The following is a 57,348-nucleotide window of genomic DNA, read 5'->3' on the forward strand; positions in this document are numbered from 1 at the left end:
GTCATACCTCCAGCAATATTCCACGCGGTCGCGAACGTCGCGAAGATGAGGATGGTATTGATCAAGTCAACCGAGAGACGGCTGGGGCCAGTCAATGTGTAGGCAATGACGCCGATAGCAATCACCGCGAGCGGAATAAATGGTTTGAGTCGTTGCATGAGAACTATCCACCTACCATCGCGGCGTCGAGTGACTTCTTACCGAAGAACCCTTGTGGCCGAATTGCCAGCACCAGGACGAAAAGCACGAAAATCGACGCCTGCATCCATTGTGTGCCGAAGAAGTAACCGGCAAAGGTCTCGATAATTCCAACCACGAGGCCACCGATAAAAGCGCCTCCGACCGAACCGAAGCCGCCGAGCACCACGATCACGAAGCTCGTGAGGACGTAGTTAAGACCCGTTGTCGAATTGACAGAGGTAAATGGTGCGAGCAATACACCGGCACCAACGGCAAATGCCGTACCTAGAATAAAGACAATCGCATATGTGCGATTAATCCGCAGACCGACGACTTTCGCCGCATAGTGGTCTTCCGATACCGCACGAATTTGCTTTCCAACGCGCGTCCGATAAAGGAAAAACCAGAGCGCAGCAACGAGCACGATTCCGCCAACGAACGCAATAACGCGACCAACTTCAACTTGCACGCCGAGGACACTCAACCGCGTGGCAGCGAAGTCATTCGAGATCGCAAATGTACGCGAACCAAAGAACATCAGTGCCGCAGCCTGCAGCGCGATACTCAACCCAAGTGTCGCGAATATCTGGACATTGAGCGATTTACCAATGGTCGGTCGAATGATGGCTACGAATATGAGGTATGCCACCGGTATGGATGCGATGATTACGAGCAACCCTGCTAAATAAGGGTTCATTCCCGTGGATGTGACAACAAAAATAGTTGCAATCATCCCCAGCATTACAAACTCTCCGTGAGCGAAGTTCATGACGTCCATGACGCCGAAGATTAACGTCAGACCCACGGCCACGAGTGCGAGCACGCCTCCGGCCATAATCCCAAGTACGACTAGATCCCACATCGGGCACCTCCTTTCTTTACGTTTTGCAAATGTTCAAATAGTGATTCGGTGATAACCAGCATCATTGTTGTGCACCATTGAGCTGGTTTTCATTCCGAGTATCGAGATCGACTTCCCAAGCCCGGACGTTTTCTGCGGCAGATGCGCGCTGTCGCCGATCCCAGTTGCTCCCGGTATGTATGGGTCGCAATGCGTGAAAGAGTCGGTAGATCCGTGGGACATATGTCGTCCGAGCCCTTCGTAAAATAGAGCCTGCGTACGCATCAGCAACGTCATCAACAGAATTCGTAATGTTGAAAGGCCAAGGCAATCCCTTACTGGTCTCCGCACGCGAGGCAGGACCCTGAAGCATTGGCGTTTTCGTCCACCCCGGATAGAAGACTCCGACGTCAACGCCGTGATGCAAGACCTCAAGCCGCAGCGCACCTGCGAACGCGTCAATTCCGGCTTTGGCCGCAGCGTAGACCGAGGACTTGGGTGTGTGCTTGAGCACCGCCGCCGAGCACGTGAAAGTGATGTAGCCGCGGGAGGCGATCACGTACTCGAGTGTGGCCTTCACAGTGCGGATCTGGCCCGCGAGATTTACATCGATGATTCGCAGCAGCTGTTCGCTTGAGGAAGCCCTCACGGTGCTGGCGCTACCGATACCTGCGTTTGCCACAATGGCATCAATACGACCGAACTCGGTCATGACCTTTGCGGCCGCAGACTCGAGCGATTCGATGCTGGTGACATCGGCCTCAATGCCGATGTGCTCGGCACCGAGCCGTTGGGCGGCAAGCGCAACTTCGTCACCAGCACGATCTACAAGCGCGATTCGACAGCCCTGCGCGGCCAGCTTGGTCGCGGTGGCAAGGCCGATCCCGCTTGCGCCTCCGGTAATGAATACGGTCTTCTTGGTGGAATGCGGTACGGATAATGCGTGGTTCATAGAATAGCTTTCCCGTGGAAGAGCGCTACTGCATATGCGATCCGCCATTGACATCAACGGTGGCTCCCGTGATGAACGACGAATCAGGTTCGCTCAGGAATCGAACAGTGTGAGCGACATCTTCAGCCGTGCCCAGGCGACCGACTGGAATCGTAGTGGCGTAGTCGGTGTTCACGTTGTCCCCCACCATCGAGGCCATGCCCGATGCGATACGGCCGGGTGCGACGGCATTGACAGTGATCCCGAACTCTGCGAGCTCCTGCGCGAATGCGCGAGTCACGCCAAGGAGGCCTGTCTTCGTTGAGGCGTAGTGCAAGCCGCCAAGGCGACCGCCGTAGCGGGCGGCGACTGAGGCGATATTTATGATGCGGCCATAGCCCTGCTCGATCATGCCAGGGGCAAGGGTCTTGATGCCAAGGAACGGACCCGTCAAGTTGACGCCGAGCACTGCATCCCATTCCGTCTTCGGAATGTCGATACCTTCGAGCTTCTTGCCGTTGTGTTTGGGGGAGATCCCAGCGTTGTTGACAAGAATTGTAGGTGCACCGAATTGACTGCTGGCAGCCTCACGAATCGCATTCCAGCTCTCTTCGGATGCGACATCAGCGACGGTCGTCTCGAGCGCGTCGACGGACTGTGGGAATTTTTCGCGCAGCTCTTGCAGCGCGTCATCGTTGACGTCGGTCGCCACGACCTTGTCTCCGCGTTCGAGCAGTGAAGCTACGATCGCGGCACCAAGCCCACCGGCAGCACCGGTTACAACGGCGATTTGTCGCCCTTCAGGACCGTTGTTCATGCTGGGATTCAAATCTTTTCAATTTCGTAAGGTTCGTCGTGGAAGCTGCTGTTCAGCTCGCGGAATGTGAAAGAAAAATCCGGCCATAGTGTGGTGAGCCGGCCCGAGCTCGGGTCCACGTACCAGCTGCTGCAGTCGCCCGAAAGCCAGACAGTGCCCGCACTCAGCTCTTCGAGCTGCCGCATATAGCTTTCTTGCTCTTCGCGGCGCACTTCGAGCACTTTGTCCTCGGCAACTTGCTCGAGAGCCTCGAAGACGTAATCCATCTGAGCCTCAGCAATATAAATCGCCGAGTTGTGCCCAAGACCGGTGTTAGGCCCTTTCAAGAACCAGAGGTTGGGGAACCCGCTGACCGCCGTGGTCTTGTACGCTTCCATGCCGCGATCCCAGTGTTCGCGCAGCGTACGCCCGTCACGACCGTAGGTGCGATAGGCCATTGGAATATCCGTGGCTTCGAAGCCAGTGGCCGCAATGATGACGTCAACTTCGTGCTCGACGCCGTCGGCCCCGATGACGCCATCCCGGGTTATGGCCATGACCCCACCGGTCACGAGCTCGACGTTTTCGCGCAAGAAGGTCGGGTAATACGAGTTCGATTTCAGGATGCGTTTGCATCCGATGACGTAGTCAGGCGTCAGCTTGTCACGCAGTTCACCCGCTGGTATCTGTCGCTCCAGGTGTCCCAAGGCGGTTCTTGTCACTGTGTCGATGAGTGTCTGTGTGCCACGTCGCTGCGCATACCGTTCTTCATTCGCCCAGAACAGGTCGTCGCGAATTTTCTGCATGAGTTCTGGGCGGCGCTCAAACATCCGCTTTTGCGCTTGCGTGTAATGCGGGTCGTGGCGGGGCGTGACATAAGCAGCTGAGCGCTGAATCACCACGAGCTGTTGGGCGACTTCAGCAACTTCAGGGATGATCTGGATAGCACTGGCTCCCGAACCGATCACTGCGACGCGCTTGCCTTTGAGATCAACCGAGTGATCCCATTCCGCGGAATGGAAAAGTTCTCCTTGGAACTCAGCGACGCCAGGGACTTCGGGGAACTTTGCGTCCGAAAGATAGCCGGTGGCCATGATAAGCGCTGGAGCCTCAAATAGCTCTTCACCCGATTTGACCGTCCAGAGCTTCCTGGCATCATCCCAACGAACTTCGTCAGCGTTCGTATTGAAACGGATGTGCGGGGTCACGCCTTCGGCAGCGGCCACAGTCTCCATATACTCGAGAATTTCTGGCTGTTGCGCGTACATTTTTGACCAATTCGGGTTCAACGCGAAGGAATACGAGTACAGGTGCGAAGGAACATCGCACTCGGCACCGGGATAGGTGTTGTCGCGCCATGCGCCACCCACGGTGTGACCGCGTTCGAGTATTACGTAGCTCTGCTCGCTTTTGCGCTCCAGCTGAATACCGAGGCCGACACCTGAGAATCCGGCGCCAATAATTAGAACGTCAGTTGACGTGATCGTTGCCGTGTCATTCATTGTCTATTCCTTTTCTACTTTTCCCGCAGCTAGGCCATCAGTGGTTCAACCGTGGCGCCGGCAGGGACGCCATCGGGAGTTCTTACAAAGTCATCAATGAGCATGAAAACCTGTGCAGGCCGCTCGGTCGTGACGGCGTGGCCCGCGTCTACTTCGGCGAGTCGCGCATTCTCGATACCGCCGAGCAGTTCATAACTGTGCCGAATCGGCACCATCTGGTCTTCGCTGGCACCCACCACGAGCGTCGGCGCGGTAATACGTTCAACGTCCTCACGGATGTCTACGTTGTAGTTAATTTGCATTTCGCGGTCGACTCCGTTGCGGAAGGTGCGACTCGAAATCAACGCTTCAAGGTCCTGGTCGGCACGAGTTCGCAGAAATTGTGAACTGAATGCCAGGAGCGTTTGGAACTCCTGCAACGGGCGACGCTCACCACTAAAAAGCGTCTGCCACACGTGATTACGCAACCTCTGTTGCTTATCTGTCGTAATCCAGCCAGCAAGGAGCGTCAGCGTTTTCACGAGAACGGGTTGACGGCCAGCAAGTGCGGCGGCGACAACTGCACCAAGTGAGTAACCGACAAGGTGCACTGGCACGCCCGGCGAGCGAGCTTCTATAACGGCCACCACCTGATGTACGAGATCGCTCAGCTGGGAAACCGCATCCACGACCGCATCGACTCCAATCACCCGGTGTCGAGCGGCAAGCATGGGATACACGGTTCGGTAATGTGCCTCGGTGCTGCCGCCAGTTCCGTGCACGAGCACAATTGGCGCGCGACCGTCTCCCGGAGCGCCAGTGTCGTGATATCCGACCTCAATTTCACCCAGGCGAACTGAGCCAGCGACAGAGTCTGCGTGTAGCTTCACTGCTTCTTCTTTCATTCGAAGGATGTCGATCCACATGGGATGTTCTTCCGAAAACATCTCAACATTGAGAGCGCACCCTCATTCGGAGTACTCTCTCACTATATGCATTGAGAGTGCACTTCGCAATTCTTTTTTCACGCACTTCTCATCACCAAAGGAGCAATTATGCGAATTACTGGCGCGGTACTGCGGGAATCGGGAGCAAGCCTTCCCTACGCTTCGAGCAGACCACTGGATGTGGTCAGCCTCGAGTTGGCCTCGCCTGGCCCAGGTGAAGTGCGCATCCGCATAGAAACAGCAGGTCTCTGTCACTCCGACCTCTCCGTCGTCAACGGCAGTCGACCCCGACCGCTACCGATGCTGCTCGGCCACGAGGCCGCGGGCATCGTTGACTCGTTAGGAGAAGGCGTCGAAGATCTTGCCGTTGGTCAGCGTGTCGTCACGGTGTTCTTGCCGCGATGCGAATCGTGTGCAGCCTGCCGCACTGGCGGGAGACTTCCCTGCGAAGCTGGCACGCTTAGCAACAACGACGGAGTCCTGCCCTCTCAGAAAACTCGGCTCTCTGAAAATGGTTCGCCCATTCGCCATCATCTTGGTGTCTCAGCGTTCGCGACCCATGCAATCGTAAGCCGACGTTCAATCGTGCCTGTCGGTGATGACGTACCGCCCAATGTTGCAGCAGTGCTGGGCTGCGCGGTTCTCACGGGAGGAGGTGCGGTAAAGAACGCCGGCGCGCTTCAGCCAGGCCAAGACATCATCGTGATCGGCCTGGGCGGCGTAGGAATGGCAGCGATCCTCACCGGAATTGCCATTACCTCGGCCGCAGGTGGTCGGGTCATTGGCGTGGACGCGATTCCGGCAAAGCTGGAAGCCGCGCGGACCCTTGGCGCAAACATTGCTGTCACTCCAGAAGACGCGTTGGCACTCAACCTCCGCGCACCAGTGGTTGTGGAGGCAGCCGGAAATCCCCTTGCGTTTGAAACAGCATTCGCACTAACGGCACCGGGTGGAATCACCGTCACAACAGGGCTCCCACCCGCTGACGCGACCTCGCGCATCACTCCACTCACTGTCACTGCCGAAGCTCGGACCATCGTCGGTTCATATCTCGGCTCAGCAGTACCAAGCCGAGACATTCCGGAGTACGAAAAGCTGTGGCGCGAAGGAAAGCTACCGGTTGAGAAACTCACTTCGACAACTCTCCCGCTCGCCAGTATCAATGAAGCCCTCGACGCACTTGACAGGGGCTACGCAATCCGGCAAATGATTACATTCGAAGGCATCTAAGCTGCTTAGCGAAGGGCCAGGTTCGCCGAATTAGGATCCTCAGAGTGACTACGCCACCGCAGAGCGGTGTCTACTCCGGACACCATATAAGGCGGCATACAGCCAGACATCTGAATGGTTCAGCAATTATTGAACCCTATACTTTCATGAGTTTTTACCGCCGTTGACTGCGGGTCAATTAGAGGCGAGACCTAGGAAACACAAATGAGCGCCCCAGATCAGCAGGACCCCAGCCACCAGCAGTTGAGCTTGCGTGAGAGTAATCGACGCCGTCGGTACTCTAGAATCTTGGCCGCCGCCGACGAACTCTTTAGAGCTCACGGTTTCGATCAAGTTACAACCCGCGAGATTGCTGCCGCCGCGGGCGTTGGCGAGGCAACGCTATTTCGCTATGTTCCGAACAAGAACGATTTGTTGCTGCTCGTGATTGGTCGTCAGCAAGACGCTCTACTCGATGAGATCGAGCAGCATGATGACCTGGTTGCCTCCAAAGCTCCGGTATCTCCGTCTGGTGAGTGGTACCTCGACCGCATCAGCAACATCTACGAGAAGCGCATCACCTTCTATGTAAACGACCCAATCAATGTCGCGAAATACATCGCTACCGGACTGCAATCTGACAACAGCCTCCGGGCCCACCCCATGACATCCGGTGATCGTGTCATCGACCGAGTGCATGGCATTCTCGCTTCAGGTCAAGAAGCCGATGCTATCCGCGATGACGTGGATGCGCTCATCGTCGCTCGCAATATCAACGGCATCTATATTCACGAAGCGCTTCGGAGCCCTTCACGCAATTTGCCATTTGAAACTACATGGGAACGGCTTGCCCAGCGATTCGATGTAATGCTGCGCCCGCTGCTGAAAATGCACCGCAAAGATCAATGCAATCCATTTGTTGATAAATAGTTCTTTTCACAGCCTGGGCTGAATCGGCCGCCAGCCGCCTTAGCGAGCATCACTTGAATCCGCTAACAAACCTAGTTCAGCGCAAGGTGCCCGACTTGCTCGCACTAAGGCCCGGCTCGCATAAGCAGGCACCGCACGGCAGTGCCAAAGCGCGGCTGCGCGCGCGTCTCGTGTAGTGCGAGGGAAGTGCTGCGCTCTTCAGCGCCTCCCAGGTGGCGCGACCCAGATGATTCGGTTAGCGGGCGCCGTTATTGTCGCCGGGGACGTCTTCGTGATCCTCGGTAGCATCGCCTTGCGCGCCGGCAGCATCACCGTGGCTGTCAACAACATCATTGCGGTCGCGGCCTGGAGCTCCTCCCTCGGTCTCCGGCGCGTAGCCCAACTCTTCCTGTTCTTCTGGTACCCGCTCGAGCAGCACCCGCTGCGGTTCGCCGCGGCGGACCATGAGGAAATTCACAATCAGCCCGACCCCGAGGGTTATCACCACTACCAGCGCGGTGAGAAACACCGCGAGGAATCCGAGCACCTGACCGCGCGAGAATTCTCCGTGTTCGGGCAGGAACATTGCAAAGATAAAGCTCAGCACAAGGCCGAGCACAATTCCGAGCGTGAGCCACCCCTGCAGCCGAATTCCGCGCCGCACTTCAGCCACCGTAAAGTCCTCCGGCTTGCGGATGCGGGGCTGGTCGGGGTCGTTCGGATCGGTCGCTGCGGGGTCAGTAGACATAGGAAACATTGTCTCATTTATTAGTGCGCCCGAATTTGCAGCACGCATCCACTCAATCAAGCTTTGAGCGGCTCCCGCTACGCGCGAATTACCGGTAGCGCGAAGGAGACGTCCGCGCGCACGCCCGAAGCATGCAGCTTGCCAGTCGCAAGCGCTGCATCCCAGCTCAGATGGCCGGTTGCCAAACCCAGCCAGAGCTCCGCTGGCATTTCGGTCACGTTTGGCGGGGTTCCGCGAGTGTGGCCGGGTCCCTCGACGCATTGCACCGCGCCGAAGGGCGGGACGCGCACCTCCACCGCATGCCCCGGGACTTTTTCGGCGAGGAGTTGCAGGGTGTACCTCACTGCAGTGGCGAGCACCGTTCGAGGGACGACAACAGCACCGACAGCACCAGCGCCGTCCGCGCCAGCAACCGGTCGACCAGTAGAACCAGCGTCGGCGGCGCGACCAACATCAGCCGCACCGCCCGTACGACCAGCATCCGCAGCCCCAGCAAACCGAACATCCTCAGACCCCGCAGACTGAGCTGAAAGCCACTCCCGAACGGCCTGCTGGCCCACCGCATCCGCAATTTTCGCCCGCGCCATCCGGCATCCCCTTCCCTCGACCGGTAGCCTAGTGCCCGTGAAGATTCTCGTACTTGGCTCGGGCGCGCGCGAGCACGCCATCATCAGCTCACTCGCCAGCGAGGGAAACCACGAAATCATCGTGGCGCCCGGCAACGTTGGAATGGAGGGCGAAGCGAGCCGTATTCGCATCGAACAGACGAACCCGGACCTCATCGCCGACTTCGCCGAAAGCGAGCAGATCGAGCTCGTCGTGATCGGCCCAGAGGCACCGCTCGTCGCCGGTGTCGCGGATGCGGTGCGCGCCAAGGGCATCGCGGTGTTCGGCCCCTCGAAGGCCGCCGCGCAGCTCGAGGGCTCCAAGACCTTCGCCAAGGAAATCATGCAGCAGGCGAACGTGCCCACCGGCGGCGCGCGGCTGCTGCACGAGCTCGCGGATGTCGCCGCGACGCTCGACGAGTTCGGCGCCCCGTACGTCGTGAAGGCCGACGGCCTCGCGTCGGGCAAGGGCGTCATGGTCACGACCGATCGCAACGACGCGCTGCGCCACGCCGAACACTGGCTCGCGCACGGCCCGGTGCTGGTCGAAGAATTCCTCGACGGCCTCGAGGTCTCGCTCTTCTGCATCGCCGACGGCAACACGGTGCGCGCGCTGCCACCGGCGCAGGACTTCAAGCGCCTCCATAACGACGACGCCGGCCCCAACACCGGCGGCATGGGCGCGTACTCTCCCGTCCCGTTCCTCGAGGACCGCTTCGGCGGCGAACGCGCGTTCATGGCGGAGGTCGTGCGCGACGTCGCCCAGCCCGTCGTCGACACGATGCGCGAGAACGGCAACCCCTTCCAGGGTCTCCTCTACTGCGGCCTCATCGTCACCGCGGCGGGCATCCGCGTGATTGAGTTCAACGCTCGCTTCGGCGACCCGGAGACGCAGGTCGTGCTGCAGCGCCTCGCCGAACCGCTCTCGACCCTGCTCGTCGAATCGGCGCACGGCACGCTCGACCAGCATGCCGAGGACCTCGAGATCTCAAACAACTCGGCCGTCACGGTCGTGCTCGCGTCGGAGGGATACCCCGACAAGGTCCGCTCGGGACGCGCGATCCTCGGCCTCGAGGATGCGGAAGCAACGGGCGCGCTGGTTTTCCACGCCGCGACCGGTGCCGACGAAGACGGCATCACCGCGACCGGTGGCCGCGTGCTGAACGTCGTGGGCCAGGGCGACACCCTGCAGGATGCGCGCCTCCACGCCTACGAGGCCCTCGCGCACATCCGCCTCGACGGCGGCCATTTCCGCACGGACATCGCGCAGACCGGTGCCGCGCTGCAGAACACTATCCTCGCTCGCGCGGGCCAGATCACGGATGCGCAGGCCGGGGAGTCGGAGCGCGCCGCCAACGAAATGGCCGCGCAGGCACACGACGCCATGCCCGCCGCGCCCGCAGAGGCGACCGGCGAGATCAGCACGGCCAGCGCATCCAGCGAGCGGCTCGACCTCACCGAGACCCCGATCGCGGCGCAGGTTGCGGCCCAGCGCGGCATCGACCTCGAGTCGATGGGTGGCGGTGGCCGCTCGCTCACGGGTTGGCGCCACATGTACTCAGGCAAGGTGCGCGAGGTCTACGAGTCGGAGACCGACGCGGATGCGCTGCTTGTCGTCGCGAGCAACCGGGTGTCGGCCTTCGACCACATCCTCGAGCCGGAGATCCCCGGCAAGGGCGAGCTGCTCACGACGCTGAGCCGCTGGTGGTTCGACCAGCTCGACGTGCCCAACCACATCCGCGAGCCCGAGGGCTGGGATGCGGAGCTCCCGGCCGAGGTCGCGGCGCGTTCGATGCGTGTCGCGAAGCTCGAGATGTTCCCGGTCGAGTGCGTCGTGCGCGGCTACCTCACGGGTTCGGGCCTCAAGGAGTACGAGGCGACCGGCACTGTGTGCGGCGTCGACCTGCCCGAGGGCCTCGGCGACGGCGACCGCCTCCCCGAGCCGATTTTCACCCCCGCGTACAAGGCGCCGCAGGGCGAGCACGACGAGAACATCACGTTCGAGCGCGTCGTCGAGCTCGTGGGCGAGGAGCCCGCGGCGGCGCTGCGCGACCTCTCGCTGCACATCTTCAACCTCGCGAGCGAACGCGCCGCCACGCGCGGCGTGATCCTCGCCGACACGAAGTTCGAGTTCGGCGTCGACCCCGCGACCGGCCAGATCACCCTCGCGGATGAGGTGCTCACCTCAGACTCGTCGCGGTACTGGGATGCGGACCTCTACTCGAACGCGGAGTTGCCGCTTTCCGAGCGCCTGTCGTCCTTCGACAAGCAGATCGTGCGCAACTGGCTGCGCGAGAACTGGGACGGCGAGGGCACCCCGCCGGCGCTCCCCCAGGAAACCATCGAGCGCACGGTGGCGCGCTATCGCGAGCTGCTCGAGCGACTCGCGGCATAGGTTCGCGGCGGGCCCCACGCGCCGACTAAATCCGGCGCGTGGGGTCCTCCTTGACCGACTTCAGGTGGGTCCAGGACTCAAACCCGTGCACGCTCGGATGCGCACGCAGCGTTTCGAACGCCGCGTGTAAGCCGCCCGCGCTCGTCGCGCGCACTGTCATGACGGCGTCGAACCGGCCAATCGTTGACACCGCAAACTCGACAAACGGCAGGCGGCCGAACTCGGGCAGCGCATCCTCCGCGCTCCCATGCAGCGTCAGCCCGACACCGCTCGTGAGCACCTGACCGAGCCGCCCGCGGTCCTGCACGACCACGATCTTCGCGAGATGCGCATCCAGGAGGCGATTTACGCGCACGCGAACGGCCGACCCCGAGAGCCCGACCTCTTCGGCGAGGTCTTGCCAGCTCGTGCGGCCGTCGAGCTCCAGGTGTCGCAGCAGCTCGCTATCGACCTCGTCGATCTGAATGGGCGCAAGCGTTTCGTGCTCGAGGTAGCCCTTGTAGACCCGCGAGTACACGAGTGAGTTGATGCGCGCGACCTCCGGGCGCGCCCTGACTTCCGCGAGGAGCTCGTCGAGCTGGGCATGGGTCTCCGCCCGCGCTTCAAAGATGAAGTCGTGGGCTCCGGACGTCACCGACACGAACACGGCGTCTTTGCGCTCGCTCACCATCTCAAGCACCGGTTCGATCGGGCCGTGGGTCCGCACAGACACGTGCGCGATGACATTCTTGCCCGAGAACTCCGGATGCAGCGCCGCGACCACCCTGAGCTCACCGTCGTCGAACATCTGCCGCAGCCGCGAGGTAACGAGCGATCGGGGCGCGCCGATGTCCTTGGCGATCGAGATCATGCTCGCGCGCGGATCGCTTCGCAGTGCCGTAACGAGCCGTTCGTCCAGCTCAACCAGGGGTTCGCTCATGTCACCATTCTCCGTCGGAGGGATGCACCTCCGCTCGCCATTGCAATTTGAAGCAACATCGTTGATGATAGACACATCCACAAGCAGATTGCTCAAAAACTCTGCCGAGCGGAATCAAGATAAAAGCAAAATTGCCGTTTCGCATTGGCACTGAGTGCCAAATATGACTGGCTGACGCCATGAAACTCAAACCAAAGGTGGTTCGACCCTCATGAGTTCCCCCCAAGCTCCCGTCCAGGAGTTCACACACAAGCGCGCGATCCGGGCTGGCTTCGCATCCTTCGTGGGCACCTCGATCGAGTTCTACGACTTCTACGTCTTCGCAACCGCTGCGGCCCTCGTCTTCGGGCCGATCTTCTTCCCCGAAGCAGACCCGGTCACCGGAATTCTCGCGTCGTTCGCGACCTACGCGATCGGCTTCCTCTTCCGCCCGCTCGGCGGCATCATCTTCGGCCACATCGGTGACCGCATCGGCCGCCAGCGCTCGCTCGTGCTGACGCTGCTGCTCATGGGTGTCGCGACGACCCTCGTCGGCGTCCTCCCGGTGTACGAGAACGTCGGCATCTGGGCCCCGATCATGCTGCTCATCCTTCGCGCCATGCAGGGCCTCGCGGTCGGCGGCGAATGGGGCGGCGCAGTGCTCATGTCCGTCGAGAACGCGCCCGAGCGCTACAAGGGCCTCTACGGCGCGTTCCCCCAGCTCGGTAACCCGATGGGCGCGCTCCTCGCGTCCGGCATCTTCGCGCTCCTCACCATCAATGGCGACCAGTTCCTCCTCGATGGCGGCTGGCGCATCCCGTTCCTACTCTCGGCAGTGCTGATCGCGGTGGGCTTCTGGGTTCGCTACCGCGTTGAAGAGACGCCAGTGTTCGAGCAGCAGCAGGCCGAGGGCGGCGTGCAGAAGAACCCCCTCAATGATGCGGTCAAGCGCAACTGGAAGGCGATCCTGATCGGGATGGGCCTCATCCCGATCTCGACCGGTGGCTACTACATCGTCACGACCTTTGCGACCTCGTACGGCACCGAGCCATCCTTTGGAATCGGCATCGACGCGAACGACATGCTCACCGTCCTCTCGGTGGCCGCGCTGTGCGAGCTCATCTCGACGCTGTTCATCGGTGCCCTCGCCGACAAGGTGGGGCGCAAGCAGACGTTCTTCTGGAGCCTCGTCATCACCTCGGTGCTCGTGATCCCGATGTTCCTCACGATGTCACCCGAGAACCTCGGCATCATGTTCGTGCTTTTCGCCCTGACGCGCGTCGCGATGAACGGCACCTGGGCACCGCTTAGTTCGATCATGGCGCAGATGTTCGACGCAAAGTCGCGCCAGACGAGCCTCTCGGTGTCCTACAGCTTCGGTAACGCTATCTGGGCAGGCTTCTCGCCGCTCGTCGCGACCTGGCTCTTCCAGCAGACCGGCTCGATCTGGTCGGTCATCACGATGTTCCTCATCATGGCCGCGATCAGCATCGTCTGCCTCTTCCTCGCCCCGCAGAAAAAGGACTACGTCTTCGACCCGCGCACCGCGGCGGTTACGACCGACGGTGCCGTCGACCTGAACACGAACGGTGCCACGAAGTAGCCATGCGGAAGATTCATACCTTCGACGAACCGCGCGAGGACTGGACGCCGCTCCTCGTCACCGCCAAGACCATTCTGACGGCGGACGAGGACGCGCCCCGCGCATCCGCGATGCTCATCGCTGGTGAGCGGATCGTCGCGGTCGGCACCGCCGACGAGTGCCGGGATGCGGCCGGTTTCCTCGGCCTGACCGCCCCTCGCGAGCTTGACCTCGGCGACGTCACGATCACCCCGGGCTTCATCGACCCGCACACGCATCCGCTCATGCACGGCCAAATGCGCATGTGGGTGGACTGCGGGCCGAGCCAGGCCGCAACTATCCCCGAGATCGTCGCGCTGCTCCAGCAGCGCGCGGCCGAGACCACGGGCGACGGCCCCATCCGCGGCTACGGCTACGAGCACCGCAACCTCGCCGAGGGGCGTCACCCCACGCGGCACGAGCTGGATGCGGTCGCCACCGATCGTGAGGTCTACCTCATGAACGCCTCCGGGCACGGCGGCGTCGTGAACAGCTTCACGCTCGAGAAATACGGCGTGACGCGCGACACCCCGAACCCGCCGGGAGGCGAGTTCTTCCGCGACAGCGAAGGCGAGCTCACCGGAGAGCTGTCGGATGCGGCGTGCAACATCCTGACCGGCGTCGAGGGCGTCAAGATCGGCAACCACGGCCCGAACCTCCACCTCGGTGACAGCATCGAGGACCACATCGAGCAGCTCCGCACCGCGCAGGACTCCTTCCTTCGCGGCGGGGTCACGGCGGTCGGCGACTGCCAGGTCACGCGGCGCGAATTCGACATGTACCTGCGTCTCGCCGACACGGGCGACCTCAAGATTCGCTACAACATGTACTTCCTCTCGCACCTGCTCGACGAGGGTCTCGAGATCGGGATGCGCGGGGCCTTCGGCAACGGCTACCTCAGCTTCGCGGGGTTCAAGTTCTACGCCGACGGCACGCTCGGTGGCTGGACGGCGTACTTCCCCGACGGCTATGCGGGCGATCCCTGCCGCACGGGCATGCTCTACCACGAGCCCGCCGAGTATTCCGAACTCATCCGCCGCGCCCACGAGGCGGGGCTGCAGACCGCGACGCACGCCCAGTCGCCCGACGCGATCGGCATGGTGCTGGACGCGATCGAGGCGGCCCAGGATGCGCATCCTCGCCCCGACGCGAGGCACCGGATCGAGCACTGCGGGTTGCCGAGCTCCGAGCAGATCGAGCGCATGGCGAAGCTCGGCGTGCATCCGGTGAACCAGACCCAGCACTACTACAACTGGGGCGAGGGCGTCGTCGACGCGATCGGCGAGGCCGGAGCGCGCTTCAACCCGCTCGGCGAGTTCGAAGCCGAGGGCGTGCCCGTGACGCTGAGTTCGGATGCACCGGTCGCCGATCCCCTGCCGCTGCAGGCGATCCAGACGGCGGTGACCCGCACGACCGCCCGCGGCGCGCAGCTCGGGGACGCCAACCTGCGCATCTCGGTCGAGAGCGCGTTCGCCGCGCACACGATCGCGGGCGCTCGGGCGCTCGGCCGCGAGGATGACCTCGGCTCGATCACCCCCGGCAAGCGCGCCGACTTCGTTGTGCTCGGTGGGAATCCCCTCGAGGTCGACCCGACCACGATTCAGGACATTCCCGTGCTGCAGACCTGGGTCGGCGGCACCGCACAGTTCGATAGTGCCGAGCAGGCGGCAGCGGCGGTATCCGCGGCAGCGGCAACGGCAACGGCAACGGCAACGACAACGGCCGCAGCGACGGCAACGGCAACATCGGCAACGAAGGAAGGAAGCGCATCGTGGTAGTCACCGCAAACGTCGGTCGCGACATCCTCACGACCATCCGCAACTACGGAATCGACACGGTCTTCGGCATTCCCGGCACGCACAACCTCGAGTTCTACCGACACCTGCCCGAGCTCGACATCCGCTGGATCACGACGCGGCACGAGCAGGGCGCGGGCTTTGGGGCCGACGGCTGGTCGCTGCAGACCGGCCTGCCCGGCGTCGTCATCACGACTTCCGGCCCCGGGATGCTCAACGCACTCGGCAGCGTCGCGAACGCTTACGCCGAGTCGCGGCCGCTCATCGTGCTCACGCCGGGTGTCCCGCTCGGCGAGGAGTTCGCCGACATCGGCTCCCTGCACGAGACCAAGGACTCGGTGGCCGCAGCCGCCGCGGTGTCGGAGTGGGCTCGCCGCGTTCGCTCGGGAACCGAGGCCGTTCAGGCCGTCCACGACGCGTTCGAGCATTTCCGCACGGGCCGCCCGCGACCCGTCGTCATCGAGGTGCCACTGAACATCCTCGAGGGCGAGAGCGATTGCCCCGCCGAGCTCCTCGAGGCAAAGCCCGCGCCCGCGCCCGCCGCCGGCGACGACCAACTCATCCAGGCCGCGGCCGAGATCCTCGCGGGCGCCGAGCGCCCCGTGATTCTCGCGGGTGGCGGCTCGGTGCAGGCTTCGGCGGCGGTACTCGAGCTCGCCCAGCTGCTGGATGCGCCGGTGGTCACCTCCCTGAATGGTCGCGGCGTGATCCCCGAGACGCACCCGCTCGCGGTCGGCGCTACGCTGCGGCTCAAGGCGGCGCACCGGCTCGTGAACGGGGCGGATGCGCTACTCGCGATCGGCACCAAGATCGGCGAGGCCGAGCTGTGGTGGGGTCCGCTCGAGCCGAGCGGCAAGGTCGTCCGCGTCGACCGGCTCGACTCCCAGCTCGATAAGAATTTGCCGGCGGATGTCGGCATCCGGGGCGACTCGCGGTCGATCGTGCCCGCGCTGCGCGAGCGGCTCGCGGCACAGAGCACATTCGACGCAGCCCGCCCATCCCACGCATCCGGCGCCGACCGGGCCGCGGCGGCTCGCGAGGAGATCGAGCGCGAATCGCGCGAATGGAGCCCCGAGATCGCTGGCCTAAGCGACGCGATCGCCGCGGCCATTCCGGAAAACGTCGTCCTCGGGGCCGACTCCTCGCAGGTCTGTTACTACGGCACCGCGAACCACGTGCCGCTCAACCACCCAAACTCGTACCTCTACATGGCGACCTACGCGACGCTCGGCTACGGGCTGCCCGCCGCGATCGGCGCGAAGCTCGGTGCCCCCGAGCGCCCGGTCGTCGCCGTGATCGGCGACGGTGCCCTCATGTTCTCGATCCAGGAGCTCATGACGGCGAGCCAGGAGTCGCTCGACCTCGTCGTGGTGTGCGTCGACAACGGCGGCTACCGCGAGATCGAGCAGAACGAGGCCGACCGCGGTATCGAGCCGATCGGCGTCCGGCTGGTGCAGCCGAACTGGCCACAGCTCGCGGATGCGTTCGGCTGGGAAGGGTCGACCGCATCCTCACCGGCCGAGGTGACCGAGAGCATCCGCCGCGCGATCGCCGAGGGCGGCCGCCACTTCATCCACGTTCCGTTCGCCGAATTCGAATCGAAGGAGATTGACGCCGCATGAGCGAGCCGACCGCACTAACCAACCAGAACGAGGTAGCGCCGCTGACCGATGCCGCCAACCTGACGGACGCCGCCAAGGCCACCGCCCGCGAATGGATCGACGAGCACATGCCCGAGCTGTCGGCCTGGCACCAGCGCATCTGGGATCTCGCCGAGCCCGCGTGGCGCGAGCATGAATCGGCCGCGTGGTACGTGAACCTCCTGCGCGAGCGCGGCTTCGAGGTCGAGGCCGGTTCCGCCGGGATGCCCACCGCGTTCTGCGCCGAGTGGAGCAACGGTGCCGGCCCGCGCCTGCTCACCTACGCCGAATACGACGCCGTCCCCGGGAACTGTCAATCCGCATCCTCACACCTCGCGCCTCGCGAGGGCCTGCCCGCCGAGGCCCCGGGCCACACCGACCCGCACTCGGCCCTCGGCATCTCGACCCTCGCCGGACTGCTCGCGACCCAGCACGCGATGCGCGAGCACGGCATCCCGGGATCGCTGCGGTATACGGGTGAACCCGCCGAGAAGATGCACGGCTCGAAGGTCGTCCACGGCCTGCGTGGCTACTACGACAACGTCGACGCGATCGTGAGCTTCCACCCCTTCTATATGCTGCCGCTGTGCAACACCGCGCGCCTCGACACCCAGTGCGGCGCGTACTACTCGAAGGTGTATGAGTTCGTGTGCGATGAGCCGGAGACCTGGCAGCTCACCGCCAACCCGAACTCGCCGATTCCCGCATCCCACTCGGCCGCGCGTGCCCCCGGCGCGAATATCGCCCTGATGCAGATGCACTCGGCGTCGCGGATGATGCAGGATGCGATGCTCCCGAGCGTCGGCGGCTGGAGCCTGTCGGATGCGATCCTGTCCTCGGGCCAGGCGACTGCGGACAACCTGCCCGCGCGAATCGCGCGCATCCAGTACTCGTGGCGCACGCCGGACATCGAGATGGCCGAGCACGTGCTCGCGGTGCTCGACCGCAACGCCGAGCATGCCGCCGCGATGGCGCACTGCCGCGTCAACGACACGTGGATTGCGCGCTCGCGGCCCGGGCTCACGAACCACGTCATGACCGACGTGCTCTACCGCAACCTCGAGCAGGTCGGGGCACCTACCTACGGTGAGGATGCGATTGCCGCGGCGCAGGAGATCCAGCGCCAGCTCGACATCGAGCCGATGGCGAAGCCCTTCCTCGACGAGTGCGAGCGCCTCATCTCTCCTGAGGATGCCGAGCGCGAGCTGCGCGAGCACATGCCGGCCTGGCAGCGCAACTGGACGAGCGACGACTACGTCGAGATGACGCACTACGCGCCGACCGTTCGGTTCTACATCTCGCGCCCCGCGCTCAAGCCCGCGCCCGGTCGCGGCGCCTATCCGGGGTGGGTCATGAACGCGCTCGGCGGCATCCCCGCGGCGATCGACCCGACGATCGAGGTCGCTGGCAAGACCGTCGCGGGCACCTTCATCGACCTGTTGCTCGACTCGGATGCGCTTGCCCGCGCCGGCGAGGAATTCTCGCGTCGTTCGGCCGAGGCTTCGCTGGCGCCGCTGCTGCCCGCCGACTTCGAGCCGCCCGTCGAGCTCGCGTGGCCGGAGTATGTGCGCGATGCCGAGGGCAAGCGCCGCTGGCTCGGCGCCGGGGCACTCGGCTAGTCGCGCTTCCCACTCAACGCTTTCCTGTCTCCCCTCCTTTCGAAAGGACTCACCCATGGCCGAAAACTACGTCACCTACGACACCGGCAAGGTCGGCCCCGCCGACGCAAGCATCTCGCCGCGATACGCCGGCATCGCCACCTTCGCGCGTCTCCCCCGCATCGAGGAGGTGCCGAACCCGGACATCGCCGTCGTCGGCGTCCCGTTCGACTCGGGCGTCAGCTACCGACCGGGCGCGCGCTTCGGTCCCGCGCACGTCCGCGAATCCTCGCGCCTGCTGCGTCCGTACAACCCCGCGACCGGTGTGGCGCCGTTCGCGTCGGCACAGATTGTCGACGCCGGTGACATTGCGGTCACGCCGTACAACAACCACGACGCGATGGCCGCGGTCGAGCAGGCCGCGAACGAGCTTCGCGCGGGCGGCCGGAAGCTGCTCACGATCGGCGGCGACCACACCGTCGCGCTGCCGAACCTGCGCTCGGTGTACAAGGACCACGGCGAGATCGCGGTGATTCACTTCGACGCGCACCTCGACACGTGGGACACGTACTTCGGCGAGGACACCAACCACGGCACGCCGTTCCGCCGCGCGAGCGAAGAGGGCCTGCTCGACCTCGAGCGCTGCCTCCACGTCGGCATCCGCGGGCCGCTGTATGGCGAGCAGGATCTGCGCGACGACGAGCGCCTCGGCTTCGCGATCATTTCGAGCGTCGAGATCGAGAACGAGGGCGTGCCCTCGGCGATCGAGCGGATGCTCAAGCGTGTCGGCGACCGCCCGGTGTACATTTCGGTGGACATCGACGTGCTCGACCCAGCGCACGCCCCTGGCACCGGCACCCCCGAGGCCGGCGGCATGACGAGCCGCGAGCTGCTACGGATGCTGCGCGCGCTTGGCGCGTGCAACGTCGTCGGCGCCGAGGTGGTCGAGGTGGCACCCGCGTACGACCACGCGCAGCTCACAGGCATCGCTGCCGCGCACGTCTCGTACGAGCTGCTCTCGGTGATGGCGGCGCACACAGCTGCTGCTGCCGAGTAGGAGCGAAGCGACGCGTCGAGGGGCGGTTCCCGAAGACGGTTCCCGAGGACGGTTCCCGAGTACGGGTAAAGCGACGCATCGAGGGTTTTCCCTGATGCGTCGCTTTGCTGTGTCATCGATTGGTTCGATGCAAATCGCTCCGCGATGCACTCAGTGAGCGGGCGAGGCTCGCGAGATACTCGCCGGCCGGGCGCTAGTCGGCGAGCTTTGTGCGCCTCCACCGCTCGCGGAGGCGGTCGCGAATCGAGTCGCCGTCCGGATCTCGTTCGAGCTCCGGCAGGGGCTCGTTCCAGGCCTTGATGAGCGCCCATGCCACGGCGGTAATCGGCACCGAGAGCAGCGTGCCGACGATGCCACCGAGGATCGTCCCGGTCGTCAGCGCGAGCAGAACCACCAGTTCGTGCAGTCGGAGCGAGCGTCCCAGCACGATCGGCTGCAGCAGGTTGCCCTCGAGCTGGTTCACGACAACCACGATGGCGACGACGATCACCGCAGGCCAGAACCCGTTGGTCACGAGCGTCACGAGCGCGGCGACGACACCGGCGAGCGTCGCACCCACGACCGGGATGAACGCGCACACGAAGACGACCAGCGCGAGCGGCAGCGCCAGCGGTACGCCGACAAACACGAGGCCCAGGCCGATGAAGATCGCATCCACGAGCGCGACGATCACGGTGCCACGTACATAACCACCCATGACGTTCACCGCACGAGAGCCCATGAGCTCCACGCGGCGGTGCTGCGCGCCCTTGAACGGCTTGATCAGGAACGACCAAATATTCGGGCCGTCCTTCAGGAAGAAGAACAGCACCACGATGAACAGCACGAGTGAAGTAAGGAACGACGCCACGCTACCGATGCCGGATGCGAACCCAGAGCCGATCGCGCCGTAGTTCAGGTTGGCGAGCCACCCCTGAATCGTGCCCCACAGATCATTGATCGCGGTGGTGTTTAGCTCAAACTGCGGGAACGTCGTGTTCCACCAGACGAGGGTCTGTTCGACACCCTCGGCTACCGTCTGCGACAGCGTCGGCCACTGGCTGCGCACCTGTTCCACGACGATCCAGATGAGTCCCCCGAAAATGACCACCACCGCGAGCAGCACGACGACGGTGGATAGGGCCCGTGGCCATCGCCGCTCGCCCAGCCACGACAGGACAGGTTCCATCGCCGACGCAATGATGAGCGCGAGCAGCACCGGGATGACCACGATCGTGACCTGAAGCAGCCCGAGCGTGACGAGCGCGACGGCCGCGACGACGATCAGCAGCTGCAGCGAGCGAACCGAGATGATACCCATGCCGTCCGTCCACGGCGCCGCGGGATTCTTCAGATTCGAGAAGCGCCCTTGCCGCCGCTCCTCTTCGTTGACCGCGCGAGAGTCGGCTTCCTCCCGAAGCTCGCCCTCAGACCAGGTCTCCGACTCCCCCGCCATAGCATCTCCGTTCACATCCGTCACAATGTCATCATCCTTTCGCATCTCCCCGACCGTCGCATCCACCGCTGCGCCCATTCTGCGCATCCGCGACCTCGTCGGACCGGGCCGACGCTCGTGCCGCGAGCCGCGCATCCGCGACCCCGCCTGACCGGGCCGACGCTCGTGCCGCGGGCCGCGCATCCGCCGGTAGGATGGTGAGCAAACGTCGCCGACTTAGTCTCAGGAGTGCCGATGCCGAAGATTCTCGTGCAGGTCATGCCCAAGCAGGAACTGCTTGATCCCGCTGGAAAGGCTGTGCAGCGCTCGCTCGCCAGCAACGGTCGTGAGTACCTCACGGATGTGCGTATCGGCAAGCGCTTCGAGATCACGACGGACCGCGAGGCAACCCCGGAGCTGCTCGAGGAGATCGCCGAGCTCGCCGCGAACCTGCTCTCGAACGACGTGATCGAGGACGTCATCTCGATCGAGGTCGCCGACGAGGAGCCCTTCGACCCCGCGCAGACCGAGACCGTGACCGACGACGGCTTCCTGCCGACCGGTGCATCCAGCGACAAGCAGGCCCAGCAGAACGTGCAGGGCGAGTAGCAATGCGCGTTGGTGTCATCACTTTCCCCGGTTCGCTCGACGACCGCGACGCCCAGCGCGCGGTCGAGATCGCTGGCGGCGAGGCCGTCGCGCTCTGGCATGCCGACCACGACCTCAAGGGCGTGGATGCGGTGGTTCTGCCCGGTGGGTTCAGCTACGGCGACTACCTGCGTTGCGGCGCGATCGCGGCCCAGGCGCCGATCATGACCGAGCTCGTCGAACAGGCCGGTCGAGGCCTGCCGGTGCTCGGCATCTGCAACGGATTCCAGATGCTTGTCGAGGCACACCTGCTGCCCGGCGGCCTGATTCGCAACGACCACGGCCGCTTCATTTGCCGTGACCAGCGCCTGCGCGTCGAGAACGTCGACACTCCGTGGACCTCGCTTTACGAAAAGGACGAGGAAATCGTCATCCCGCTGAAGAACGGTGAGGGCGGCTACATCGCCGACGACGAGACGCTGAAGCGCATTGAGGGCGAGGGCCTCGTGGCCTTCCGCTACCTCGGTGCGAATCCGAACGGCTCGGCGAACGACATCGCGGGCCTGCGGAACGAGGCCGGAAACGTCGTCGGCCTTATGCCGCACCCGGAGCACGCGGTCGAGCCGGGCTACGGCCCCGACACCTCTGAGCGGATGCGCTCGGGCGTCGACGGCCTCGGGATGTTCGCGAGCGTCTTGCGCTCCCTCGCCGCGGCGTAAGGGGCGGCGCTCTCCGCGCCTTCCTTCCCGTCTTCGAGCCCTCCCACCTTCCGAGATCCGTCACTAGATGTACCGGGCGAGCTCGGGACTGCATCCAGTGACCGGCCTGCGGACGGAAGCTCGCCCCGCCAAAGAAAATTGTGCACGCATGAGGAGAGTCGCCGGCGTGTCGCCGCGTGTCGTGCTCGTACGTGCACTTTTCTGCGGCGCCCTGAGCTTGTACCCGCGCACAAAGCGGTGGCCAACAATTCATTCATTGGCTAGTTCGCGAAATCGACGCTCCACCTAGGCTTTAAGCCAACAGAATGAGGTGAAATGCGCGAAGAGTTCGGCGAAGTTGATCGGTCCAAGTGGGTCACCCCGCACGAGAGTCAGCACGACCATGTCGAGCGCATCAACACCTCCGTGACGGGTGTGCCGATCTCCCCTGCGCCGGCTGTCGACGAGCTCATGAGCGCACCGGTGCTCGGCACCTCGACGACGCCGATCACGACTTCGATCTCGCTCGAGGAGGAGGCCCGCCTCAAGGAGGCCGGGCAGCCCGTCCCGAAAAACCTATTCGGGTTTCTCAACAAGGTGGATGCGCGACTCGTCGCGCTCCTGGGGTCGGTCGCGGTCGGGCTCAACCCCGTATTCACGACGCTCTCCGGCGAGAACGCGGCAACCGCCGTCTTCTTCCGGTTCGCGATCGCGCTCATCCCGCTCGGCATCTTCGCGATTCTCGAGTGGCGCTTGAACGGGCGGATGCGCGGCCGCGACGTGCTGCTGCACCTGCTCGCGGGCGTGTTCTTCGGCCTCGACGTCGGCCTCTGGATCCCCGGGGTGCTCTTGGCGGGCGCAGGCATCGCCACCGTCGCCGGTAATCTGCAGGTCATCATCGTGCCGCTGCTTGCGTTGCTGATCTTCCGCGAGAAGCTGACGATGCCGTTCGTGCTCGCGATTCCCGTGATGCTCGGCGGCGTCGTACTGCTCAGCGGCGTGATCGAGCAGGGCGACTTCACGGGCGACACATTCCTCGGCGTGATGCTCGCGGTCGCGGGCGGTTTCGCCTACGCCGGGTACATCATGATCATCGGCCGCGCCCGGGCAACCGGTCACGCATCCACCTACGTGTTTTTGTCCTCGCTGTCGGCGATGGTCGTGGGCACTGCCGTCGCCTCGGCCTGGGGCGCACCGAACTTCACTCCCGACCTCAAACCGTTCCTCATCCTCGTCGTAATGGCGCTGCTCAGCCAGGTGATCGGCTGGGTCGCGACCTCGAGCGCGCTGCCGCGACTCGACTCATCCACCGGCTCGATGCTGCTGCTCACGCAGCCGCTCGTTGCGATTCTCGGAGGCGTGCTGATTCTTGGTGAGCAGATCTCGGTGCTGCAGTGGGTCGGCATCATCGCGATCATCCTCGCGGTCTGGTTCACGTCGTATGCGTCGGCGCGGCGCCGCAGTCGCCCCGCGGATCGCGCGCGAGCGGAGCGCGAGCGGCGGCAAACTCCCGAGTAGCGAAGCGTACCCCGAGTAGCGAAGCGTACCCCGAGTAGCGAAGCGTATCGAGGGCGGTGGCGCGTAACGAGCCAAGGGCACGGCCGCGTCGATCCACCGGTCCCCGGTAAGCTAACTCGGATGCATCCCTCACGCCTCCTTCACGTCGTCTCAACTATCGAGGCCTGCACGTGGGCATTTCTTATCGTCGCGATGCTGACGAAATACGTGTGGGCGCCCGAGCTCGGGGATGTGCTGGTCGCCTTCGCGGGCGCGGCGCACGGCACCGCGTTCTTGCTCTACCTTTTCGTGTCGACGGTCGTGGGCGTGAACGCCCGCTGGCGCTGGTGGATGTTCTTCCTTGCGTGGGCGAGCTCTGTCCCGCCGTTCTTCACGCTGCTATTCGATTGGTTTGCGCACCGTCGCGATCTGGTTTCCGCGAGCTGGTTCGCGCCAGAAGTTGAGCGCGAACATGGCGAACTGCATCCGCGCCTCGCGGGTGTCGTGCGCTGGACGATGTCGCGACCGATCACCCAGGCGGCCACCGCGATTGCCGCGTTCTTGTTCATCCTGACGCCCTCGCTCGCGAACTAGTAACCGCATCTCTCAACGCCTGCCGAATTTTAAGTCGCCGCCGTAGACTGACCTCATGAAATCGATTCTCGAAGACGTGCTTAGCGCTGCGCGGACACTCTCGCGCTCTGAGCGCGCCGAGGTCGCACACGCGTTGATTGCCACCCTCGAAACCACAACCGACGTCGACGACACCCGTTACGCAGAACTCAAGGCCGAAGTAAATGTCGGGCTCGAGGAGCTCGACCGTGGCGAAGGGATCGAGATCCCCGCCGAATCTCTTGAAGAGTACCTCCAAGGACTCGGCCTGATCGCCTCCGATGGTGCAGGCAAGCCCGCCCCGTGACCTACAAACTCGTGCTCGCTCCTGCAGCGCGCGCAGACATCATCAATACGCTCGAGTAGTCAGGAAAGAACTTCGGTGACGATGTGCGCGGAGGGTACGAAGCTCTCATTGTCTCAGCCATCGAATCGATAAGAGACAATCCGCGAGTTCTCGGATCACGGGAACGCGATGACCTTGCAAGCGGCCTACGGACGTTTCATCTGCGGGGCTCCCGTAACAAGGTCAGTCCGGCAGCGCGACGCATCGCCAGCCCACGTCATTTCGTGGTCTATCGGCAGACCGACGACATTGTTCAGGTGGTGCGCCTGTTGCATGAGGCAATGGATATTTCCGTAGTGCCTTTTGCAGAATAGCCTCTCTGAGGATAGCCCAGCCCCACCTCTCATCGAGCTCTCATAGTCGGCTCATTCGCGGTTCATGCGCGTGAACCATTGTGGGATTGTCAGCAAATGAGAGGCGAACTCCCATGTTTTCCAGAGGCAAACGCGCGTCCGTGCAACCGACCGCATCCGGCCGCCGCGCGGCCGTCGTCGGCTCCGGCCCGAACGGGTTGACCGCAGCGGCGGTACTCGCCAAGGCAGGCTGGCAGATCGACATCTACGAGAAATCGGATGCACCGGGTGGTGCCGCCCGTTCGCGAGACACGCTCGGCCCCGGCACGATCGTGGACCTCGGCGCCGCCGGGCATCCCTTTGGCGTCGCGAGCCCCATCTTCCGCGAGCTCGAACTCGAGCAGCACGGCCTCGAATGGCTCCACTCCGAGTACCCTCTCGCGCATCCGCTCGGGGATCGCCCCGCGGCCGTGCTGCACCGCGATCTCGACGCGACCGCCGCCGAACTCGGCCCGGACGCCACCGCGTGGCGGCGCATCCACCGACCGGTCACGGCCAACGTCGACGCGCAGCTCGAGAACCTGCTCGGCCCGCTGCTGAGGTTCCCGAAGCATCCGCTGCGGCTCGCTGCCTTCGCACCCTCGGCGCTGCCCTCCGCGAGCGCGCTCACGCGCCTCGCGTTCAAGAATCCCGCGGCCCGCGCGCTGTTTTTGGGCTCCGCCGCGCACGTGATCGCGCCGCTCGACCAGCCGTTCACGGGCGCGTTCGGCACACTGTTTGGCGGTCTCGGGCAGACCGGCGGCTGGCCCGTGCCCCGCGGCGGCACGCAGGCGATCGTGGATGCGCTGATCAGCGTGATCGAGTCCGCTGGCGGGCGCATCCACACCGACGCGGAAGTCACCGACCTGCGCGCGCTGCCCGAGGTCGACGCGACGCTGCTGAACCTCACCCCGCGGCAGGTGCTTCGGCTTGAGGGCCCGCAGATCGACGCGCTCTCGCGACGGATGCGCCACAGCCTCGGGCACTGGCGCTACGGCGTGGGTGCGCACAAGGTCGACTATCTGCTGAGCGGGCCGGTGCCGTGGGCGGATGCTCGGGTCGGTCAGGCGACGACCGTGCACGTCGCCGGCTCGGCAGGCCAGCTCCAGCGCGCGGAGTCGCTCGCGGCGAATGGGCTCATGCCCGAGAAGCCCTTCGTGATGGTCGGCCAGCAGCAGGTCGCCGACCCGTCGCGCGCATCCGGCCCGGCGGCTGGCTACACCGTGATCTGGACGTACGCGCACGTGCCGCACGGCTACGAGGAGCAGTACCCGGGCGAGGTCGCCGAGCGAATCGAGACGCAGATCGAGCGGTTCGCGCCCGGCTTTCGCGATCTCATCGTGTTCCGGAACGAGACCTCGCCAGCGCAGCTCGAGGCTTGGAACCCGAACCTGATCGGTGGGGACGTCGCGGGCGGCGCAATGACCGGGATGCAGGCGATCTTCCGGCCCGGGTTCACGTTGGATCCGTATCGGCTCGTCGGGGAGGATGCGCCTGGCCGCCACGACGCTCGCGTTGCGTCTGCGCCTGCGGAGCAAGCGGGTGGTCGCCTCTATCTCTGCTCGGCGTCAACTCCGCCGGGCGCAGGCGTCCACGGGATGCCCGGCGCTTGGGCAGCGCGCGCCGCGCTTGCCGACTTCCCTTCCCTCGTCGGCACTTCAGAGCGTCACCCGCACTGAGGTTGGTCACAACCCGGGATTATCAGTCCGAAAACCCCAGTTCGTGACCAGCCTTCGCACGCAAACCCCAAAACGTGACCAGCCTTCGCACGCAAACCCCAGTTCGTGACCAGCCTTCGCACGCAAACCCCAGTTCGTGACCAGCCTTCGCACGCAAACCCCGAAACGTGACCAACCTTCCGCAACCAGCAAGGAGCGCAAGCCATGCCGAACCAACAGCCAAGACCGCCGAGCCCGAGGAGGGCATCCTGCCCCACATCGGTGCGCGGCCATCGCGCGCCAATCCGGAAACGTGATCTCTGGGCGCTGGCGGGGTACGCATCCCTCGCTGCGACGCTGCTCACGCCGCTGCGGCACTACGTCGGGGATCTCAAGAAGGTCGATGAGGCGAAGCTCGACGAGGACTCGTTCCCGCTGTCGACGTATCCGATGTTCTCGGCCGATCGGAAGGGCCGCATCGTGGTCCCGCACGTCGTCGGCTTCACCGCGACCGGCGAACGTGTCGTGCCGCACTATAGCCACTTCGGTGCGGGCGGCCTCAACCAGGTGCGCAAGCAGATCGCGCGCGGGGTTCGTCAGGGCAAGGCCATCGAGATTGCGCAGCAGTATGCGGGGTCGATTGCGCGGCAGCAGCGCCGGGCTAATGCATCCTCGAACCCGGAGGTCAACGCGCGGCGCGAGCGCGAGGCCGATATCGTCACGGTCGCCGTCGTCCGTTCGCGCTTCGTCTTCAACAACTACTTTGCGGGCGCCACGCATCCGGCAGCCGAGGTCATCCACGCCGAATGCCCGATCGGGGGAACTGCCTTCGCGCATCCACCAGCCAAACTGCCAAAGCACGAACGGCCCAACCCTGCCATGAAGGAGGCCCGTCGATGAACAAGTTCCTCAGCCTCATCACGGGCAAGCCGAACCAGCCGACCGGGGCGCCGCTCGAACGCATCATGGACACGCTTCGCCCTGCCGCAACGCCACTGCGCCCGGCCGTGCTCCGGCTCGGCGTCGGCTCGTTTGGCGCCGTGCACCAGTTCCGCCGTCGCGAGATGATGCACACGCTCCACCGACAGGACCCGTCTCGCTTCGCCCCAATTGGCGTCGCCCGAATCTTGAAGCGGCCGCTGCCGCCTGCCCTCGCGGACGCGCTGTTCAGCGCCGCGCAGGTCACGAACGTGCTCACGACGCTCGGCATCGCGCATCGTGTCACCGGACCGCTCAACGCCGCGCTGCAGTTGTGGACGATGACGTACCGCAACTCGTGGGGCATGATCTTCCACAACGACAACGGCCTCGTGCTGCACCAGGCCGTGCTCGGCCTCAGTCGCTCGGCCGACGCCCTCTCGGTGGATGCGCTGGTCACGCACCTGCGCACCGGCGCCGCCCACGGTGAAACACTCTGGCAGGGGCTCGCACCGCAGCGGTTCGACCGCGCCTACGGCGGCATCGCGACGGCGATGAACATCGGCACGATCGCGATCTACTTCATCTCGGGCATTGCGAAGATCCGCAGCCCGAAGGGTTGGGCGTGGGCGAGCGGCGACACGCTTCGCGAGCAGATTGCCGCGGATGCGGTGCGCAAGGAGGTCTTCGGGACGCCGGCGCCCAAGGCCGCCGCGGCGCTCTACAACAGCAAGGCGCAGTTCGGCGTGCTCGCGGTGGGGACGCTGGTCGTTGAACTCGGGGCGCCGCTGTCGCTGATCGATCGTCGGCTCGGGCAGCTGTTCGCACTCGCCGCCTGGGGGATGCACGTGGGGATTCAAGTCGTGATGGGGATCAAGTTCAAGTACAACACTTCGGGCGTCTCATACCTCCCGTACTTCCCGGTGGGACGGCAGCTCAGCGCGTAGCGCGTTCACCGAAAATTCATCAGCAAATTCAAGAACCCCCAATCGTTTTCACCAGGATTTTTTAGACTCTTATGCGCTCATGAGAAGGGTCTAATCTGTGCCTCATTCGTGTCTCATGTCGCGACGATTTACTCATGGAAGTTCTTCCGAAAGACGAATTCCAGCTTGTGAAAGGCCCACTCATGACCACCGTGTTCCCGAACGCCTCGACGGCCAACCAGAATTCGCAGACCACCGACGGCGCCACGAATCGCTCCGCTGGAATCAGCACGGCCCCGATCCCCATCATCGTCCGCACCGAGCTGCCGAAGCGCATCCAGGCCGCGTACACGACCCGGTTCGTCGACGAGGCCATCCGCCGCGACCCTGAAGAGTTCCACCTCCTCAGCGGCCCCGGCCTGCATCCTCGTTCTGGGGACGTCGTTGTCGCTCGCGTCACGAACGTGGGCAACCACAAGCGCATCGAGACGCCCACCTCCCGCAAGGCGATCCTCTTCGAAGGTGCGCTGGTGATGGTCGCGTACGGCAACCGCTACGCCGCCGACCAGTTTCTCGCGTACGTCCCCGACTCCCTTGCGACCACGAGCCTGGTCGCCGCGGGTGGCCTCGCGGGCGAGGTCGTCGCAGCGCACACGCGCGTCAGCGAGCCGACTGAGATCGAGCCGCTCGGCCTCCTCGCGAACCACTCTGGCGTCGTTAACCTCAACGACTTCGCACCGTTCGAGAACCTCCCCGTCACCGAGTCGCGCGAGAGGCGCGAGCGCCCCGAGGTGATCGGCGTCCTCGGCACCTCGATGAACTCTGGCAAGTCGACCGTGATGGCAAACCTCATCAACGGCCTCGCGAAGTCCGGCCGCACCGTCACCGCCGGCAAGATCACCGGCACTGGCGCGGGGAACGACCCAATGATTTATCACGACGCTGGCGCCGCGAAGGTGCTCGACTTCACCGACTTCGGCTACCCGACGACGTTCCAGCTCGACATGCAGGAGATCCTCGCGCTCACGATTAACCTCGTCGAGCACCTCACGGAGCCCGACACGGATGTGGTGGTGGTCGAGATCGCGGACGGCATCTTCCAGGATGAGACCGCAAAGCTGCTGCGCGACCCGATCTTCCACAACACGATCGACCAGGTGCTGTTCGCCGCAACCGATGCGCTCGGCGCGCGTGCCGGCGTGCACGAGCTGTGCGACGTGGGCCTGAAAGTCGCGGCGGCCTCGGGCGTGCTGACGTCATCGCCGCTGGCCACGCGCGAGGCGAATGATGTGCTCGCGAAGTTCGAGACCCCGGTGCTCGGCACCTTCGACCTCAGCCTCCCCGAGGTGGCCGAGTCGCTACTGCTGCGGAAATAATTGCCGCGCTGAGGACGCACGAGGGCCCGAAGGGTGAACGAATTTGACCACGGAGACCGCCACGATGCGTCCTAACGACGCACAGGATGCAACCGGCGACGCTGAGCGCCCGTCACGACGACCAGGGGCTCGGGCTCGCGGTTCGAATGGCTCCTCGCGGAAGTGGAGCGCCGACGCGCAAACCACCAAGATGCCGCCGGTGTGGCGCGGCAAGCGCCGCTGGTTGATGGTCGTGCTCGTCGTGCTCGGTGTGGCGCAGGCCGCGCTCGCGCTTGTCATGGCATTCAGCGTGGATGCGCTGCTCAGCACCGCCGAGACGGTCGCGACCTCGACGGGCTCGGCCGGCGCGACGGGCTCGGCCGGCGCGCCGGACGCTGCGAGCGCGACCGCCAGCATCCCGTGGGTGGGCATGTCCATACTCGTCGGCGCCGTCCTCGGCATCGGCCTCGCGCGCTGGCTCGAGCGCATCGTCGCGGAGCGACTGGGGCAGGACTACGTGTACGAGCAGCGCCGCCGCCTCATCGCCTCGGCCCTCGGGGAAGTCGGGAACCGCTCGCTGGGCGTAATCGTGACCCGCGCATCCAACGACCTCACCGCCGTGCGCAACTGGATCGCGCAGGGCATCGTGCCGCTCGCGACCGCGCTGCCGCTCATCCTGACGGTCATTATCGTGCTCGCGATCACGAACTGGCCCGTCGCGCTCGCGATCGCGTTGCCGCTCGGGATCATGGCGCTTCTGATGCCGTTCCTCGCGCGCTCGGCGCACACCCGCGCGCGAACCCTCCGCCGGTACCGCGGCAAGATGTCGGGCCACATCGCCGATACCGTACGAGCTGGCGAGTCAATTCGCGTCGCAGGCGCGACGCAGCGCGAGCTCAATGCGGTCGACCGCAACTCGGCCAAGGTGGTGGATGCTGCGGTCGCCCGCGCGCGCGTCACCGGTTTTGTGCGTTCGCTCACCGTCACTGCGGCGTCGCTCTGCACCGTTGCGGTGGTGTTTCTTGCTCTCGTCGGGGTCATCGATGTCGCCGATGTCGCCTCGATCATGGTGCTGCTGGGCGTGATGTCGACGCCGCTTGGCGATCTCGGCCGCGTCGTCGAGTATCGCCAGAACTATCGAGCCGCCCGGCGCATCCTGGCCCCGATGCTTGAGGCCGCGCAGGATCTCAAGCGGCAGGAGCGTCGCCGCGAGCGCAACTGGAAGTCCGTCGCGCAGGAGCCCGTGCCGGGACATCGCGGGCTCACCGTCGAGGGGCTCGAGGCGAGCGGCGTCGAGCTGCCCCCGCTCGAGGCCAAGCCGGGTGAGCGCATCCTGCTCGAGTCGGCGCATCCGGCGCATACCCGCGCCGTGGTGCGAAATCTGCTCGGTGCAACGGCCGAGGCTGACGACGAAGGTGTATCGGATGCAGGTGATGGGATTGAGCGGGACGGTGCTGACGCGGCCCGCCGAGACCAATTCGGCGACAGCGACCCGAAGGCCGCCCCGCGAGAGTCCCGCCCCCGCGAGCCGCGCATCCTGATCGGTGGGCTCGACTACACCCGCGCGCCGATGAAGGAGGGCCGCGAACTCGTCGGCTTCGCGTCCTCGCAGCTGCCGCTCGAGCGTGGATCGGTGCGGCGTCTCGTGTCCTATCGCAAGCCCGACGCCCTCGACGGGGAGCTGCGCTGGGTGCTGGGCCGAGTCGGGCTGGGCCCGTTGCTCGAGCGCGAGCCGAAGGGCATGAAGACCAAGCTCAAGAACGACGGCGTGCCCTGGAATACCGCGGATGTCACGCGGCTGAAAGTGGCCCGCGCCGTGGTCGGGACTCCCCCGCTGCTCGTACTCGAGGGGGTGGATGCGTCGCTCGACGCTACCGGGGTCGAGATGCTTCGCGAGCTGCTCGCGACATACCCCGGCGTCGTGTTGTTCACCTCGCACCAGCCGGATGCGTTGGTCGCGTCCTATCGCACGTGGCAGCTCGACGGCGAGGACGACGAGGCGCGTGATCGCACCGCGCGGATGATTGACCGAGGTTCGAACGAGCTGCTGGACGCCGACGAGGACGAAGAGTAGCGGCGGGACGGTTTTCGCTTCGCTGCGCTCCGGGCTCCGGGCTCCGGGCTCCGGGCTCCGGGCTCCGGGCAAGATTGGGCACGAATCGGGGTTACTGAGCGCACGGCGCCCGCGCCCCGAGCAAGATTGGGCACGAATCGGGGTTTTGGAACCTCAAAAGCCCGTCCAGTGACCAGCCTTCGTTGGCAAACCACATTCAGTGACCAATCTTTGGGGCGGCCTTCCGCGACCACAACGCAAACACGTCGACGGATGCACTCCGAGCGACGCCGAGTGCAACGAGCGACCGACCTATCGAGACCACAACGCAAACCCGTCGATGGATGCACTCCGGGCGGCGCCGACGACATCGAGCGACCGACCTCCCGCGACCACAACGCAAACCCGTCGACGGATGCACTCCGAGCGACGCCGAGTGCAACGAGCGACCGACCTACCGAGACCACAACGCAAACCCGTCGATGGATGCACTGGGAGCGGCCACGACGACATCGAGCGACCGATCTACGGGACGGGCTCGAGCCCTACCGCTCCCCCGCGGGCACGTAGTCCTTCTCCTCGACGAGGCGGTAGCCGACGCCGCGCACCGTCGCGAAACGCGACGCGCCGAGCTTGTTTCGCAAGTACCGCACGTACACATCCACGACGTTCGACGCCGTGTCGTAGTCGAAACCCCACACGTTACGCAGCAGCTGCTCGCGGGTCAGCGCCTGGCCCGGATACCGCAGGAACATCTCGGCGAGGTCGAACTCTCGAGAGGACAGCTCGACAGTTCGTTTGCCGATCGTCACGAGATGCCGCACCGGATCAAGCGTCAAGTCAGCATGAGTTAGCAACTCGTGCCCCGCATCCGCCGCAGCCTCGGCCTCCTTGGCCGCGTCCTTCATCCGTAGCCGCACGCGTGCAACCAGCTCCGGGAACCGGAACGGCTTCGGCACGTAATCGTTCGCACCACCAGTAAGTCCCGCGACCGTATCGGCACCAGACGTCCGCGCGGTCAGGATGATCACCGGCAGGTCCTCGTCCACCATACGAATCTTTCTCAGCACCTCGAAGCCGTCAATGTCGGGCAGTCCGAGGTCGAGAATGACGAGCTCGAACCCGCCCGATAACGCAAGCCCGAGTCCCTCGGCGCCCGTCGCCGCGGCCTGCGACGTGAATCCCTCCGCGGCAAGCCCCTTCGACACGAAGTCGCTGATGCGCGTCTCGTCCTCAATGATCAGAATCTGCGGCACGGTGTTCCCCTCACGCTTCCGCCAGCGGAAAGCTCATCGTAAAGGTCGAACCGAAACCGAGCGTTGAGTCAACCGCCACCGAGCCGCCGTGCGCACGCACGATCTCGGTGACGATGTTGAGCCCGAGCCCCGACCCCTCGGCGCGGGTCGAGTTTCCGCCTCGGCCGAAGCGCTCGAAGATGCGCGCACGGTCCTCTTCCGCGATCCCGATGCCGTTGTCGTGAATCCACAGTTCGAGCAGCGGCCCACGCGCCTTCGACTTCCGCACTCGTGACCCGAGCACGATCTTGCTCCCCGCATCCGAATACTTCACCGCGTTGTTCGCGAGCTGCAGCCACGCCTGCGTAATGCGCTGCGAATCGAGGTCGTGTACGACCTGCGCCGTCCCCGCGATCGTCCACTCGCGATCGCCGAGGTGCGTGGCCTTCTCGAGCACCTCCCGAGTGAGCGCGTCAATGTCAGTCGGGGCGGTCTTCACGAAGTCTGGCCGACCGGCCTTCGCGAGGGTCATGAGGTCCTCGACGAGGCGGTTCACGCGATCGAGCTCGTCGAGCGAGATCTCCCGCACCTGTTCGACGTCGGCCGCATCCTTCGCATTCATCAGCTCGAGATTGCCCTGCACGATCGTGATCGGCGTGCGCAGTTCATGCCCGACGTCATCGAGGAGCTGACGCTGCGACCGGAACGCCGCCTGGATGCGGTCGAGCATCTCGTTGAACGTCCGCGAGATGTCAGCGATGTCGTCCTCGCTCGTGACGGGCACGCGCCGGTCGAGGTGCTCATCCGAGATCTGTGAGGCCGTCGCCTGAAGTTGCCGCAGTGGCGCGAGCTGCCGGCCGATCATGACCGAGCCGATGAGCGCCACGATCGCGATCACGCCGAGCCCCGTGAGCGTATAGGTCACGAAAATCGAGTCGAGCTCCGCGAGCGCGGTCGAGTAGTTCGTCGCGAACACGATCAGGCTCGGCGCGGGATCGCCCTCCAGGATGACCGGGATGAGCGCCGCGCGATACGTCGCCTCCGAAGTGTTAAACGTCTGGATCAGCACATCCTGCTGGAAGTCCTCGGGCTCGACGTACTCCATGAGCTGCGCGACGAGCTGCCCGTCGTCCTCGAGCCGCAGCGGCACGATCTCATTCGCACGGAACGTGATGCCGTGGCTGTTCAGCCCGAGCATCGACTCGTGCGCGCCGGGCCAGTGGCGAATCATCGCCGTGAACACGACGCCGTCCGACTCGGTGAAGGGCTCCCCGGTCCGCGGGTCGACACCTTCGGTCGCGAGGATGCGCACCTCTTCTACCGAGCCCCGAAGCGAGGTATCGATGCGATTCTGAATCGCCGATCGCTGCAAAAGGTAGGAAACGAGCCCCGACACCGCGACGGCGAACAGGGCGAGGACGACCAGCGTGATGACGATCCGGTTGCGAACCGCGAGACTGCGCCAGCGGGGCCGGATGCGCGATCGTCGACTTGGCGGCGCGGAAGTCACCGCGCCCGCTTAATCGTCGTCGTCATCCCACTCATCGTCGTCCCACTCGTCATCATCCCATTCGTCGTCGTCCCACTCATCATCATCATCGTCGTCGTAGGAGCCGCCACCAGAACCACCAGAACCACCGCCCGACCCACCGGAACCGCCAGAACCGCCAGAACCGCCGCTCGATCCCCCACCACCGGGCGCGGGCTGAGGCGCAGGCACCTGCACGCCCGACCCACCGCCCGGAACAGGGTCGCGATCCGGGGTTCCACCGGAGCCCGCGCCGCCACCGGCGGTCGGCGTTGGCGTCGGCGTGGCCGAGGTCGTCGGAATCGGCGAGGATGGCGTTTCGGGTCCCGTCGGTGACTCGTGCGGCGACCCGGTGGATGCGCCGGCCGATTCGGTCGGGGTCACGAGCGGCCCGAGGTTGACCGAGTCGGAGGACGCGTTAGACAGGCTCGTGCCGAGTACGATGACGAGCACACAGGTCGCGAGCAGGGCCGCCACGAGGGTGGCAGTACGCCCAGAGAGTGCCGTGAATCGTTCCTTCATGCATCCCAGTCTGCCGAACAAGAATGAGGCACGGATGAGACGGAGCCGGCCACAGATGAGCGTGAGATGAGAGGCCGCGCGAGCTGCGCATCCAACTCGATATCGCCTCGTAACGAAGGAGCCCTTCGCCTTGCCCCATACGTTTGTGCGGAGGAAAATGGACTTACGTTCAAACGATGTCGTTTGAACTGCAAAGAGGGACCGGTGATCTCACCATGGCTACATTTCGAACCCTTGCGATTGCACTTCTCGGCGCGGCAGCGCTCGCGCTGAGCGGTTGTTCCGGCGGCACGACACCAGCGGATACCGGGCCGACGGACACGGCACCGGCGGAGGCTCCGCCCGACACCGGCCCCGTCGGGACCGGACCATCGGACATCGGCGCTCCGGACGCATCCACGCCAGGCGACACCTCGGGCGACAGCTCGAGCAACGGCGACACAGACGGGCAGCCTCCCGCATCCAACGGCGAACTGCCCGCGGGGTACGAGGATGCGGTGATCCTCGCGGTCAATGACCTCACGATCACATGTGAAGACTGGTGCGTCTCGCCCGAGCAGGATCAGTTCGCGAAAGCCGACTGGTCGGCGGTGAGCGAAGGCGAGTCTGTCTACCGGTTCACCGTGCTTGAGGGCGAAACGCTCGACCTGACCGTCATCACCGAGGACAGCGAGCAGTGGCCCGCTTGGTCCGACGTGGTCTCGCAGAATCCGGCGGGACAGTACGTCGAGGTGATGCCGCTCAACATGGATGCGGACCACGCGACGTGCTCCGGCGGCACGTGTGAGCCGGCGGGCGAGAGGTACACGGCCGAGGGCGTGCGGCTGCTCTATGAGGTGTCGAGCGGTGAGGCGGTGTATGCGGGGATTACTGGGACGGCATAGTGGTCGCGGGGTGGCCCCACACCGCCCCGCCACACGACTAGACTCGACGAAGGCAAAGCGGCGCCGCGCACTTAACGCGTGCCGCGCATCCGGTCGCCGTCCGCATCCGCACTTCTAGGAGCCGTCTGTTGAGCACTGAGTCCACGAGCACTGAGCCCGCAAGCACTGAGCCGTCGAGCACCCAGCACGTTCCCGACACCGTCGAAAACGCGAAGGCCACCCCCGATCTCGAGCAGCCATACGAGTCACTCGGGCTCAAGCAGAACGAGTATGAGGAGATCAAGAAGATCCTCGGCCGCCGCCCCACCTCGGGCGAGCTCGCAATGTACTCGGTGATGTGGGCCGAGCACTGCTCCTACAAGTCCTCGAAGAAGTACCTGCGCCAGTTCGGGCAGAAGACCAACGAGAAGATGCGCGAGCACCTCATGGTCGGCATGGGCGAGAACGCGGGCGTCATCGACCTCGGCAACGACTGGGCCGTGACCTTCAAGGTCGAGTCGCACAACTCCCCCAGCTACATCGAGCCGTTCCAGGGCGCCGCGACCGGCGTCGGCGGCATTGTTCGCGACATCATCTCGATGGGCGCGCGCCCCGTGGCCGTCATGGACGGCCTGCGCTTCGGCGAGATCGACCACCCGGACACCGCCCGCGTGATGCACGGCGTCGTCGGCGGCATCTCGTTCTACGGCAACTGCCTCGGCCTGCCGAACATCGGCGGCGAGACCTGGTTCGACCCGATCTACCAGGGCAACCCGCTCGTCAACGCGCTCGCCGTGGGCGTGCTCAAGCACGAAGACCTGCACCTCGCGAACGCGCGCGGCGCCGGTAACAAGGTCGTGCTCTTCGGCGCCCGCACCGGTGGCGACGGCATTGGTGGCGCATCCGTGCTGTCTTCGGCCAGCTTCACCGAGGGTGGCCCGACGAAGCGCCCCGCCGTGCAGGTTGGCGACCCGTTCGCCGAGAAGGTGCTCATCGAGTGCTGCCTCGAGCTGTTCGCAAACGACGTGGTCGAGGGCATCCAGGACCTCGGCGCCGCCGGCATCTCCTGCGCGACGAGCGAGCTCGCCGCCGCAGGTGACGGCGGGATGCACATCTCGCTCGACGACGTTTTGTTGCGCGACCCGACCCTCACCGCCGAAGAGATTCTGATGTCGGAATCGCAGGAGCGCATGATGGCGATCGTGCGCCCCGAGAAGCTCGACGACTTCCTCGCCATCACCGGCAAGTGGGAGGTCGAGGCGAGCGTGCTCGGCGAGGTCAACGACTCCGGCCGCCTCACGATCGACTGGAAGGGCGTGCGCATCGTCGACGTCGACCCGGTCACCGTCGCCGAGGACACCCCCGAGTATGACCGCCCCGTGGCGCGCCCCGCATACCTGGACGAGCTTCAGGCGAACCGCGCCGAGGACCTGCCTCGCGCATCCTCAGGCGAGGAGCTGCGCGCGCAGTTCCTAAAGCTGCTCGGCGACCCGAACGCCGCCGACCCGGCCTGGATCACCGACCAGTACGACCGCTACGTGCTCGGCAACACCGCGTTCGCGTACCCCGAGAATGCGGGCGTCGTGCGCGTCGATGAAGAGACCGGCATGGGCGTCGCGCTGTCGATGGATGCGAATGGTCGCTACTCGCAGCTCGACCCACGTACCGGCGCGCGGCTGGCCTTGGCCGAGTCGTTTAGGAACGTCGCCGCGACCGGTGCCGAGCCGATGGCAGTGTCGGACTGCCTCAACTTCGGTTCGCCCGAGGACCCCGAGGTGATGTGGCAGTTCAAGGAGGCCGTTGAAGGCCTCGCGGATGGCTGCCTCGAGCTGTCGATCCCGGTCACCGGCGGCAACGTCTCGCTCTACAACCAGACCGGCGACAACCCGATCTTCCCGACCCCGACCGTGGCCGTGCTCGGCAAGTTCGACGACGTCGACCGCCGCGTGCCCTCAGCCTGGCAGGAAGAGGGCAACAACATCTATCTCCTCGGCGTCACCCGCGAAGAGCTCTCGGGCTCGATCTGGGCGGATGCGGTGCATGGTCACCTCGGCGGTCTGCCGCCGCAGGTCGACTTCGCCGTTGAGGCCGAGCTCGCCGACCTGCTGCAGGGCGCGTCGAAGCAGGGGCTGCTCGACTCGGCGCACGACCTCGCCGAGGGCGGGTTGGCGTTGGCGTTGGCCGAGTGCGTCACCCGTTGGGGCGTCGGCGCGCGGATCGTGCTGGATGAATTGCTCACTCGCGACGGCGTGGATGCGACCACTGCCCTGTTCTCGGAGTCGACCGGCCGCGTGCTCGTGTCGGTACCGCGTGAGGACGACGTGAAGTTTGGGTTCATGTGCGAGGCACGGGGCTTCCCCGTGCTGCGCATCGGCGTCTCCGACGGTGTCGGCGAGGATGCGGTGCTTGAGGTGCAGGGTCAGTTCACGGTTCCTGTGGCTGAGCTGGCTGCGGTGCGCTCGGCGACGCTGCCTTCGCGGTTTGGCGAGCGGGTAGCGGAGTAGTTCTGCAGATCCTTGAGTAGCGGCCGGAAGCCGCGTATCGAAAGGATCGACGGGAATGGTGAAACGGCGATACTGTTGGGTGTCGTATCGCCGTTTCATTTCCTGCCTGCGCGAGGGATGAAAGGGTCTGGGCGATCGCGTGTCCGAAATCTACACAGCAGCCCAGCTTCACCGCGTTGAAGACTTCAGGCGACGAAGCTTCCGAGAGCTAATCAACCTTCAGCAGTTACGCCTCCTGACGCTCCTCCTCCAACGCCCCAAACCGATCCGCATCCTGCGCACCGCCACCCAGCGCATCCTCGAGGTCGCGCGGGCGCAGCACCGGACGACGCGGGGTCGTGTTGAGCACGAGCTGCGTGGCGTCGGCGCGGGCGTAGTGCCCGGCCGGGTCGAGCGTGTTCTTCGCACTGTCGATCGCGGCGAGGTCAATATCCGCGTAGACGATGCCCTCTTCGGTCGGATCGAGCGCCTCGGTCAACACGGTCGTGTCGGGGCCGTAGACGCGCGCGAATCCGCCACCACCGGTGTAGACCGGGGTCGGTCCACCGTCGGCGGTCGGGAATACCCGGGCGCCCTCGTCGCTCATGATCTGCGTCGACATCACGACGAACGCGCTGCTCTCGAGCGCGTAGGTGAGGGTCGTCGCAATCAGCGCCTCGGGGCTCAGCACCGGCACCATGCCGAGGATGCCGAGGCACGGCCAACCGGCGACGTGAATCTGCTCATTCTGCGCATACATCGCGTACTTCGTAAGCGGCTGGAGGTGCTCGAAGCAGTTGAGCGCCCCAAGACGGCCGACCGGGCTGTCGACGACAACGAGGTCGCTGCCGTCACCCTCGCCGAAGAGCGTGCGCTCGGCGTGCGTCGGCTTGAGCTTGCGGCGGTGCTTTAGCACTTCCCCCTCGGGGCCGATCAGCATCTGCGACATGTAGAGCGAGCCCGCATCCTTCTCGCTGAAGCCGACGACGACGGTGATGTTGTTGCGGCGCGCGGCCTCGCGGATGCGGCGCATCTCGGGACCATCGGCGGTGGGCGAGTTCGCGTGATAGCGCGCGACCCACGGGCCCTGCTCGTACACGGGGTACGACCACAGGAACACGGGGTAGCCCGGAATCCAGGTCTCGGGGAACGCGACGAGGTCAGCGCCTGCAGCCCCGGCCTCGTCGATCAGGCGGATGGTTTTTTCGGTGGTCGCTTCCATGTCGAGCCATACGGGCTCTGCCTGAACTGCGGCTACGCGGATCGTGTCGGACACGGCTCACTCCTCGTCGTTGATGGGTGTTGAGTGCATTCACCATACGAAGATCGCATCTGCCGCGCGTTGACATTTTCTGCACACCCGGAAGCATTTTCTGCGGCGCTCGTTAAACTGACTAAAGCGCACCGTGCGGCGACGCAGCCAGCACGTCTGAGGAGGGATGCGCACGTGACGGTCTCGATTTCACACGACATTGATGCTTGGCGCGAGGTGTCGACGGCGCACTTCGTGCAGCTTGACTGTCAGACGGCAGCTAGCGACTTCACCGCGACCATCGATACCCAACCGCTGTCGACGAGCATGTCGGTCTCGCGCATCCAATCGGGGCCAGTTCGGATCGACCGAACCGCGCGGATGGCGACGGTGGATGCGCGCGATGACCTCCTGATGACCGTGCAGCTCGCGGGGGTTGGCACGGTCTCGCAGTTCAACCGCACCGCGGTTCTACAACCGGGCTCCGCATCCCTCTACGACCCGCGGCACGCGTATCGACTCTCGATGCCGCGAGGCGGGCAAGACCTGCTTGTGCTGCGCATCCCTCGCTCGAGTTTGGGGATGACAGACACCGCGATCGAGCACCTCGGCGCACGGCCTCTTACCCGAACGGCACCGGGCATGGCCGCGTTCGGTGGCTTTCTCGCGGGGATGCTGAGCCCCGGCGGCAGCCTCGACGGCGTCCGACCCGAATTTGCGGTGGTCACGGAGCAGCTCCTCGCGACGGTCATCCGCGCCTCGCTCGTGGATGCGCCAATCGCCAGAGCCGAGGCCGATCCCGGCGCGTTGTTGGCGGCATTACGGGCGCGTATCGCTTCCCGAGCCCTTGACCCAACATTCGACGTAACGGCGCTCGCCCGGGACAGCTTTGTTTCGGTCCGTACCGTGCACGCCGCCTTTGAGGCCGTTGGCGAGACGCCCGGCGCCTTCATCCGCGCCACCCGCCTGCGGCACGCCGCGTCAGAGCTGCGGGATGCGACGCTGTGGAACGTACCCGTGCACGTGATCGGCGAGCGCGCCGGGTTCCGCGACGCGAGCACATTCACGCGCGCGTTCCGGAAGCACTTCGGTGTGACGCCCGGCGATTGGCGCCATGACGCCTCGATTCGCGAGATCGCGCGCTAGTTCGCGCCGCAAACCAGCGCGGACGCCTGGCTCAGCACTCGCAGTAGAAGTTCGCCGCGTAGCCAGGGCTCGTCGCCGTGACGAGCCGCACGAGATCGATGCCGAGGTACGGGTTCTTCGCCTCGACGCGGATGATCGAATAGCTGTATTCGAGCCGCAGCTTCGTCTTCGTGCCCGGTACCTCAACCGCGGTCGTTGCCTCGCCGAGGTCGGCCACACGAATGCTCGGCCATGGTTCCCGCCAGTCCCCGACGAACTCGCGGTCGGTCACCGCGGCATCCAGGTTCGCTTGCAGGGCAGCGAGAGTTTCCGCGTCCGTTGCGGATTTCGCGTCAACAGTCACGATTGCCTCCGATCGATGAGGCCGATCGTAGCGAGCGAAGCATCGAGCCTCTTGAGCGCCAGAGCTTGTGAAGAGCCACAGCTTGTGAAGAGCCACTGCGCATCCAAACTCTCTACTTCGCTTGAACGTACTCCGCAGTTTGATACCGTGACGCCATGTCGGTTTCGGGCCTGTCGAAGAGCAATCAGAACTACCTCAAGGCCGTGTGGGTCTTGGGCGAATGGTCGAATGTGCCGGTGACCGCAACGCTCATCGCCTCGCGGGTGGGCGTTCGGCTTTCCACCGCCTCGGATGCAATCAAGAAGCTCACCGAAAAGGGCCTGCTCGAACACGCCCGGTACGGGTCGGTCAAGCTGAGCACGGAAGGTCGCGCCCACGCCGTCGAGATGGTGCGCCGCCACCGCCTCATCGAGACGTTCCTCGTCGAGGCCCTCGACTACCGCTGGGATCAGGTCCACGATGAAGCCGAGCAGCTCGAGAACGCGGTGTCTGATCTGCTGGTCGAGCGCATCGATGCTTACCTCGGCCACCCCACGCGAGACCCGCACGGTGATCCCATCCCGAGCCCGGACGGCGCGGTCGAGCGGCCGGATGCATCCCCGCTTTCGGAGGCCGAGCCGGGCGCGCGCGTCCGGGTCGAGCGAGTCTCAGACAGCGACCCCGCACTGCTCGAGTTTCTGGCCGGGCACGGGGTCGTCTTCGGCGCCGAGCTCAAGATCCGGCCGGCCGCTCCCTATTCCGACGCCGTCGAACTCGTCGCCACCGCGGACGGCGCGACGCTCTCGATCGGCAAATCAGCGGCGGATGCGGTCTGGGTTAGCGATCTCGCGTAGCGTGGCCGCGCATCCTGCCGCCTAAATACCGCCCACTTGCAGCACGATCAGCCCGAGGTTGAGCGCGATGATCGCCGCGGTGACGATCCAGCCCGCGGCCGTCGTCCACCACGCATTGACGCCCTCACCCATCACCGAATTGCGTGACGTCAGCCACACGAGCGGCACGAGCGCGAATGGAATGCCGAACGAAAGGATCACCTGGCTCCACACGAGCGCGCTGGTCGGGTCCATTCCGATCGCGAGGATGACGATGGCCGGGATGATCGTGATGAGTCTGCGAGACAGCAGCTTCATTCGGCTGCGGAACAGCCCGCCGATGATGTCGCTGCCGGCGTAGGCCCCTACCGCTGTTGATGCGATCCCGGATGCGAGCAGCGCGATCGCGAATAACCACCCCGCGGCCACGCCTAACGCGTTCTCGATCGCGGCGTGCGCACCGTCGAGCGTGTCCGTCCCCGCGACGCCGGGCAGCACGGTCGCCGCGACGAGCAACATCGCGAGGTTCACCGATCCCGCGATCCCGAGCGCGATCGTCACGTCAACGCGGGTGGCGCGGATGAGCCGCGGCAAGGAATGCGTCGTGTCGTTGGCGAAGCGGTCGCGGGCGAGCGAGGAGTGCGCGTAAATCGCGTGCGGCATGACCGTCGCGCCGAGGATGCTCGCGGCAAGCAACACCGATTCCTTGCCCTCGAAGCGTGGAACGAGCCCGCCGAGCACATCCCCCGCGGCCGGAGGCGCGAGGAACAGCCCGTAGCAAAACCCGACGACGATCACGAGAATCAGCCCGATGATCACGAACTCAAACGTCTTCGCGCCGCGCTTCGCTTGCACAAACAGCAGGATGGTCGAGATAACGCCCGTGATGATGGCGCCCGCGACGAGCGGGATGTCGAACATGATCCACAGCGCGACGGCGCCGCCGATTACTTCGGCGACGTCGGTCGCGATCGCCACGAACTGGGCTTGCAGCCCATACAGGATGCGCGTGGCGCGTCGCGTAATTCGCTTTCCCAGGAGCTCGGCCAGGCTGGAGCCGGTCGCGAGGCCGAGCTTGGCCGAGAGGTATTGGACGAGCCAGGCCGCGACGTTGGCTGCGACGAGCACCCACACGAGTAGGTAGCCGAACTGGGCGCCCGCCGACATGTTGACGGCCACGTTGCCGGGATCGAGATACGCGACCCCGGCAACGAGCGCAGGCCCGAGCAGCCACGCGGGTTTCCGTCTGACCGCCGTCGTTTCCCCGGGTATCGACTCAACTGTCTTCATGCTGCTGTCTCGTTCTACCCAGACTCTGGGACTAACTTCGGCTCATCGAACTTTTGTTAACAGTAGCAGCGAACTCTGGGCGGCTCTCGGCCTCGACGGTGCAGTTTGTCGCTAGTCGTGCATCCGCGCACCCTTAACGATTCGGTCAACGACGTTCTTTGGCCCGCGAATGGCGATACCGACAAGGTTGAGTTCGCGCGCGGGCACTTCGGCCACAGCCGCTCGGTTCGCGGCATCGTGGCCGGTTGAGAAGAGTTCTTCGGTGTAGACGGCCATCGGGAGTTCGCGGCCGGCTGCCTTCTCGCGGGCTTTAGCGAGCAGCTCGGCGGATGCAGTCATCACCAGCACTGGCTGGCGCAGCATCGGCAGATAGTGGTTGTCGTCGGCGTCGCGGTAGGGCTGGCCGACAAGGTTTGCTTCGCTCGTCGCGATCCCGCTCATCAGGAACGCGGTGACGTTCAGCTCCTGCCAGGGCAGCACGTCATCGCGAAGGACGACGACGACTTTGGTGTCGAAGCGGACTTCGGCTGTGGCGTCCGCTGCTTCACTGGTGGCTTCGGCGTTCGGCTCGGTGATTGTGTTGAGGCTCATGCCTCTACTGTCGCGATGCGCGGCGCGGGTGTCTTGTACGTTCCTTGCATCGTGTTTCCGATAACCACCATTTGCCAGTTCGACACGGTCGGGATCGTGGGTTGACGCGAAGACTCTCGAACGTGACGCGTGCGTTGAGTGCTTGCGCGCCGGATACCTCGCTAACGCGCGTTGTAAACGGTGATCTTGCCCGCATCCAGTGCCGCGCGATACTCGCGAAAGACGGCCAGCGCATCCTCTTTCGCGAGGCCATCGAGCACGCGAATGCCGCGGCGCTCGAACTCCCCAGCCCAGTTCTCGGGCATCGGCCCCTCGTCGAACGTCGTCAGCTCCTCGACCTCGTCACCCGATCCCGCGAGCGCGAGTGTCGTGATCCCCGACCACATCGCGGCGCCGTAGCACTGCACGCACGGGCGCCAGTTCACAACGAGCTCGTGCTCGGGCATCCCCTCGGCACCGAGGTTCCAGCGCCCAAGCCGTGCCTGGGCGAGGCCGAGTGCGGTGACCTCCGCATGCCCCGATGTGATTCCGGTCGAGAGCACGACGTTCACGCCAACCGCGACGATCCGCCCGGTTTCGGCTTCCGCCACGAGTGCCGCGAATGGGCCGCCGTTGCCCTCCCGCCAGTTGCGCGCCGCGAGCCGATTCACGAGCGCGACGCGGTGCTGCCGCTCGGGCAGCGCATCCGGCACGTCGGCGAGCTCGGCCGCGACCCAGCCTGGAAGCGCGATTTGGAACGAGGATGCGTGCGGAGGGAATTGCATCCTGCTAGCTTCCCCTGCCTGGCCGCGAGGATGCTCCGCGCGGGCGGCGGCAGGAGACGAGGCTTGGCCGAGTTGTGCCAGCGCTTACGAGCCGTCTCAGGCACCGACAGTTCATTGCCCGAGCAAGCTCAGCGGCACGACGACAATTCCATCGCGACGACGGTACGCATACTCGCCGGTGGTAATGATCACCAGATCCGCAATCCTGTCGCCTAATTGACGCCGAAGCCAAAGCAAGTGACGAACGTCCTCGTCACCGACTGTGGCCGCCAGCTTTACTTCTACCGCAACGATCTGCCCTTCCTGGCCCTCAACAATTAGGTCAACCTCTCGATCGCCGTTGCGAGTTCGCAGGTGACCGACACGTGCACTTTCAGACTGAGCGGCCACTCGAATAGACAACGTGGCCAATGATTCAAAGAGTGGACCAATCAACGGCGCGCCACGGCTTGTGAGGAGTTCTCGATCGTCCAGGTTTAGGAGGCGAAGCGCCAACGCCGGATCCGCGAGCTGATGCTTGGGCGCCTGCCCAAGTCGCCCTAGCTCGTTGCCCAGTGGCTGCCACCCTGGGACCTCGTCAAGAAGCCAAATTTGAGCCAAGTGGTCCCGATAAGCGAGTGCCGTCGATTTTGCCGGTTGTTCCCCATCGCCGTCTGTCGTTGCGGACATGATTTTCGTATAACTTGCAGTCGTTGAAGATGCCGCACCATATGCAGCCATCCACCGACGCAGCGTTTCGGGCCGCCTCGAAAAAAACCCAAGTTCGGGCAAATCTCGATCAATGACCCGCTGTATATACGTATCAAGCTGAGCCGACCTTAAAGCGTCAGGCATCCGCCTAATGCCCGGGAAACCACTTGCTCCAATCTCATGTAAGTAGTCGGCGAGGACGAACGGCGTTTGGCCACCAATTTTTGGCGTCTCACCTCGGATGATTGCACCGAAGCTCACTGTGGTCTCCACGACACCGCGCTCAAACAGTGCCATCGGGCGCATACGTACTGACAAGATGCGCCCAGCACCGCTGTGTGTGCCGCGAGAATCATGCGGCGTCGCGCTGCCGGTGAGCAGGAAGCGTCCAGCGGGTGCACCGCGGTCTACATGTCGACGAACCGCATCCCACACATATGGCAATCGCTGCCACTCGTCGAGCAAAACAGTTCCCTCAGCGAACGACTGCAGCCTCGGGTCACTCTCAAGAATCTCAAGCTGCAGCGGATCGTCGAGATAGATCTCAACATCGGCACGACGTGCCGCGGTCACCGTCTTACCGACGCCTTTTGGTCCATCTATCGCGAAGGCAGGTGCGAAAGGAAGCCATTTATCAAGTTCTTGGTCAATGGCTCGACGCAGGTAATCCATAACGCAACACTACCATTCGCAGCACATATACCAGCCAATTAGCAGCTTTTCTACCAGTCGATTAGCAGATTTTCTACTGGCCCATTCGCCGAGAACTAGTACTCGGAACACTCTCATTCGATGCGCATTCGATCTGGACCCCGACCCACCCACACAGCCGGCTTTGCTACGCGCCGTTCCCCACACATTCCCTCGATGAGTGGCTTCGGCTACCTCGCGAGAATCGACGTGACCACTGGACGTCCGTCGGCGCGATCCATCGGGTGGAGCAGATATGCGATCCGCCAGAGAACCCTCCGAGCATCCGCACAGCTGCGCATTGAGAGGATTTTTAGACACAATCGTCCGAAAACTCTCGCGACGTGCGCGGGCTGCGGACAGTGTCATTAGAGAGGGAATGAAATGGGTCGTCTGACCGACAAAGTTGCCATCATCACCGGAGCCGCGAGCGGCATGGGCCTCGCGGGCGCGCAGCTCTTCGCGCGAGAGGGTGCGAAAGTTGTCATGACCGATGTGAGCGCCGACGCGCTCGAGACCGAATCAGCCGCGCTCAAGGAGACCGGCGCAGCCGTGCTGGCGCTGCCACTCAACGTCGCTGACGAGGCGGCCTGGGCAGAGGTCGTCGCGAAGACCGTGGCCGAGTTCGGTAAGGTCGACATCCTCGTGAACAACGCCGGCGTGCACAAGCCGCTCGGCGTGCTCGAGACCACCGAGAAGGACTGGGACTTCGTGATGGACATCAACGCGAAGGGTGTCTGGCTCGGCATGAAGGCGGTTATTCCGCAGATGCAGGCGGCCGGCGGCGGTTCGATCGTGAACGTGTCGTCGATCGCGGCGTTCATGGGCGGGATGCAGGCCGACGGCGGCGGCATGGCGTATTCGGCATCGAAGGGTGCTGTGCGGTCGGTGACCAAGCACGTCGCGCAGATGTTCGCGGCCGACAACATTCGCGCGAACACCATCCACCCGGGCCCGATCTATACCGGCATGGCCAAGGCCACCGGCATCACCAAGGAGCAGATGGGCGAGGTCTACGGCGCCGGCACGCCGATCCCGCCGCACGTCGGCGACCCCGAGGACATCGGCTACGGCATGCTCTACCTTGCGTCGGACGAGTCGAAGTTCGTCACGGGTGAAGAGCTCGTGATCGACGGCGGGTCGATTACGCACTAGGTCTCTAGGCCACGGCAGAGTCCGTGGCGGTGGATGCGCTGCCGAGTTGGTTGCGCATCCACCACGTGGCTGCATGGCCACTGCTTAGCTGCATCGCCACCGTTTGACCGCGAAGCCACCTCTTGGCCGCGCGCCCCGGAGAAAATTGTGCACGCCTGTGCGCGACACGCTGCGACACACCGGGGCTTCTGCTCAGGCGTGCACTTTTTCTAGACGTCCGAGCGCGTCGACCCGTCCGCGCGGCCGCTACAGCCCGAGCGAGTTCTGCGTCGCGCGGAGTGCCTCGGCGGATGCGCGGAACTGGGCTAGCTCTGCATCCGAGAACGGCGTGCTTGCAACGGGTGCAGCGCCGCTGCCCGACACGATGCATGGTACCGAGAGCGCAACGCCGCTCACGCCCTTGAAATCGGTAAGTACCGTGCTCACCGGCAGGACCGCGTGCTCGTCGTCGAGGATCGCTTCGATAATGCGCGCCGCAGCGAGGCCGATCGCGTAGTTGGTCGCGCCCTTGCCTTCGATGACCCTGTAAGCCGCATTTCGGACTTCGGCAGCGATGCGATCCAGTTCGTTAATCGTGAAGCGTTCACCGGGCTCGCCCCAGTCGGTGATTGGCGTGAGACCAATCGAGGCGTTCGACCACAGCGGAAACTCGGTGTCGCCGTGCTCGCCGATAATGTGCGCGTGCACGCTCTGTCGCGAGACACCGACGCGCTTCGCCAGCAGCCAACGCAACCGTGAGGTGTCGAGCACGGTCCCGGATGAGAACACCCGCTGCGCCGGCAGCCCCGAGATCTGCTGAGCCGCGACCGTGAGCACGTCGCAGGGGTTCGTCACCAGAATGTAGATCGCGTTCGGCGCGTGCTCCATCAGCTGTGGCATGAGGCTGCGAAGCATTTCCACGTTGGCCGCGGCGAGGTCGATGCGGGTCTGCCCCGGCTTCTGCTTTGCACCGGCCGTGATGACCACGATGTGCGCGCCCTCAATCACCGTGAGGTCGGCGCCGCCCTCGATATCGGCGGTGCCGGTGAACTGGCTGCCGTGCGCGAGATCGAGGACTTCGGCGTTGACCTTTTCTTCGTTGATGTCGTAGAGGGCGATGTGGCGGGCGGACCCGCGAATCAGTGCGGCGTAGGCGATGCTGGTGCCGACGCTTCCCGCACCGACGATGGCTAGCTTGGAGTTTTCTCTGGCGACCATGCTTGCAATCTTCGCAGAACGCGGGCGCGCGATGGCTGGTCCCACCGCATCGTCATCCCGTGGTGGCCGTGCCGTCGACAACTGTTAATCCGCTGGTCAGATGGGCCGCGCATCCACCCTGACGTGGGCTAGCTTGGCACCATGCAACGCCGCATCGTCATCGCGCCCGACTCGTTCAAGGGCACCGCGACCGCAACCGAAGTTGCCCACGCGATCGCCGCCGGGTGGCAACGCGGCAGACCGGGTGACCAGTGCATCCTGCCGCCGATGGCCGACGGCGGTGAGGGGACGATCGACGCGCTTGAGACCGCGGCCTCGGGGTCGACGCGCGTCACGACGACCGTGCACGGTCCGCTCGGCAAACCGGGCGAGGCGAGTCTGCTGCTCCTTCGCGACGACACGTGGGTCGTCGAACTCGCCGAGACGAGCGGCATCGGGCTGTTGGATGCGGTGACTCGCGAGAGTGCGCGCGCCGCCACGACCTATGGGCTGGGCGAGGCTATTCGGTTCGCGATCGATCGAGGAGCACAACGCGTGCTGGTCGCGCTCGGGAGCAGCGCATCCACCGACGGCGGCGTCGGCGCGCTCATGGCGCTCGGCGCGAGATTTCTCGATGAGTCGGATGCGCCGATTCCGCTCGGCAACGAGGGCCTGCATCGGCTCGCGCGGGTGGACCTCTCCCCCGTTGGCGCACTGCCGCCGGACGGCATCATCGCGCTCACCGACGTGACGAATCCGCTGCTCGGGCCTACCGGCGCAGCTGCGGTGTTCGGCCCGCAGAAGGGTGCCGCGCCGGAGGACATTGCGGTTCTCGAGGCCGGGCTGCGAAGGCTCGTGGACATCCTGCAGATTTCTGGCGCGAGGGCTGATTCTCCGGGCGCCGGCGCCGCGGGCGGCACCGCGTTCGGGCTGCTGGCGATCGGCGCATCCATTGAGCCCGGTGCTTTGGCTATCGCCGAGGCGATCGACCTTTCCCGCCAGCTCGCCCGAGCCGACCTCGTGATCACGGGTGAGGGTAGCTTCGACGCCCAGTCGCTCGCCGGCAAGGTGCCGTCTGCGGTGCTCGAGATCGCTGCCGTGCACGACGTGCCGGTGGCCGTGATTGCAGGGCGAGTCTCTCCGGATGCGCTGAACGGTGACACCGGGACGCACCCCGCATCCATGCTGTCGCTGAGCGAGCTGGCGGGCAGCGCCGAAGCGACGATGAGTGACCCGGTGCGCTGGCTTGAGGTTGCGGGCGAACAGGCTGCTGGGTTGTTCAATGGGTGAGCGTGGTTTACAACGTGGTCTATGTGCCGAGTCGATCTGGTTGAGGCTGTCCCATCACGTGCTCATCCCAGCCCGGCGACGTCTCGTTCGAGACGCGTTGGTGGCGCGTCGGTCTCAGCCCACGACGTTCAGCCCCTTCGCCCCGCAATTGGAGTCATGAGAGCCAGGCTGCGGACGCACTGTCGAGCCATGGTCGATCAATCCTTCTTCAAGCAGGCGCTGGATGCAGAGGACATTTGAGGTCCTCGAAATGAGTCAGTGTGTCGGAGCCACGATCGGACTTCGGACCGTTCCTTTCCGCGACGGCTTGAATATTCAGGACGGTGCGGTGCCACGGCTTAGAAATTCACCCCAGCCGGAAGTTATGGCTTGAAATTTCAAGCCGCGCATTATGCCGTGTGAAGAATTGAGCCGGAATCGGGGGTGTCGAGGTGATATCACCTTCGCACCCCCGATTCCGACTTCAAGTTTTAAGCCAGTATTTTCGTGGCTTGAACTTTCAAGCCGCGAACGTTGCCGGGCTTAGATTCTCAGGCCACGCGGCTGTACTGCTACAACGATGGATGTCGCTGTGGGGCGCTTCGACGATTCCTTTGCGAACGCAAATGAAGAAACGATTGAAATTCGCCTTCTACCGGTCGCACAACGGAAGGGGTTATTCAGGCGACCCAAACTCCGCAAGCAATCCTTCGAGAACCGGGATTAGCTCTGGCACAGCTTTCGTTGCGGCTTGCCAAACGATTCGGTCGTTCACAACCAGATACCCGTGAACCAACACATTCCTCATACCGATGATTCGATCCATGTTCGGGATGCGCATCGCGAACTCCGGGTCGGCCTTGCGCAATCGACCCAACGCGTCACCGATTAGCTCGATCTGACGTTCCGTTGCCCACGCCTTTGGACCACCGTCAAGATAGGTCTCGAGGCTAGTGTCCCCGATCGCCGTCTCCACGTTCCGCGCAAAGTCGAGTGCATCCCAGAGCAGAGCCGCAACGTTGTTGTCAGGCCGCATACAACTCCTGCGCGGTGTCGAATGCTGACTTTTTGAAGTACGGATTCCGAACGGCGCTGGCGTCGACAAGATCAACCTCTCGCCCAAAGATCCGCTCGAGCTCAAACTTCAAATCAAAATAGTCGGCCAAGGGGTCGTCACCTCCCGGTTTGAAGTCCACGAGAATATCGACGTCACTTCGTTGAGAATTGAAGCGATCACTCAAGAATGAACCGAAAACGCGGAGCCGCTCGACGTTGAATTGCTCGGAGGCACGCGCGATCGCTTCCAAGTCGATCGATGAGAGCGCAGACATACGGTGATCCTCGCAAATTCGTCTTGCAGTTCCCAGTGGCCCGCCGAATTCGCAGTCGGTTCCACTACTTTGACCCCTTGCGTCGTGTTTAGCTGTCCCGATCGCTTCGACGCTCAGCGCGCCACTCCCTACCCCCGACGCGCCCCGAGATGCGCGACGGTAATGCCAACAAACGCGATCGCGGCGCCGATGGCGAGCATCCAACTCGCGTGCCCGAACGCGAGGTCCAAGATCAGCGAGCCAAGCAGTTGCCCACCGACAAGCGCGAGCGACAACACGAATACTCCGATGGTTCGCACGACCGACGCGACCAGAAATAGGTAGATAACGCCGATCGGGCCGCCGAGGTAGAGCCACCACTCGGACGGGAATCCCGTGAACTCCACCCATCCCGCGGCCGAGCTCACGAGCGCGGCGACGGCAAGAATCACGAAGCCGACCAAAAAGTTGAGCAGCGACGGACTAATGGAGTCCCGCGCGAAAGACCGCACAGTTCCCGTGATTCCGAGCTGCAGCGCAAGCAGGAAACCCGCGACCGCCGCGAACACCATCAGACCGATCGAGCCAAGGTCCATGCCCGCATCAATGCCGATGAGCACGACTGCCAGGATGGCGAGCCCGGCACCGATCCCGCGCAGCCAGGAAATCCGCTGCTCGGGCGCTCCGAGCCAACCGAAGTGATCGACCGCGAGGGATCCCAGCAGCTGCCCCACGACCATCGAAGTCATGAGCACCGCGACCCCCAGGTACGGCACGGCGATGCCCTGCATGAGCACGAAGGATGCACCGCAAGCGCCACCGAGCAGGCCCCACCAGGGCAGCTCTCGTCGCGTCACGGCAGTGGCGATCCGCACCATGCCCTGGCGCGCATCCTTTCGAAAGAGCGTGATTACCGCGAGGATGATGAGCCCAGTGCCGAATGAGATGGCTGCGGCGTGCGGACCGCTGCCGATCGCCGCCGCGAGCGAGCCGTTGATGCGCGATTGTGTCGCGCTGCCGACGCCCATCAAGACGGTGAGGATGAGTAGGAGGCTTCGCAGCCAGGGTTTCGTTGCGGTCACATAGGGATGCTATTGGTCCGGCGCGCCAGACGCGCCCATAGAGTGCCTGTCTGGGAGAGAGTGGACCGGGATATGCCGAGCCGCACGCCGATCAAGTCCCTACTATCAGAAGCATGAGTCCGAGCGACCAAATTCCAGAGGCAGCAGAGACAACGTCAACGAAGCCCAAGTCCGCCCGGGCCCTCCGGTTCCTCCGCCGCGTCCCCTACACGGCCCTGTTTTTCATCGCCTGGCTCACCTTCGGCGCCACCACCGGCACGCTATTCGCCCCCGCGCAAGACCAGAGCTGGTACGAGAACGTTGCGATCGGCGCACCCTCGCTCAGCGACGGCCGCTGGTGGACGATCTTCACATCCGCGTTCTTCGTCGTCGAACCGTATATCTATCCGACCCTCACCCCGATGCTGCTGGTCGGAGTCGGCTGGGCCGAGTGGCGCTTCGGTACCTGGCGCACCATCCTGATCTTCTGGTGCAGTCACGTGATCGGGATGCTCGGCGCGGTCGGCGTCGTGTCGTTCACGGCCTGGGCGAGCCTACCGTTCGCTCTCGAGCATCCGGACATCCTCGACGTCGGGCCCTCGTGCGCCGCGCTTGGCTGCCTTATCTTCGCGATCGCGACGCTGCCGTCGCCGTGGCGGCTGCGGGCCCGCATTGCCGTGTTCTTATTCGTCATGGTCTCGGTGTTCTACTTCGGCACCTTCGCGGATGTCGCACACGCCATCATCGGCATCGTCGCGCTCATCGTCAGCGGCTTGCTGCCACAGTTCCGTCGTCGCGGTGGCCGCCCGACCGAGCGTGAGTGGCGTACCCTCGCGTTCGCCGGGCTCATCACCATCGGCATCATCCAGGTCATCGATCTGCTCATCCCCCACGACGGCCCGCTCGGCGAGACTCAACAACTCACGTCGACGCTCGTCGTCGTGCTCGATGTTCTCGCGATCGTCATCGTCGCCTACGGCATCCGTAACGGCTACCGTCTCGCGTGGTGGGTCACGATGATTTACGGGGTGATCAGCGTGATTACCGCCGTCGTGGCCCGTGTCTCAGTGGATGCGCTGGTCGCCTCGGGGTTCCTCGGCTCGGTTACCGACGTGTACGGGATGTTCGTGGCGCCCGGGCTGCTTTGGCTCGGGCTGGTCTTGCTGCTGTGGTTCGCGCGCGGCGCGTTCCGGGTGCGGCTACGCCAGTCGCATCGTGTACTTGGCCGCGAGGCGATTGGCCGAGATGAAGCGAACGAGCTCTTGCGCGAGCACGGTGGCGGCACGATCTCGTGGATGACCACCTGGCCCGACAACAGGCGCGCGAGGTTCGGCGACGGCTACATCGCCTACCAGGTGCACGCCGGGGTCGCGATTGGCCTCGCCGACCCGATCGTGAGTGCCGAAACGCTGCCCGAATCGCTCGAAGCGTTCGCACGGGAGTCCCAGCAGGCGGGGCTCATCCCCTGCTTCTTCTCGGCGGGCGTTCCCGCAACCGAGGCGCGACCGCAGGGCTGGCGCGCGGCCCTCGTTGCGGAGGACACCATCGTTGATCTGCCCGGCCTCGAGTTCAAGGGCAGGTCGTGGGGCGACGTGCGCACCGCGATGAACCGCGCCAAGCGGGAGGGAATCGAGTTCCGCATGACCACGCTGGCCGATGAGCCCTGGCGCGTCATCGGGCAGGTTCGCGCAATTTCGGAGCAGTGGACCGGCGACAAGGGTCTACCCGAGATGCGCTTTACGCTCGGGACGGTGGCGGAGGCTCTCGACCCGAGCGTCGAGGTCGCGCTTGCGATCGACGGCGACGGGAATCTCCACGGCGTGCTGTCGTGGCTGCCGATCTACGGCGGCGGCGACCGCATCGTCGGCTGGACGCTCGACCTCATGCGGCGACGCGACGGCGGTTTCTCGCCGGTGATTGAGTTCCTGATCGCCTCGTCACTGCAGCATTTCTCGGACGAAGGCTATGAGTTCGCGTCGCTCTCCGGCGCCCCGCTCGTCTTCCCGGAGGACGAGGAGGCGACTCCGGTCGAGGCCGTGCTCAAGCGCATCAGCGGGATGCTCGAGCCCCTCTACGGCTTCTCGTCGCTGCACCGGTTCAAGCAGAAATTCAATCCGCGCACCTCGCCGTTGTACCTCCTCTACCGCGACGAGGGCGACCTGCCGCGCATCGGGATCGCGCTCACGCGCGCCTACCTGCCGGACGCATCGCTCCGAGATCTGGTGACTGCGGCGCGACCGTCTGGATGACGGGCGGAACACCGACTCGTTTGACGTCACCAGACTTGCTTTCTGGCCCAAAGCGCAGGCGGTTCAGCTGGCGCTGGCTCAGTCTGCGCGACGGCTAACTCCTGAGCTGCAGGCGCCACCGCGAAATCCGACACGTATGGCCCATCAGGAGGTGCTATTCGACTCCTAGTGGGCCATACGTGCGTGAAATTGCGGCGTAGGGCGGTTCTAAACCGCCCGCAACACGACCGCGCTGCCCTGACCTCCGCCGCCACAAATACCGACGGCGCCGAGCGAGTCGGGTCCGAGCTCGGCGAGCTGTCGCGCCAGCGTGCCGACGATGCGCGCACCGGATGCGCCGATCGGGTGACCGAGCGCGATCGCGCCGCCGTGCGGGTTCACGATCTCCGCATCGATCCCGAGCTCGCGCTGCGAGTGAATGCCCACGGCGGCGAACGCCTCGTTGATTTCAACAACGGAGAGATCCGAAGCATCCACACCATTCAGCTTCGACAAAGCCGCGCTGATTGCCCGCGCGGGCTGGGAGTGGAGTTGCACATCCGGGCCAGCGACCAGCGCCGTCGACTCGACCCGTGCGATACCCTTCACACCGAGCCGCTCGGCAGCCTCTTCCGAGACCAGCACGAGCGCCGCGGCGCCGTCGGTGATCTGCGACGCGTTGCCCGCGGTGATCGTGCCGTCCTTCTTGAAGGCCGCACGAAGCTTCCCGAGCGACTCCACCGTGGTGTCGGCGCGGATACCGTCGTCTGCCGCGACGACCGTGTCGCCGCGGCGCGAGGTCACGGTGAACGGCTCGATCTCGCCACCGAAGAACTCCGAAGAGGCAGCCGCGTGCTGGTGCGACGCCGCGGAGAAGGCATCCTGTTCTTCGCGCGTGAGCGAGCGCTCGGCGTTGCCGTCCTCGGTCAGTTCTCCCATCGCGACCTGGTCGAAGGCGTCGGTTAACCCGTCATGTGCCACGGTGTCGATCAGCTCGCCTGAGCCGTACTTCACGCCAGCGCGCAGCGGGATCACGTGAGGCGCGAGCGACATCGACTCCTGGCCGACGGCGACCACGACGTCAGCCTCACCAGCACGAATCAGGCGCGCGGCCTGCGACACGGCCTCAGTACCCGACAGGCACACGGCGTTCAGCGTGATCGCGGGCACGTCAAAGGAAATACCAGCGCCAACAGACGACTGCCGTGCCGGGTTCTGCCCCGCGCCGCCCTGCAGCACCTGGCCGGCGACAACCGCGTCCACGTCGGAGGCCGCCACACCCGCGCGCGACAGCGCGGCGCGAATCGCGTGCGCGCCGAGCACGGTCGCGGGCTGCGAAGCGAGCTGCCCGTTGAACTTGGTGAACGGGGTGCGGGCATAACCCGCAATCAGTACGTTGGTGGTCATGCTGTTACGCCCTCCGAAAGGTCTACGGTAAAGGATGAGCCGGTCGAGGCGCGGATTTCGTCAATGTCGTGTCCGGGCGCGATGCGCCGAAGCACGAGCGCTCCGTCGACAACGTCGAACACGGCACGATCGGTGATGATGCGGTCCACGACGCCGACTCCCGTCAAGGGTAGGTCACATTCCTCGACGATCTTCGGGGTGCCGTCCTTGGCGACGTGGTCGGTAATCACGATGACCCGAGGCGTCCCCGCGACGAGATCCATCGCCCCGCCCATCCCCTTCACGAGCTTGCCGGGGATCGTCCAGTTCGCGAGGTCACCCGCGCCAGAAACTTGCAACGCACCCAAGATGGCCGTCTGCACGTGGCCGCCGCGGATCATCCCGAACGACGTCGCCGAGTCGAAGATGCTCGCGCCCGGCACGAGCGTGACGGTCTGCTTCCCGGCGTTGATGAGGTCCGCATCCTCTTCGCCCTCGTAGGGGAACGGGCCCATGCCCAGGATGCCGTTCTCGCTCTGGAGCTTCACACTCACGCCCTCGGGGAGGTGGTTCGCAACCAGGGTCGGGATGCCGATGCCGAGGTTGACGTATTGGCCGTCTTCGAGCTCGGAGGCCGCGATTGCCGCCATATCGTCACGATTCCACATGGTTATGCCCCTACCTTCTCGCGCACAGTTACCTGTTCGATGTCCTTCAGTGGGTCCTCGACCCGCACGATCCGCTGCACGAACACACCCGGAGTATCGATGCGCTCGGGGTCGAGGTAGTCGTCGCTGAGGTGCTCGACCTCGGCGATCGTGAGGCGGCCCGACGTCGCGACGAGCGGGTTGAAGTTCTTCGCCGTCAGGCGGTAGCGGAGGTTGCCCTCGAGGTCGCCGGTATGCGCCCGAACCAGCGCGAGGTCGGCCACGATGCCGCGCTCAAGAATGACACGCTTGCCGTCGAATTCCGCCTCAGGCTTCCCCTCGGCGATCGGGGTGCCGACGCCGGTCGGGGTGTAAAAAGCGGGGATGCCCGCCCCACCTGCGCGCAGTCGCTCGGCGAGGGTGCCCTGCGGCACGAACTCGACGTCGAGTTCACCGCTCAGGTACTGCTCGGCGAAGAGTTTGTTCTCGCCAACATACGATGCCAGCACCTTGCTGACCTGCTTGTTCTCGAGCAGCAGCCCGAGACCCTTGCCGTCAACGCCCATGTTGTTCGAGACGATCGTGAGGTCGGTGGCGCCGCTGTCTCGCAGCGCCACAATTAGATTGTGCGGAATACCGCAGAGCCCGAAGCCGCCCACGGCGATCGTCATGCCATCGCGGACCGTTTCCGCGAGCGCCGCCGCCGCGCTTTCCCAAGTTTTCGAAGCCATCGTCGCCTCCATGTCCATAGTGTGGCCAGCTGCCACACAACTATGAGCCTATGACTCAGGCCGAACACGGGCAATGCGAGCCTGAAGAGTGCTCACGTCATGAGATTCAGGCGTGATAGCGTCCACA

51 protein-coding genes and 2 pseudogenes (1 of these 53 only partly in view) are annotated in these 57,348 nt (G+C 64.6%); 27 read left to right on the forward strand and 26 right to left on the reverse strand.

Going from position 1 to position 57,348, the window contains the following annotated elements:
- The 6 genes from GMOLON4_RS10840 to GMOLON4_RS10865 form a co-directional block, all read right to left on the reverse strand.
- Positions 1-158, reverse strand: partial view of a branched-chain amino acid ABC transporter permease gene (locus GMOLON4_RS10840; protein WP_026936940.1) — the beginning only. 931 nt of this gene lie to the left of the window's left edge; 158 of the gene's 1,089 nt are visible here — the first part of the coding sequence; the start codon lies at positions 156-158; its stop codon lies beyond the left edge, outside the window.
- Between the two features lie 5 nt (positions 159-163).
- Positions 164-1,042, reverse strand: a complete 879-nt coding sequence (locus GMOLON4_RS10845) for a branched-chain amino acid ABC transporter permease (RefSeq protein WP_026936939.1) — start codon at positions 1,040-1,042, stop codon at positions 164-166.
- A 61-nt stretch (positions 1,043-1,103) separates the two neighbouring features.
- Positions 1,104-1,973: an SDR family NAD(P)-dependent oxidoreductase gene (locus GMOLON4_RS10850; RefSeq protein ID WP_051266820.1), complete on the reverse strand. Its 870-nt coding sequence runs from the start codon at positions 1,971-1,973 to the stop codon at positions 1,104-1,106.
- A gap of 25 nt (positions 1,974-1,998) precedes the next feature.
- Positions 1,999-2,769: an SDR family oxidoreductase gene (locus tag GMOLON4_RS10855; RefSeq protein WP_026936938.1), complete on the reverse strand. Its 771-nt coding sequence runs from the start codon at positions 2,767-2,769 to the stop codon at positions 1,999-2,001.
- An 8-nt stretch (positions 2,770-2,777) separates the two neighbouring features.
- Positions 2,778-4,250, reverse strand: a complete 1,473-nt coding sequence (locus GMOLON4_RS10860) for a flavin-containing monooxygenase (protein WP_035732761.1) — start codon at positions 4,248-4,250, stop codon at positions 2,778-2,780.
- A gap of 29 nt (positions 4,251-4,279) precedes the next feature.
- Complete coding sequence (locus GMOLON4_RS10865) at positions 4,280-5,176, reverse strand: alpha/beta fold hydrolase (RefSeq protein WP_084147502.1); 897 nt, start codon at positions 5,174-5,176, stop codon at positions 4,280-4,282.
- 108 nt (positions 5,177-5,284) lie between these two features.
- On the opposite strand from GMOLON4_RS10865, the gene GMOLON4_RS10870 reads away from it, so the two are divergent.
- Positions 5,285-6,406, forward strand: a complete 1,122-nt coding sequence (locus GMOLON4_RS10870) for an alcohol dehydrogenase catalytic domain-containing protein (protein WP_026936935.1) — start codon at positions 5,285-5,287, stop codon at positions 6,404-6,406.
- Between the two features lie 204 nt (positions 6,407-6,610).
- On the forward strand, positions 6,611-7,315 hold the full coding sequence (locus GMOLON4_RS10875) for a TetR/AcrR family transcriptional regulator (protein ID WP_084147501.1): 705 nt from the start codon (positions 6,611-6,613) through the stop codon (positions 7,313-7,315).
- A gap of 235 nt (positions 7,316-7,550) precedes the next feature.
- Here GMOLON4_RS10875 and GMOLON4_RS10880 read toward each other — a convergent pair whose 3' ends face one another.
- Positions 7,551-8,042 (reverse strand): ABC transporter permease family protein, encoded by a 492-nt coding sequence (locus GMOLON4_RS10880; protein WP_026936933.1) that lies wholly within the window; start codon positions 8,040-8,042, stop codon positions 7,551-7,553.
- A gap of 77 nt (positions 8,043-8,119) precedes the next feature.
- Positions 8,120-8,449, reverse strand: a pseudogene (locus tag GMOLON4_RS10885) (sterol carrier family protein); the annotation flags it as partial.
- Between the two features lie 217 nt (positions 8,450-8,666).
- Here GMOLON4_RS10885 and purD point away from each other — a divergent pair.
- Positions 8,667-11,042 (forward strand): phosphoribosylamine--glycine ligase, encoded by a 2,376-nt coding sequence (gene purD / locus GMOLON4_RS10890; RefSeq protein WP_026936932.1) that lies wholly within the window; start codon positions 8,667-8,669, stop codon positions 11,040-11,042.
- A gap of 25 nt (positions 11,043-11,067) precedes the next feature.
- Here purD and GMOLON4_RS10895 read toward each other — a convergent pair whose 3' ends face one another.
- Entirely contained in the window at positions 11,068-11,961 is an 894-nt protein-coding gene (locus GMOLON4_RS10895; RefSeq protein WP_026936931.1) for an Lrp/AsnC family transcriptional regulator, read from the reverse strand.
- A gap of 211 nt (positions 11,962-12,172) precedes the next feature.
- Here GMOLON4_RS10895 and GMOLON4_RS10900 point away from each other — a divergent pair, with 211 nt between their 5' ends.
- From GMOLON4_RS10900 to speB, 5 genes are read left to right on the forward strand one after another with little or no spacing between them, the layout of a single operon-like run.
- Positions 12,173-13,543: an MFS transporter gene (locus tag GMOLON4_RS10900; protein ID WP_051266814.1), complete on the forward strand. Its 1,371-nt coding sequence runs from the start codon at positions 12,173-12,175 to the stop codon at positions 13,541-13,543.
- Positions 13,544-13,545: 2 nt separating this feature from the next.
- Positions 13,546-15,339: an amidohydrolase gene (locus GMOLON4_RS10905; protein WP_084147499.1), complete on the forward strand. Its 1,794-nt coding sequence runs from the start codon at positions 13,546-13,548 to the stop codon at positions 15,337-15,339.
- Positions 15,333-16,979 (forward strand): thiamine pyrophosphate-binding protein, encoded by a 1,647-nt coding sequence (locus GMOLON4_RS16490; protein WP_026936930.1) that lies wholly within the window; start codon positions 15,333-15,335, stop codon positions 16,977-16,979. Before GMOLON4_RS10905 ends, GMOLON4_RS16490 begins: the two co-directional genes overlap by 7 nt.
- Positions 16,976-18,616 (forward strand): zinc-binding metallopeptidase family protein, encoded by a 1,641-nt coding sequence (locus GMOLON4_RS10915; RefSeq protein WP_245575445.1) that lies wholly within the window; start codon positions 16,976-16,978, stop codon positions 18,614-18,616. Before GMOLON4_RS16490 ends, GMOLON4_RS10915 begins: the two co-directional genes overlap by 4 nt.
- Positions 18,617-18,671: 55 nt before the next feature.
- Complete coding sequence (speB, locus tag GMOLON4_RS10920) at positions 18,672-19,652, forward strand: agmatinase (RefSeq protein ID WP_026936928.1); 981 nt, start codon at positions 18,672-18,674, stop codon at positions 19,650-19,652.
- A 193-nt stretch (positions 19,653-19,845) separates the two neighbouring features.
- On the opposite strand, the gene GMOLON4_RS10925 is transcribed toward speB, so the two are convergent.
- Positions 19,846-21,111, reverse strand: a complete 1,266-nt coding sequence (locus GMOLON4_RS10925) for an AI-2E family transporter (RefSeq protein ID WP_245575442.1) — start codon at positions 21,109-21,111, stop codon at positions 19,846-19,848.
- Between the two features lies 1 nt (position 21,112).
- On the opposite strand from GMOLON4_RS10925, the gene GMOLON4_RS10930 reads away from it, so the two are divergent.
- The 12 genes from GMOLON4_RS10930 to GMOLON4_RS10980 all read left to right on the forward strand — a co-directional run bounded on the left by GMOLON4_RS10930 (position 21,113) and on the right by GMOLON4_RS10980 (position 32,070).
- Positions 21,113-21,238, forward strand: coding sequence for a hypothetical protein (locus GMOLON4_RS10930; protein ID WP_265576750.1), 126 nt, complete (start codon positions 21,113-21,115; stop codon positions 21,236-21,238).
- Between the two features lie 83 nt (positions 21,239-21,321).
- Positions 21,322-21,675, forward strand: a complete 354-nt coding sequence (gene purS, locus GMOLON4_RS10935; RefSeq protein ID WP_084147498.1) for a phosphoribosylformylglycinamidine synthase subunit PurS — start codon at positions 21,322-21,324, stop codon at positions 21,673-21,675.
- Between the two features lie 2 nt (positions 21,676-21,677).
- The gene (purQ, locus tag GMOLON4_RS10940; RefSeq protein ID WP_026936927.1) at positions 21,678-22,373 is read left to right on the forward strand and encodes a phosphoribosylformylglycinamidine synthase subunit PurQ; all 696 of its coding nucleotides are present in this window, start codon (positions 21,678-21,680) and stop codon (positions 22,371-22,373) included.
- A 315-nt stretch (positions 22,374-22,688) separates the two neighbouring features.
- Complete coding sequence (locus GMOLON4_RS10945; RefSeq protein WP_051266809.1) at positions 22,689-23,870, forward strand: DMT family transporter; 1,182 nt, start codon at positions 22,689-22,691, stop codon at positions 23,868-23,870.
- 120 nt (positions 23,871-23,990) lie between these two features.
- A complete protein-coding gene (locus GMOLON4_RS10950) occupies positions 23,991-24,443 on the forward strand; it encodes a DUF3817 domain-containing protein (RefSeq protein WP_084147497.1) in 453 nt (150 codons plus the stop codon).
- A gap of 55 nt (positions 24,444-24,498) precedes the next feature.
- On the forward strand, positions 24,499-24,768 hold the full coding sequence (locus GMOLON4_RS10955; RefSeq protein WP_026936926.1) for a hypothetical protein: 270 nt from the start codon (positions 24,499-24,501) through the stop codon (positions 24,766-24,768).
- An 83-nt stretch (positions 24,769-24,851) separates the two neighbouring features.
- Entirely contained in the window at positions 24,852-25,121 is a 270-nt protein-coding gene (locus tag GMOLON4_RS16440) for a type II toxin-antitoxin system RelE/ParE family toxin (RefSeq protein WP_084147496.1), read from the forward strand.
- A gap of 113 nt (positions 25,122-25,234) precedes the next feature.
- The gene (locus GMOLON4_RS10960; RefSeq protein WP_051266805.1) at positions 25,235-26,818 is read left to right on the forward strand and encodes a phytoene desaturase family protein; all 1,584 of its coding nucleotides are present in this window, start codon (positions 25,235-25,237) and stop codon (positions 26,816-26,818) included.
- A 204-nt stretch (positions 26,819-27,022) separates the two neighbouring features.
- Positions 27,023-27,697 carry a hypothetical protein gene (locus tag GMOLON4_RS10965; RefSeq protein ID WP_265415366.1) on the forward strand — a complete coding sequence of 225 codons (675 nt, stop codon included), beginning with the start codon at positions 27,023-27,025 and terminating at the stop codon, positions 27,695-27,697.
- Positions 27,694-28,662 (forward strand): hypothetical protein, encoded by a 969-nt coding sequence (locus tag GMOLON4_RS10970; protein WP_245575439.1) that lies wholly within the window; start codon positions 27,694-27,696, stop codon positions 28,660-28,662. Before GMOLON4_RS10965 ends, GMOLON4_RS10970 begins: the two co-directional genes overlap by 4 nt.
- Before the next feature lie 182 nt (positions 28,663-28,844).
- Positions 28,845-30,017 carry a P-loop NTPase family protein gene (locus GMOLON4_RS10975; RefSeq protein WP_245575438.1) on the forward strand — a complete coding sequence of 391 codons (1,173 nt, stop codon included), beginning with the start codon at positions 28,845-28,847 and terminating at the stop codon, positions 30,015-30,017.
- A 43-nt stretch (positions 30,018-30,060) separates the two neighbouring features.
- Positions 30,061-32,070, forward strand: a complete 2,010-nt coding sequence (locus tag GMOLON4_RS10980) for an ABC transporter transmembrane domain-containing protein (RefSeq protein ID WP_245575437.1) — start codon at positions 30,061-30,063, stop codon at positions 32,068-32,070.
- Positions 32,071-32,594: 524 nt separating this feature from the next.
- On the opposite strand, the gene GMOLON4_RS10985 is transcribed toward GMOLON4_RS10980, so the two are convergent.
- The 3 genes from GMOLON4_RS10985 to GMOLON4_RS10995 are packed head-to-tail and all read right to left on the reverse strand — an operon-like array spanning position 32,595 to position 35,334.
- On the reverse strand, positions 32,595-33,305 hold the full coding sequence (locus tag GMOLON4_RS10985) for a response regulator transcription factor (RefSeq protein ID WP_026936921.1): 711 nt from the start codon (positions 33,303-33,305) through the stop codon (positions 32,595-32,597).
- Positions 33,306-33,315: 10 nt separating this feature from the next.
- Complete coding sequence (locus GMOLON4_RS10990; protein WP_245575436.1) at positions 33,316-34,794, reverse strand: sensor histidine kinase; 1,479 nt, start codon at positions 34,792-34,794, stop codon at positions 33,316-33,318.
- Positions 34,795-34,803: 9 nt separating this feature from the next.
- Positions 34,804-35,334, reverse strand: a complete 531-nt coding sequence (locus tag GMOLON4_RS10995) for a hypothetical protein (protein WP_051266803.1) — start codon at positions 35,332-35,334, stop codon at positions 34,804-34,806.
- 215 nt (positions 35,335-35,549) lie between these two features.
- On the opposite strand from GMOLON4_RS10995, the gene GMOLON4_RS11000 reads away from it, so the two are divergent.
- Both GMOLON4_RS11000 and purL read left to right on the forward strand, forming a co-directional pair.
- Positions 35,550-36,218, forward strand: a complete 669-nt coding sequence (locus GMOLON4_RS11000; protein ID WP_026936918.1) for a hypothetical protein — start codon at positions 35,550-35,552, stop codon at positions 36,216-36,218.
- Positions 36,219-36,346: 128 nt separating this feature from the next.
- Positions 36,347-38,701: a phosphoribosylformylglycinamidine synthase subunit PurL gene (gene purL, locus GMOLON4_RS11005; protein ID WP_026936917.1), complete on the forward strand. Its 2,355-nt coding sequence runs from the start codon at positions 36,347-36,349 to the stop codon at positions 38,699-38,701.
- A 226-nt stretch (positions 38,702-38,927) separates the two neighbouring features.
- On the opposite strand, the gene GMOLON4_RS11010 is transcribed toward purL, so the two are convergent.
- A complete protein-coding gene (locus GMOLON4_RS11010; protein WP_035732752.1) occupies positions 38,928-39,956 on the reverse strand; it encodes a carbon-nitrogen hydrolase family protein in 1,029 nt (342 codons plus the stop codon).
- 171 nt (positions 39,957-40,127) lie between these two features.
- Here GMOLON4_RS11010 and GMOLON4_RS11015 point away from each other — a divergent pair, with 171 nt between their 5' ends.
- Entirely contained in the window at positions 40,128-41,078 is a 951-nt protein-coding gene (locus GMOLON4_RS11015; RefSeq protein ID WP_026936916.1) for a helix-turn-helix transcriptional regulator, read from the forward strand.
- Between the two features lie 31 nt (positions 41,079-41,109).
- On the opposite strand, the gene GMOLON4_RS11020 is transcribed toward GMOLON4_RS11015, so the two are convergent.
- Positions 41,110-41,421 (reverse strand): hypothetical protein, encoded by a 312-nt coding sequence (locus GMOLON4_RS11020; protein ID WP_026936915.1) that lies wholly within the window; start codon positions 41,419-41,421, stop codon positions 41,110-41,112.
- A gap of 155 nt (positions 41,422-41,576) precedes the next feature.
- On the opposite strand from GMOLON4_RS11020, the gene GMOLON4_RS11025 reads away from it, so the two are divergent.
- A complete protein-coding gene (locus GMOLON4_RS11025) occupies positions 41,577-42,254 on the forward strand; it encodes a metal-dependent transcriptional regulator (RefSeq protein WP_026936914.1) in 678 nt (225 codons plus the stop codon).
- Between the two features lie 21 nt (positions 42,255-42,275).
- Here the strand turns inward: GMOLON4_RS11025 and GMOLON4_RS11030 are convergent, their stop codons facing one another.
- The 4 genes from GMOLON4_RS11030 to GMOLON4_RS11045 all read right to left on the reverse strand — a co-directional run bounded on the left by GMOLON4_RS11030 (position 42,276) and on the right by GMOLON4_RS11045 (position 46,240).
- Complete coding sequence (locus GMOLON4_RS11030) at positions 42,276-43,523, reverse strand: Nramp family divalent metal transporter (protein WP_035732748.1); 1,248 nt, start codon at positions 43,521-43,523, stop codon at positions 42,276-42,278.
- Between the two features lie 111 nt (positions 43,524-43,634).
- Positions 43,635-44,114, reverse strand: a complete 480-nt coding sequence (locus tag GMOLON4_RS11035; protein ID WP_026936912.1) for a DUF2000 domain-containing protein — start codon at positions 44,112-44,114, stop codon at positions 43,635-43,637.
- Between the two features lie 161 nt (positions 44,115-44,275).
- A complete protein-coding gene (locus GMOLON4_RS11040) occupies positions 44,276-44,878 on the reverse strand; it encodes a tRNA-specific adenosine deaminase (RefSeq protein WP_026936911.1) in 603 nt (200 codons plus the stop codon).
- A 111-nt stretch (positions 44,879-44,989) separates the two neighbouring features.
- The gene (locus GMOLON4_RS11045; protein WP_026936910.1) at positions 44,990-46,240 is read right to left on the reverse strand and encodes an ATP-binding protein; all 1,251 of its coding nucleotides are present in this window, start codon (positions 46,238-46,240) and stop codon (positions 44,990-44,992) included.
- Positions 46,241-46,642: 402 nt separating this feature from the next.
- Between GMOLON4_RS11045 and GMOLON4_RS11050 the strand changes: the two genes are divergently transcribed.
- Positions 46,643-47,413, forward strand: coding sequence for an SDR family NAD(P)-dependent oxidoreductase (locus GMOLON4_RS11050; protein WP_026936909.1), 771 nt, complete (start codon positions 46,643-46,645; stop codon positions 47,411-47,413).
- Positions 47,414-47,659: 246 nt separating this feature from the next.
- Here the strand turns inward: GMOLON4_RS11050 and GMOLON4_RS11055 are convergent, their stop codons facing one another.
- On the reverse strand, positions 47,660-48,610 hold the full coding sequence (locus GMOLON4_RS11055) for an L-lactate dehydrogenase (RefSeq protein WP_026936908.1): 951 nt from the start codon (positions 48,608-48,610) through the stop codon (positions 47,660-47,662).
- A 141-nt stretch (positions 48,611-48,751) separates the two neighbouring features.
- Between GMOLON4_RS11055 and GMOLON4_RS11060 the strand changes: the two genes are divergently transcribed.
- Complete coding sequence (locus tag GMOLON4_RS11060) at positions 48,752-49,879, forward strand: glycerate kinase (RefSeq protein WP_026936907.1); 1,128 nt, start codon at positions 48,752-48,754, stop codon at positions 49,877-49,879.
- A 655-nt stretch (positions 49,880-50,534) separates the two neighbouring features.
- Here the strand turns inward: GMOLON4_RS11060 and GMOLON4_RS11065 are convergent.
- The 3 genes and pseudogenes from GMOLON4_RS11065 to GMOLON4_RS11075 all read right to left on the reverse strand — a co-directional run.
- Positions 50,535-50,894 (reverse strand): HepT-like ribonuclease domain-containing protein, encoded by a 360-nt coding sequence (locus GMOLON4_RS11065; protein ID WP_026936906.1) that lies wholly within the window; start codon positions 50,892-50,894, stop codon positions 50,535-50,537.
- Complete coding sequence (locus GMOLON4_RS11070; protein WP_245575435.1) at positions 50,884-51,165, reverse strand: nucleotidyltransferase family protein; 282 nt, start codon at positions 51,163-51,165, stop codon at positions 50,884-50,886. Before GMOLON4_RS11070 ends, GMOLON4_RS11065 begins: the two co-directional genes overlap by 11 nt.
- Positions 51,166-51,407: 242 nt before the next feature.
- Positions 51,408-52,196 (reverse strand): annotated as a pseudogene (locus tag GMOLON4_RS11075) (DMT family transporter); the annotation flags it as partial.
- 167 nt (positions 52,197-52,363) lie between these two features.
- On the opposite strand from GMOLON4_RS11075, the gene GMOLON4_RS11080 reads away from it, so the two are divergent.
- On the forward strand, positions 52,364-54,478 hold the full coding sequence (locus GMOLON4_RS11080) for a bifunctional lysylphosphatidylglycerol flippase/synthetase MprF (RefSeq protein WP_051266799.1): 2,115 nt from the start codon (positions 52,364-52,366) through the stop codon (positions 54,476-54,478).
- Positions 54,479-54,685: 207 nt separating this feature from the next.
- On the opposite strand, the gene GMOLON4_RS11085 is transcribed toward GMOLON4_RS11080, so the two are convergent.
- The 3 genes from GMOLON4_RS11085 to GMOLON4_RS11095 are packed head-to-tail and all read right to left on the reverse strand — an operon-like array spanning position 54,686 to position 57,221.
- Positions 54,686-55,864, reverse strand: a complete 1,179-nt coding sequence (locus tag GMOLON4_RS11085) for an acetyl-CoA C-acyltransferase (RefSeq protein WP_026936903.1) — start codon at positions 55,862-55,864, stop codon at positions 54,686-54,688.
- A complete protein-coding gene (locus GMOLON4_RS11090) occupies positions 55,861-56,511 on the reverse strand; it encodes a CoA transferase subunit B (protein ID WP_026936902.1) in 651 nt (216 codons plus the stop codon). Before GMOLON4_RS11090 ends, GMOLON4_RS11085 begins: the two co-directional genes overlap by 4 nt.
- A gap of 2 nt (positions 56,512-56,513) precedes the next feature.
- Positions 56,514-57,221 carry a CoA transferase subunit A gene (locus GMOLON4_RS11095; RefSeq protein WP_026936901.1) on the reverse strand — a complete coding sequence of 236 codons (708 nt, stop codon included), beginning with the start codon at positions 57,219-57,221 and terminating at the stop codon, positions 56,514-56,516.
- Positions 57,222-57,348: the final 127 nt, after the last annotated feature.

Origin of the sequence: Gulosibacter molinativorax, from assembly GCF_003010915.2 — a bacterium.
Classification (GTDB): Bacteria; Actinomycetota; Actinomycetes; order Actinomycetales; family Microbacteriaceae; genus Gulosibacter; species Gulosibacter molinativorax.

Bases quoted from the DNA above. Each gene is read 5' to 3' on its own strand.
- GMOLON4_RS10875 (WP_084147501.1), top strand. From the start codon at position 6,611: ATGAGCGCCCCAGATCAGCAGGACCCCAGCCACCAGCAGTTGAGCTTG.
- GMOLON4_RS10865 (WP_084147502.1), bottom strand. From the start codon at position 5,176: ATGTTTTCGGAAGAACATCCCATGTGGATCGACATCCTTCGAATGAAA.
- GMOLON4_RS10855 (WP_026936938.1), bottom strand. From the start codon at position 2,769: ATGAACAACGGTCCTGAAGGGCGACAAATCGCCGTTGTAACCGGTGCT.
- purQ (WP_026936927.1), top strand. From the start codon at position 21,678: ATGCGCGTTGGTGTCATCACTTTCCCCGGTTCGCTCGACGACCGCGAC.
- GMOLON4_RS10975 (WP_245575438.1), top strand. From the start codon at position 28,845: ATGACCACCGTGTTCCCGAACGCCTCGACGGCCAACCAGAATTCGCAG.
- GMOLON4_RS11085 (WP_026936903.1), bottom strand. From the start codon at position 55,864: ATGACCACCAACGTACTGATTGCGGGTTATGCCCGCACCCCGTTCACC.
- GMOLON4_RS11045 (WP_026936910.1), bottom strand. From the start codon at position 46,240: ATGGATTACCTGCGTCGAGCCATTGACCAAGAACTTGATAAATGGCTT.
- purS (WP_084147498.1), top strand. From the start codon at position 21,322: ATGCCGAAGATTCTCGTGCAGGTCATGCCCAAGCAGGAACTGCTTGAT.
- GMOLON4_RS11055 (WP_026936908.1), bottom strand. From the start codon at position 48,610: ATGGTCGCCAGAGAAAACTCCAAGCTAGCCATCGTCGGTGCGGGAAGC.
- GMOLON4_RS11080 (WP_051266799.1), top strand. From the start codon at position 52,364: ATGAGTCCGAGCGACCAAATTCCAGAGGCAGCAGAGACAACGTCAACG.
- GMOLON4_RS10850 (WP_051266820.1), bottom strand. From the start codon at position 1,973: ATGAACCACGCATTATCCGTACCGCATTCCACCAAGAAGACCGTATTC.
- GMOLON4_RS11050 (WP_026936909.1), top strand. From the start codon at position 46,643: ATGGGTCGTCTGACCGACAAAGTTGCCATCATCACCGGAGCCGCGAGC.
- GMOLON4_RS10955 (WP_026936926.1), top strand. From the start codon at position 24,499: ATGAAATCGATTCTCGAAGACGTGCTTAGCGCTGCGCGGACACTCTCG.
- speB (WP_026936928.1), top strand. From the start codon at position 18,672: ATGGCCGAAAACTACGTCACCTACGACACCGGCAAGGTCGGCCCCGCC.
- GMOLON4_RS10930 (WP_265576750.1), top strand. From the start codon at position 21,113: ATGTCATCATCCTTTCGCATCTCCCCGACCGTCGCATCCACCGCTGCG.
- GMOLON4_RS10995 (WP_051266803.1), bottom strand. From the start codon at position 35,334: ATGAAGGAACGATTCACGGCACTCTCTGGGCGTACTGCCACCCTCGTG.
- GMOLON4_RS11025 (WP_026936914.1), top strand. From the start codon at position 41,577: ATGTCGGTTTCGGGCCTGTCGAAGAGCAATCAGAACTACCTCAAGGCC.
- GMOLON4_RS10945 (WP_051266809.1), top strand. From the start codon at position 22,689: ATGCGCGAAGAGTTCGGCGAAGTTGATCGGTCCAAGTGGGTCACCCCG.
- GMOLON4_RS10965 (WP_265415366.1), top strand. From the start codon at position 27,023: ATGCCGAACCAACAGCCAAGACCGCCGAGCCCGAGGAGGGCATCCTGC.
- GMOLON4_RS10905 (WP_084147499.1), top strand. From the start codon at position 13,546: ATGCGGAAGATTCATACCTTCGACGAACCGCGCGAGGACTGGACGCCG.
- GMOLON4_RS10880 (WP_026936933.1), bottom strand. From the start codon at position 8,042: ATGTCTACTGACCCCGCAGCGACCGATCCGAACGACCCCGACCAGCCC.
- GMOLON4_RS10870 (WP_026936935.1), top strand. From the start codon at position 5,285: ATGCGAATTACTGGCGCGGTACTGCGGGAATCGGGAGCAAGCCTTCCC.
- GMOLON4_RS10970 (WP_245575439.1), top strand. From the start codon at position 27,694: ATGAACAAGTTCCTCAGCCTCATCACGGGCAAGCCGAACCAGCCGACC.
- GMOLON4_RS10950 (WP_084147497.1), top strand. From the start codon at position 23,991: ATGCATCCCTCACGCCTCCTTCACGTCGTCTCAACTATCGAGGCCTGC.
- GMOLON4_RS11040 (WP_026936911.1), bottom strand. From the start codon at position 44,878: ATGCAATTCCCTCCGCACGCATCCTCGTTCCAAATCGCGCTTCCAGGC.
- GMOLON4_RS11065 (WP_026936906.1), bottom strand. From the start codon at position 50,894: ATGCGGCCTGACAACAACGTTGCGGCTCTGCTCTGGGATGCACTCGAC.
- GMOLON4_RS11035 (WP_026936912.1), bottom strand. From the start codon at position 44,114: ATGAGCCTCAACACAATCACCGAGCCGAACGCCGAAGCCACCAGTGAA.
- GMOLON4_RS11000 (WP_026936918.1), top strand. From the start codon at position 35,550: ATGGCTACATTTCGAACCCTTGCGATTGCACTTCTCGGCGCGGCAGCG.
- GMOLON4_RS10960 (WP_051266805.1), top strand. From the start codon at position 25,235: ATGTTTTCCAGAGGCAAACGCGCGTCCGTGCAACCGACCGCATCCGGC.
- GMOLON4_RS10895 (WP_026936931.1), bottom strand. From the start codon at position 11,961: ATGAGCGAACCCCTGGTTGAGCTGGACGAACGGCTCGTTACGGCACTG.
- GMOLON4_RS10860 (WP_035732761.1), bottom strand. From the start codon at position 4,250: ATGAATGACACGGCAACGATCACGTCAACTGACGTTCTAATTATTGGC.
- GMOLON4_RS11090 (WP_026936902.1), bottom strand. From the start codon at position 56,511: ATGTGGAATCGTGACGATATGGCGGCAATCGCGGCCTCCGAGCTCGAA.
- GMOLON4_RS11060 (WP_026936907.1), top strand. From the start codon at position 48,752: ATGCAACGCCGCATCGTCATCGCGCCCGACTCGTTCAAGGGCACCGCG.
- GMOLON4_RS11095 (WP_026936901.1), bottom strand. From the start codon at position 57,221: ATGGCTTCGAAAACTTGGGAAAGCGCGGCGGCGGCGCTCGCGGAAACG.
- GMOLON4_RS10900 (WP_051266814.1), top strand. From the start codon at position 12,173: ATGAGTTCCCCCCAAGCTCCCGTCCAGGAGTTCACACACAAGCGCGCG.
- GMOLON4_RS10845 (WP_026936939.1), bottom strand. From the start codon at position 1,042: ATGTGGGATCTAGTCGTACTTGGGATTATGGCCGGAGGCGTGCTCGCA.
- GMOLON4_RS10915 (WP_245575445.1), top strand. From the start codon at position 16,976: ATGAGCGAGCCGACCGCACTAACCAACCAGAACGAGGTAGCGCCGCTG.
- GMOLON4_RS11030 (WP_035732748.1), bottom strand. From the start codon at position 43,523: ATGAAGACAGTTGAGTCGATACCCGGGGAAACGACGGCGGTCAGACGG.